The organism is Mammaliicoccus sp. A-M4 (genome assembly GCF_022386955.1).
In the GTDB taxonomy this organism is placed as follows: Bacteria; Bacillota; Bacilli; order Staphylococcales; family Staphylococcaceae; genus Mammaliicoccus; species Mammaliicoccus lentus.
The window spans coordinates 1-48571 of record NZ_JAJNHH010000017.1; the positions used below are offsets into that span (position 1 = coordinate 1).

General features: G+C 31.6%; 41 protein-coding genes and 1 pseudogene. 34 read left to right on the forward strand and 8 right to left on the reverse strand.

Annotated features, from left to right (window positions below; all coding sequences use genetic code 11):
- The 7 genes from LQ682_RS12460 to LQ682_RS12490 form a co-directional block, all read left to right on the forward strand.
- The coding region (locus LQ682_RS12460; protein WP_239724429.1) for an LPXTG cell wall anchor domain-containing protein at positions 1-1014 on the forward strand (1014 nt) is incomplete at its 5' end.
- Positions 1015-1123: 109 nt separating this feature from the next.
- On the forward strand, positions 1124-1312 hold the full coding sequence (locus LQ682_RS12465; RefSeq protein ID WP_064205183.1) for a hypothetical protein: 189 nt from the start codon (positions 1124-1126) through the stop codon (positions 1310-1312).
- A gap of 44 nt (positions 1313-1356) precedes the next feature.
- On the forward strand, positions 1357-2862 hold the full coding sequence (gene gtfA, locus LQ682_RS12470; protein WP_218729885.1) for an accessory Sec system glycosyltransferase GtfA: 1506 nt from the start codon (positions 1357-1359) through the stop codon (positions 2860-2862).
- Entirely contained in the window at positions 2855-4177 is a 1323-nt protein-coding gene (gene gtfB / locus LQ682_RS12475; RefSeq protein WP_218729886.1) for an accessory Sec system glycosylation chaperone GtfB, read from the forward strand. The genes gtfA and gtfB overlap by 8 nt, the downstream gene beginning before the upstream one ends.
- Positions 4178-4411: 234 nt before the next feature.
- Positions 4412-5332, forward strand: coding sequence for a putative glycoside hydrolase (locus LQ682_RS12480; RefSeq protein ID WP_239724430.1), 921 nt, complete (start codon positions 4412-4414; stop codon positions 5330-5332).
- Positions 5247-6185: a TDT family transporter gene (locus LQ682_RS12485; RefSeq protein WP_239724437.1), complete on the forward strand. Its 939-nt coding sequence runs from the start codon at positions 5247-5249 to the stop codon at positions 6183-6185. Before LQ682_RS12480 ends, LQ682_RS12485 begins: the two co-directional genes overlap by 86 nt.
- 99 nt (positions 6186-6284) lie before the next feature.
- Positions 6285-7217, forward strand: a complete 933-nt coding sequence (locus tag LQ682_RS12490; protein WP_239724447.1) for a ketopantoate reductase family protein — start codon at positions 6285-6287, stop codon at positions 7215-7217.
- 86 nt (positions 7218-7303) lie between these two features.
- Here LQ682_RS12490 and LQ682_RS12495 read toward each other — a convergent pair whose 3' ends face one another.
- Together LQ682_RS12495 and LQ682_RS12500 are read right to left on the reverse strand one after the other, a co-directional pair.
- Complete coding sequence (locus LQ682_RS12495) at positions 7304-8308, reverse strand: M23 family metallopeptidase (RefSeq protein WP_218729489.1); 1005 nt, start codon at positions 8306-8308, stop codon at positions 7304-7306.
- Positions 8309-8574: 266 nt separating this feature from the next.
- Positions 8575-9309, reverse strand: coding sequence for an NAD-dependent protein deacylase (locus tag LQ682_RS12500; protein WP_016999823.1), 735 nt, complete (start codon positions 9307-9309; stop codon positions 8575-8577).
- 269 nt (positions 9310-9578) lie between these two features.
- Here LQ682_RS12500 and LQ682_RS12505 point away from each other — a divergent pair, with 269 nt between their 5' ends.
- The 3 genes from LQ682_RS12505 to LQ682_RS12515 are packed head-to-tail and all read left to right on the forward strand — an operon-like array spanning position 9579 to position 11482.
- On the forward strand, positions 9579-10286 hold the full coding sequence (locus LQ682_RS12505; protein WP_239724448.1) for an energy-coupling factor transporter transmembrane component T: 708 nt from the start codon (positions 9579-9581) through the stop codon (positions 10284-10286).
- 10 nt (positions 10287-10296) lie between these two features.
- Positions 10297-10788: an ABC transporter ATP-binding protein gene (locus LQ682_RS12510; protein ID WP_239724455.1), complete on the forward strand. Its 492-nt coding sequence runs from the start codon at positions 10297-10299 to the stop codon at positions 10786-10788.
- Positions 10781-11482: an ATP-binding cassette domain-containing protein gene (locus LQ682_RS12515; protein WP_239724457.1), complete on the forward strand. Its 702-nt coding sequence runs from the start codon at positions 10781-10783 to the stop codon at positions 11480-11482. The genes LQ682_RS12510 and LQ682_RS12515 overlap by 8 nt, the downstream gene beginning before the upstream one ends.
- A 185-nt stretch (positions 11483-11667) precedes the next feature.
- On the opposite strand, the gene LQ682_RS12520 is transcribed toward LQ682_RS12515, so the two are convergent.
- Both LQ682_RS12520 and LQ682_RS12525 read right to left on the reverse strand, forming a co-directional pair.
- Complete coding sequence (locus LQ682_RS12520; protein ID WP_239724465.1) at positions 11668-14772, reverse strand: YhgE/Pip domain-containing protein; 3105 nt, start codon at positions 14770-14772, stop codon at positions 11668-11670.
- A gap of 280 nt (positions 14773-15052) precedes the next feature.
- Entirely contained in the window at positions 15053-16519 is a 1467-nt protein-coding gene (locus LQ682_RS12525) for an aldehyde dehydrogenase family protein (RefSeq protein WP_239724473.1), read from the reverse strand.
- Positions 16520-16787: 268 nt separating this feature from the next.
- On the opposite strand from LQ682_RS12525, the gene LQ682_RS12530 reads away from it, so the two are divergent.
- From LQ682_RS12530 to LQ682_RS12560, 7 genes are all read left to right on the forward strand, one after another.
- Positions 16788-18467, forward strand: coding sequence for a thiamine pyrophosphate-binding protein (locus LQ682_RS12530; protein WP_239724475.1), 1680 nt, complete (start codon positions 16788-16790; stop codon positions 18465-18467).
- 313 nt (positions 18468-18780) lie between these two features.
- Positions 18781-19269, forward strand: a complete 489-nt coding sequence (locus LQ682_RS12535) for a glycosyl-4,4'-diaponeurosporenoate acyltransferase CrtO family protein (protein ID WP_194200314.1) — start codon at positions 18781-18783, stop codon at positions 19267-19269.
- The gene (locus tag LQ682_RS12540) at positions 19262-20755 is read left to right on the forward strand and encodes a phytoene desaturase family protein (protein ID WP_239724477.1); all 1494 of its coding nucleotides are present in this window, start codon (positions 19262-19264) and stop codon (positions 20753-20755) included. The genes LQ682_RS12535 and LQ682_RS12540 overlap by 8 nt, the downstream gene beginning before the upstream one ends.
- Positions 20756-21232 carry a glycosyltransferase family 2 protein gene (locus LQ682_RS12545; RefSeq protein WP_239724491.1) on the forward strand — a complete coding sequence of 159 codons (477 nt, stop codon included), beginning with the start codon at positions 20756-20758 and terminating at the stop codon, positions 21230-21232.
- A complete protein-coding gene (locus tag LQ682_RS12550) occupies positions 21225-21896 on the forward strand; it encodes a hypothetical protein (protein WP_239724492.1) in 672 nt (223 codons plus the stop codon). The genes LQ682_RS12545 and LQ682_RS12550 overlap by 8 nt, the downstream gene beginning before the upstream one ends.
- On the forward strand, positions 21893-22768 hold the full coding sequence (locus tag LQ682_RS12555; RefSeq protein WP_239724493.1) for a phytoene/squalene synthase family protein: 876 nt from the start codon (positions 21893-21895) through the stop codon (positions 22766-22768). Before LQ682_RS12550 ends, LQ682_RS12555 begins: the two co-directional genes overlap by 4 nt.
- Positions 22765-24270: a phytoene desaturase family protein gene (locus LQ682_RS12560; RefSeq protein ID WP_239724494.1), complete on the forward strand. Its 1506-nt coding sequence runs from the start codon at positions 22765-22767 to the stop codon at positions 24268-24270. The genes LQ682_RS12555 and LQ682_RS12560 overlap by 4 nt, the downstream gene beginning before the upstream one ends.
- A gap of 105 nt (positions 24271-24375) precedes the next feature.
- Here the strand turns inward: LQ682_RS12560 and LQ682_RS12565 are convergent, their stop codons facing one another.
- Positions 24376-25293 carry a DMT family transporter gene (locus LQ682_RS12565; protein WP_082892502.1) on the reverse strand — a complete coding sequence of 306 codons (918 nt, stop codon included), beginning with the start codon at positions 25291-25293 and terminating at the stop codon, positions 24376-24378.
- Positions 25294-25505: 212 nt separating this feature from the next.
- Between LQ682_RS12565 and LQ682_RS12570 the strand changes: the two genes are divergently transcribed.
- From LQ682_RS12570 to LQ682_RS12595, 6 genes are all read left to right on the forward strand, one after another.
- A complete protein-coding gene (locus tag LQ682_RS12570; protein ID WP_239724495.1) occupies positions 25506-26390 on the forward strand; it encodes a 5'-nucleotidase, lipoprotein e(P4) family in 885 nt (294 codons plus the stop codon).
- A 177-nt stretch (positions 26391-26567) separates the two neighbouring features.
- Positions 26568-27923, forward strand: a complete 1356-nt coding sequence (locus LQ682_RS12575) for a GntT/GntP/DsdX family permease (RefSeq protein ID WP_017000412.1) — start codon at positions 26568-26570, stop codon at positions 27921-27923.
- A gap of 285 nt (positions 27924-28208) precedes the next feature.
- Positions 28209-28859, forward strand: a complete 651-nt coding sequence (locus LQ682_RS12580; RefSeq protein ID WP_239724496.1) for an HAD family hydrolase — start codon at positions 28209-28211, stop codon at positions 28857-28859.
- A 71-nt stretch (positions 28860-28930) separates the two neighbouring features.
- Complete coding sequence (locus LQ682_RS12585; RefSeq protein ID WP_239724497.1) at positions 28931-29767, forward strand: MurR/RpiR family transcriptional regulator; 837 nt, start codon at positions 28931-28933, stop codon at positions 29765-29767.
- A gap of 11 nt (positions 29768-29778) precedes the next feature.
- Positions 29779-30780 carry a Gfo/Idh/MocA family protein gene (locus LQ682_RS12590; RefSeq protein ID WP_239724498.1) on the forward strand — a complete coding sequence of 334 codons (1002 nt, stop codon included), beginning with the start codon at positions 29779-29781 and terminating at the stop codon, positions 30778-30780.
- A gap of 19 nt (positions 30781-30799) precedes the next feature.
- Positions 30800-32233: a PTS mannitol transporter subunit IIBC gene (locus LQ682_RS12595; protein WP_239724499.1), complete on the forward strand. Its 1434-nt coding sequence runs from the start codon at positions 30800-30802 to the stop codon at positions 32231-32233.
- A gap of 121 nt (positions 32234-32354) precedes the next feature.
- Here the strand turns inward: LQ682_RS12595 and LQ682_RS12600 are convergent, their stop codons facing one another.
- Both LQ682_RS12600 and LQ682_RS12605 read right to left on the reverse strand, forming a co-directional pair.
- Positions 32355-34283, reverse strand: coding sequence for a right-handed parallel beta-helix repeat-containing protein (locus LQ682_RS12600; protein ID WP_239724500.1), 1929 nt, complete (start codon positions 34281-34283; stop codon positions 32355-32357).
- Positions 34284-34297: 14 nt separating this feature from the next.
- Positions 34298-35731 carry an MFS transporter gene (locus tag LQ682_RS12605; RefSeq protein WP_017000402.1) on the reverse strand — a complete coding sequence of 478 codons (1434 nt, stop codon included), beginning with the start codon at positions 35729-35731 and terminating at the stop codon, positions 34298-34300.
- A 341-nt stretch (positions 35732-36072) separates the two neighbouring features.
- On the opposite strand from LQ682_RS12605, the gene LQ682_RS12610 reads away from it, so the two are divergent.
- The 7 genes and pseudogenes from LQ682_RS12610 to LQ682_RS12635 form a co-directional block, all read left to right on the forward strand.
- Positions 36073-37221 carry an ROK family transcriptional regulator gene (locus LQ682_RS12610; RefSeq protein WP_239724501.1) on the forward strand — a complete coding sequence of 383 codons (1149 nt, stop codon included), beginning with the start codon at positions 36073-36075 and terminating at the stop codon, positions 37219-37221.
- 156 nt (positions 37222-37377) lie between these two features.
- Positions 37378-38697 carry a xylose isomerase gene (gene xylA / locus LQ682_RS12615; RefSeq protein WP_017000400.1) on the forward strand — a complete coding sequence of 440 codons (1320 nt, stop codon included), beginning with the start codon at positions 37378-37380 and terminating at the stop codon, positions 38695-38697.
- Between the two features lie 152 nt (positions 38698-38849).
- Positions 38850-39404, forward strand: coding sequence for a histidine phosphatase family protein (locus tag LQ682_RS12620; protein WP_239724502.1), 555 nt, complete (start codon positions 38850-38852; stop codon positions 39402-39404).
- 543 nt (positions 39405-39947) lie between these two features.
- Positions 39948-40955, forward strand: coding sequence for an NADP-dependent oxidoreductase (locus LQ682_RS12625; RefSeq protein WP_239724508.1), 1008 nt, complete (start codon positions 39948-39950; stop codon positions 40953-40955).
- A 16-nt stretch (positions 40956-40971) separates the two neighbouring features.
- A complete protein-coding gene (locus LQ682_RS12630) occupies positions 40972-41655 on the forward strand; it encodes a type 1 glutamine amidotransferase domain-containing protein (RefSeq protein ID WP_239724503.1) in 684 nt (227 codons plus the stop codon).
- Positions 41656-41718: 63 nt separating this feature from the next.
- Positions 41719-41838 carry an alpha/beta fold hydrolase gene (locus tag LQ682_RS14300; protein ID WP_372508399.1) on the forward strand — a complete coding sequence of 40 codons (120 nt, stop codon included), beginning with the start codon at positions 41719-41721 and terminating at the stop codon, positions 41836-41838.
- A gap of 12 nt (positions 41839-41850) precedes the next feature.
- Positions 41851-42531 (forward strand): annotated as a pseudogene (locus tag LQ682_RS12635) (alpha/beta fold hydrolase); the annotation flags it as partial.
- A 59-nt stretch (positions 42532-42590) separates the two neighbouring features.
- Here LQ682_RS12635 and LQ682_RS12640 read toward each other — a convergent pair.
- Entirely contained in the window at positions 42591-42959 is a 369-nt protein-coding gene (locus LQ682_RS12640) for a winged helix-turn-helix transcriptional regulator (RefSeq protein ID WP_135021159.1), read from the reverse strand.
- Positions 42960-43085: 126 nt separating this feature from the next.
- On the opposite strand from LQ682_RS12640, the gene LQ682_RS12645 reads away from it, so the two are divergent.
- The 4 genes from LQ682_RS12645 to LQ682_RS12660 all read left to right on the forward strand — a co-directional run.
- The gene (locus LQ682_RS12645; RefSeq protein WP_239724504.1) at positions 43086-44426 is read left to right on the forward strand and encodes an NtaA/DmoA family FMN-dependent monooxygenase; all 1341 of its coding nucleotides are present in this window, start codon (positions 43086-43088) and stop codon (positions 44424-44426) included.
- 39 nt (positions 44427-44465) lie between these two features.
- Positions 44466-45200, forward strand: a complete 735-nt coding sequence (locus tag LQ682_RS12650; RefSeq protein ID WP_239724505.1) for an NADPH-dependent F420 reductase — start codon at positions 44466-44468, stop codon at positions 45198-45200.
- Between the two features lie 157 nt (positions 45201-45357).
- Positions 45358-45855, forward strand: a complete 498-nt coding sequence (locus tag LQ682_RS12655; protein WP_239724506.1) for a TspO/MBR family protein — start codon at positions 45358-45360, stop codon at positions 45853-45855.
- Positions 45856-46155: 300 nt separating this feature from the next.
- Positions 46156-48571 (forward strand): YSIRK-type signal peptide-containing protein (locus LQ682_RS12660; RefSeq protein ID WP_239724507.1); only part of this gene is annotated, 2416 nt, incomplete at its 3' end.

Sequence of the window (48571 nt, forward strand, 5' to 3'; positions counted from 1 at the left end):
TTGAGTGCAAGCGAGTCATTAAGTGAGTCAGAATCGTTGAGTGCAAGCGAATCATTAAGTGAGTCATTAAGTGAATCAGAGTCATTAAGCACAAGTGAGTCATTAAGTGAGTCGGAATCATTGAGTGAAAGTGAGTCATTAAGTGCGAGTGAATCATTAAGTGAGTCGGAGTCATTAAGTACAAGCGAGTCATTAAGCGAGTCGGAGTCATTAAGTACAAGTGAATCATTAAGCGAGTCAGAATCATTGAGCGCGAGTGAATCGTTAAGCGAGTCGGAATCATTGAGTGCAAGCGAATCATTAAGCGAATCAGAATCATTGAGTGAAAGTGAGTCATTAAGTGAGTCAGAATCATTAAGTGAAAGTGAGTCATTAAGTGAGTCAGAATCATTAAGTGAAAGTGAGTCATTAAGTGAGTCAGAATCATTGAGTGCAAGTGAATCTCTAAGTGAGTCAGAATCATTAAGTACAAGCGAGTCATTAAGCGAGTCGGAGTCATTGAGTGAAAGTGAGTCTCTAAGTGAGTCAGAGTCATTGAGCGTGAGTGAATCATTAAGTGAGTCGGAGTCATTGAGTGAAAGCGAATCATTAAGCGAGTCAGAATCATTGAGCGAGAGTGAATCACTAAGCGAGTCAGAATCATTGAGCGCGAGTGAATCACTAAGCGAGTCAGAATCATTAAGTGCAAGTGAATCATTAAGCGAGTCAGAATCGTTGAGTACAAGTGAATCACTAAGTGAGTCAGAGTCAATGAGTGAAAGCGAATCATTAAGCGAGTCAGAATCATTGAGCGCGAGTGAATCACTAAGCGAATCAGAATCATTAAGTGAACAAGAATCACCAATGGATTCAGATTCTGATAATGAAGCGAACCAAAATGATAAAGACAAAGCTTCAGAGTTACCAGACACGGGTGATGAGGCAACGAAAAATGGGTTATTAGCAGGCCTCCTTGGATTAGGTGGATTGGCATTATTTAGAAGAAGTCGTAAAAAAGAAACAGATAATAATTAATAGAATTTGATTTGAATATCAATACAAAATACAGCTGAGGATATTCTCCTTGGCTTATTTTGTTATACTAAGTAAATAAAAATCTCTATAGTTATAGGAAGTGTGATATATGAGTGAAAATATAAAAGAAACAGAAGAACTAGATGAAATTAATAAACAAATTGAAGAAGAATTAAATGAATATGATGCTGAAACAATTCAACAAAATACGAAAAAAGAATTTCTGACTTTTAAATTCTTTGGTAAGTTTATTATATTGGCAATAATGATTTTTAGCATAGTAAAATTGTTTATTTGATAGGTGAAATTGTGGTTTAAACTTTAGTTATTGAGGTGTAATTAATGACGATATATAGCATGAACTATAGTATTGGATGGGCTAGTAGTGGTGTAGAGTATGCGCAGCTATACAGAGCTCAAGCTTTAAGGGAAAGAGAAGAAAAATTAAAGTTCGTGTTTTTAGAATTTATAAAAACTGAAAATATACAGACACTAACAAAAAATTTAGGATTTAATGATGATGAAGTAGTATGGTTATATCAATTTTTCACAGATATCAAAATTGCGCCTTCGAGTGTTAAGTTAGAAGAGGTTATTCAATCACTTAACGATGATATAACAAAAACAGAAGATGAAGGAAAAATTAAAAAGTATTTCTATAACAAAAACAGCAACTATATCGTTTGTCATTTAAAAGATGAAGATAGCGATATTGTGGATAGAGTTGAATATATATCAAGAGGTAAATTACTACGAAAAGATTATTATTCCTATGTTCGTATTTTTTCAGAATATTATGCACCTGAAGACAATATGGCTAAATTATATATGAGAGTCTTTTATAATGAAGATGGTTCTACGGCATACAGTGAATATATAAATGATGATGACAGTATGTTTGTATTTAAAGAAAAAATACTATATTCCAAGCAAAGTTTTATTGCATATTTTATGAAAAAACTTCAGTTATCACAGAATGATATAATTTTATTGGATCGTTCAAAAGATGTCGGCCAAGTTATGTTAGAAAATAAAAACCAGGCTAAATTAGGTGTAGTGATTCATGCAGAACATTACAATGCCTCAACATCGAATGAAGATTATATACTTTGGAATAACCACTATGAATATGTATTCACCAATGCTCAGAAAGTAGATTTCTTTATCACGGCAACGGATATTCAAAATAAACTTTTGGCACACCAAATGGAGAAGTATAATCATATCAAGCCTAAAATATATACAATCCCTGTAGGTAATTTAAAAAGTTTACCACAACCATTAAACAGAAAATCTTATTCTATTATTACGGCTTCAAGGTTAGCACTTGAAAAACACGTGGATTGGTTAATTAAGGCAGTAGCAGTTGCAAAGCAGAAAATACCTGAAATAACATTTGATATATATGGAGAAGGTTCACAAAAACAGATGTTGAAAAATCTCATTAGTGAAAATAATGCCGAAAGTTATATCGCATTACATGGTCATGTGAATTTAAATCAAGTATATGAGAATTATGAGTTATTTTTATCAGGATCAACGAGTGAAGGATTTGGATTAACATTGATGGAAGCGATAGGTTCAGGACTAGGTCTTATTGGTTTTGATGTCAATTACGGGAATCCGACTTTTATTGACGATCAAAAAAATGGATATCTCATACCAATTAAACTGAACGTGGAATCTGAGTCTATAATAGTGAAAAAAATTGCTGAAGCTATAATTCAATTTTTTGAAAATGACACAAATTATTTCCATGAAGCTTCTTATAAAATTGCAGAACAATTTACGCAAAGTTCTGTAAAAAGCCAGTGGAATGATTTAATTGAAGAGGTGCTTTATGATTAATTTATTTGAAGCTTTTGATAAACAAACGATTGTCCTTTATAATTCGTTTAAGTTTTCTAATATAAAGAGGCAAACAATCGTTATTGAAGCAGATGGTTTTCTTCCGGAAGATGTTAAAACACCGTATGAATACTTTGCAAATAATGAAAAAATGCCTATTAAACCATTATTTTTTAACCAAGTAAAAACACCAGAATTTTGGATGATTGAAGGTAATAATAATGAGGCAGTAATTAAAGATACAGGTGAAATTAAAGCTAGAATTATTTATAAAAAGAATTATAAGCACAGAATAGTAGAGCGAATTGAGTGGTTAAACAACCAAGGTCATACTCAGTATATCGATTATTATAATAAATATGGATACAGGTATGCTCAAGTATTATTGGACCCTAGCACACATAGAAGAATATTAAAACATTACTTTAACGCTAAAGGTGAAGTGTTTATAGTTGAGAACTTCATTACAAATGATGTTATTTTGAATTGGAAAGATAAAGAATACTTCTTTCATTCGAAAATACAATTTGTTAATTTTTATATTCAAGTTGCAGGTTTAGAATCAGAACAATTTTTAATCAATTCATTTTCTATTCCTGCTGCAGTGATGAATGGTTTAAATGCTTCTAGTAATGACTATTTATATTGGCAAGGAGATATTACGAGTGATGTTATTCGTCATATGGAAAATATATTGTCTAAAGAACGTAGATCATTCAGCATTATTGTGCCGGGTAATAGAGCTTACGAAAAAGTTAAAGAATCCATTAGTGATAAATGGAAAAATCGTATCCGAAAATCTGGATATGTATACAACTTCCTGAAATCTAATAACTATTCTAACCAGGTGTTGATACTAACAAATTCAGACCAAATACCACATTTAAAGGAAATTGTACAAGCACAACCACATTTAGATTTTCATATTGCGGCAATGACTGAGATGTCTAAGAATTTACTAAACTTCAATAAATATACAAATGTTAAATTATATCCAAATGCTAAAAAGAGTGAATTTAAAGCCCTTTATGAAAAATGTGATATCTATTTAGACATTAATAAAGGCAATGAAATATTAGATGCAGTTAGAGCAGCATTTGACTATAAATTATTAATTTTAGGTTATGAAGCAACTGCGCACAATAACGTAGTAACAGCACCAATTAATCTGTTTGATGTAGAGTATCCACATACGCTCATTACTAGGTTAGAAGAAGTTACTCAAAATAATGATATATTCGATAAATATTTAGAATTACAATTAGAACAAGCAAATGCTATCGATAAAGTGACATTTATTGAATCTGTAAAATGAAATCCAACATTCAAAAACTCCTAATGACTTTTTAATAAAGCCGTTGGGAGTTTTTACTATAGTTCGTTTTAATTAAATATCGACTCTTTTGTTTTTTACTTTTATTTTAAAATAAAAATATACCTTGTTTAAAATAGTAAAAATCTGTAAAATGCGAAGCGTGGAATAATATAATGTTTAGAAACTTTTTCAAAATCAATATATATAGAAATAAGGGGAGAAAATGATGAAATCATGAAGTTTTTAGCAGTGGCGCTTGCAGTTATCTTGGTTATGTCAGCTTGTAATAACGATACTGATTCAAACAACGAGAAGAAGAATAGCAGTGAACAAAAGGAAACTAGTAGTAAAGATAAGAAAGATAGTAATGAATCAGAGAAAGATACATATAGTGATATTGACTATCCTAAAGATGGTGTGAAAGGTATTTACGTGACACTAGATTCAGCAAGTGGAGAACAATTTGATGAATTGATTAAGTTTATAAACGAAACAGAATTAAATGCATTGGTTATCGATGTTAAAGATGATTCAGGTAATATTACGATGGACTTCAAAAGTGATAATAAGTTAATTAGTAGTAATACAGTAGACAGTGTAGATGTTAAAAAAATCATCAAAGAAATGGAAAAGAATGATATCTATCCAATCGCGCGTGTTGTTACATTTAAAGATTCTAATTTAGCTCATCAAAAACCTGATTGTTCGTTTAAAACGGCTGATGGTAATGTGTGGGAAAATGAAGGTGGAGACAGCTTTATAAATCCGTTTGATGATAATGTATGGAACTATAATATAGAAGTAGCGAAAGAAGCTGCTAAAGCAGGATTTAAAGAAGTACAATTTGATTATGTTCGTTTCCCAGAAGGGTTTGAAAACAAAGACGCGGAATTACAATATTCCAATGGTAAATACAAAGGTAGCGATTTAAATAATATCAAACAACGTGTAGATACAATTACAGAGTTTTTAAAAACAGCACGTAAAGATTTAAAATCATATGACGTTAAAACATCCGCAGATGTATTTGGTTACGCAGCTACAGTTAAAGAAACACCAGGTATTGGACATGTTAAAAACAGGGTTGAAAAGAACCCCAATCGCAATATGTGGATTGGCTTTAGGTGTTATGGCGTTAAGCAATTTATTTTATAATTTAAACTTAACGTTATTTGGCTTGTCTTTCTTTATTATTTCCTGTGCAATACTTTTAATTGTCACTTTAAAATGGATTGTTTATCCAACCATGTTTTTAAAAGAACTTAAAAATATAAATACATTTGCTATTCTTCCAGCGCTACCTATGACGTTAATGATATTGGTGTCTATTGTTAAAACTCAATTTTTAGTGGGCGCATATATTTTAAATGTTATTTGGTATGTATCTATTTTATTACATATGAGTTTTATCATAATATTTATTGGATTTTACGCATTTAGAAATTATAAGTCTTGGCCAAATACGAGTTGGTTTGTGATGTTTGTTGGAATAGGCGTTATTGGTGAAACATCGTCTGCATTCAATACTAGTATAGGTAACATAGCGATCATTCTTGGATCAATATTTTTAATATTAATACTTGGATATATATTATTTACTAAAGCATGGCAAACATATAATCAGGAACAGTTTACAATGGTAATTATTATGAGTGCACCGGCAGCTCTTTGCTTAAATAGTTATATTTTAAATCATTCAAGTTACTCAATTGCTTATGTATCGGCGTTTTTAGTACTTTCGCAATTGTTATTTGTATTTACTTTAATATTATTGCCTAAAATCATGAAAGAAGGATTTAAAGTCTCCTTTTCAGCGCTGACGTTCCCATGGGTGACAACTGCAGCATCACTTTATAATGTGAATCAAAATCTCAATTTAAACGATACAATTACGAATTTAGTCAATGTCATATCAATTATTGAAATTATATGGGCAACTCTCATTGTAGTCTATGTTCTTTATAAATATATTCTCTTTTTAATTTTAAAAAATGTGGTTTATGGGTAAATATATTATATAAGAAAAATAGTTTATTGATATAACATTTTAGAATAGTACTTTTATTCTGGATGTTTATCATTAAAATGGCAATGAGGAGTGTACAATATGTATAAAATAGCTATAGCTTGTGCAGGTGCAATGGGTGGTCGAATCGGTGTTTCCTTGAAACAGGCTGGTTATGATGTGGAACTAATTGATGACTGGGAAGAACATGTTCAACGTATTAACAAACATGGTGTTGAGGTTAAAACTGAAACGGATGTTTATACAGTCGATGTTCCAGCAGTATTGTCTAAGGATGTATCAGATTCATTTGATCTGATTATCATCTTAACAAAGGCGATGAACTCTGAAAAAATGATGCAACGCTTAAAAGAGGCTGGTTCAATTCATAAGGATACTGCAATATTATGCATGATGAACGGTTTAGGTCATGGAGAGAGATTATCAAAATTCGTTCCAATGTCACAGGTTTATCTTGCTGTCGTAATGTGTACAGCTGGATTAAGAGGTCCCGGTCAGTTGTTGCTAGAAGGTGGGGGTTATATAGACTTTCATCGTTCAGACGGTATTGTCGATGAACAATCTAACGCGATACTTCAGTTACTAAATGATGCAAATTTAAATGCACGAGTAAGTGATGATATTTTCAAATCGATATGGTCCAAAGCAACATTGAATAGTGTGTTAAACCCACTGTGCACGATATTAGATAAAACTATTTATGAATTTGGCAGCTATGAACATTCACGTGAAATGGTTATTCCAATGATTGAAGAAATAGTGTCTGTAGCTAGAGCAAGAAATGTTGAATTAGACGGTAAATTACTATTAAATAAAATTGAAGCGGCTTACCCTAAAGAAACACAAGGGCTTCATTATCCATCAATGCATCAAGATTATAACAAAGGTCGATTAACAGAAATAGACTATCTTAATGGACAAATTTCAGCATATGGAGAAGAATTAGGCATACCAACTCCAATAAATACGTTGCTTACACATCAAATACACCAATTAGAAATGAAGATTATGTAGCGAATCAAATTATATTAATATAAATAAAAACTCTTTCAAGGTAGATAATTTTGAAAGAGTTTTATTTGTAGTTTCATATTTATATTTTATTGGTTGCCATTAACATATGATTCTGGGTTAACTGCGTATTCGTTACCTACGCCACCCTTCATACGTTGGAAGTGTAAATGAGGTGCTGTTGAGTTACCAGTGCTACCTGATTCACCAATTTGTTGACCAGCTTTTACTTCGTCGCCTTTTTCAACATTTAATTTATTCATATGCATATACCATTGATAATAATCGCTATCTTTTTCTTGGATTGTAACTTGGTTTCCGCCACCATAGTTACTCCATCCACTTTGAATAACTGTTCCATCAGCAAGTGAGTATACTGGTGTATTTTCTTCCATGTCATAGTCTATGCCGTAATGTGCACCGCCACCATGATATTGGCCATACTCTTGAAGTTTAGCATTTTTAGATAACCAATTTGATGAAGCTTGATCAGTGCCTTCAGATTTTTGAGAACTCTCAGTTACATTTTCTGCTCTCTCTGAATTCTCGTTATTATTTACTTGTGCTTGATCAGAATTTTGATTAGTGTCTTCTGACTGAGCTGCATTTGACTGAGTATCTTCTAGTGAAGAAACAGTTTCATTTGAAGGTGCTTTATATTCTGCATTCGTATTTTCATTAACATTTGTGTCTTGGTAAGTTGTATTATTGTTTGAAGTTTCATTATTATTTGACGCTTCATTATTCACGTTTGATTGTTCAACATTGTAACCATTATTTTCAATCGAGTTATGTGATTGGCTAGGTGCGTAGTTTTGTCCGCCTTTAGTAAAGTAGTAATAATGGTAAGCACCATTTTCATCTATTTCATAAGATTGATATTCTTTATTGTCGAACATTGATTGATTCCAATTTCCATCTAAAGTGTGATGAAAATTCCCGTTAGAATCTATTGTATAGTAAGCTCCATTTTCATAACCTGATGTAGCTTGATTAGATGCGGTATCTTGCTCTGCTGCATCTGCTTCATATTGTGATATTCCCATTGTTAGTATCCCTATAGTTGCTATAGAGCTTGTTAATAATTTCTTCATTATGTTTAAACCTTCCCTTTCTTAAAATAACTGATACAAATTTATCATGGGTATAGAGTGAAATAAACACTTGTAATTGCTTTGTTCCTTCGAGTTAATAAAGTGTAATAATTATATAATATGATTACTTTTTTTATAATATTCAAAATTAATATATAGAACTGATGAATAGTAGATTATAGAACTAATACACGAAAAAATTCCTTATCAATTATTGATAAGGAATTTTTGTATTGAAATATTAATTATAAATCATACTATATGATTTACTCTATATTTTTAAGTTTTTTAATGACTGATACCATGTCTTCATTAATAACTAAATTGGCATCACTATCATAAGGGGTAGCCTCTTTGTTAATAATGATAAGGTTTTGTCCTTCAAAATTCGAAATAAGTCCTGCTGCTGGTTGAACGACGAGTGAAGAACCTAAGACGACTAACGTTTCTGCTTCTTTTATTTTATGAAGTGCATTAAATATAGTGCCTTGGTCTAACATTTCCCCATAAAGAACAATGTCAGGTCTAATTGGGCTGCCACAATTTTCACAATGTCGTAAATCATTATCTATAACATGAGCTTTCGAATATTGTTGGTCGCATTGCGTACAATAAAACAGGTTTAAAGTACCGTGTAGTTCGTCTGTATTTACACTACCAGCATCCGAATGAAGACCATCAATATTTTGAGTTATTACACCTAATGAACGACCATCTTCTTCAAGTTGTGCTATCCAATCATGAACGATATTAGGTTTTTTATCAGCAAATAGTAAGTACTGATGGCAAAAATTAATAAAACCCTCTGGATTATTTTTTAAATAATCATCACTTAATAAATATTCAGGTGAGTAACCTTTTTCTGAAATTTCGTCGTATAAACCGCCTATAGAACGAAAGTCAGGAATACCACTTGCTACAGATATACCCGCGCCTGTAAAAAATGTAATTTTGTTAGAAGCATCAATGATGTCTTTTAACTGTTCAATATTACGATTCATACTTATATCACTCCATTAAAAATTTGAATTCATTTCTTATACTTAATTCAATTTTAAATTCTAATACTCATTTAAGCAAATAAGTGGAGATAACCATTAATTTACTAATGACCTTGACATTACTAGTAATTATCGTGATAATATAAACGTAATGATTACGATTTATTAAGGTATAAATTATTTTTTTATTTTGTCTTAGATTATGGATGATTTTATGGGTGGGTTAACTACTGATTGCAATATATTTTATACGTGCGGTGATGATATAAATGAACAAAAAACAAGTTTTCTTTACAGTAGACCCTCGTACCAACCTTTTTTTAATGATTATTATATCTTTTATTGCGATTACAGGAAACATTACGGGAAACAGTATCTATGCGAGATTAGTTATCTTGCTTATTCCTAGTTTGTTAGTTGTAGCTAATAAAGAAATTGTTAAAGGTACTGTGTTTTGCTTAATTATATTTTTAGGGTGGTATGCCGAAGCTATTCTTATAAGAGGAGAAAGTCAGTTATACGATATATTAATTTTTGTTCCAGCAGGTATTGTTACACGTTTTATGCCAACTGTTGTGATGGGGTATTATTTTTTAAACACGACGCAAGTAGAAGAATTAATCGAAGGTCTTGAGAGGCTTAAGTGTTCACGCAAAATAACAATCCCTATTGCTGTCATGTTTCGCTTTTTGCCTACTATTAAAGAAGAGTCTTCATATATTGATGATGCGATGAGAATGCGTAACATATCTTTGCGTAATACACTCGATAGGCCGATTACATACATAGAGTATAGAATGGTTCCTGTCTTAAACAGTGTGATTAAAATTGCTGATGAGCTTACGATTGCTTCGGTAACCAAAGGGTTAAATATTACACGTCCGAAAACGGCAATTATACAGTTAAGGCTCAAATGGTATGACGTATCTATACTAGTTTTAGCAGTCGTTTTAACAATTTTTTATTATCTATTGTGAGGTTATACATATGAACCAATTAAAAAACATTTCATTTACTTATGAAAATGGTGATCAAGGTATCCGGGATATTAATTTAAACATTAAAAAAGGTGAAGTTGTCTGTTTAACAGGCCCTTCAGGTTGCGGTAAGACTACGGTCACACGTTTATTTAATGGCTTAATACCTCATTTTTTTAAGGGTGAGATAGATGGTGAAGCACTTATTAATGGCGACAATATTCAAGAAGAAACCATTTACGATATTGCTCGTCATAGTGGTTCAGTCTTTCAAAACCCAAGGTCACAATTTTTCTGTTTAAACACGACAAGTGAACTTGCGTTTGAAGCTGAAAATTATGAGATGCCCCCTTCAAAAATTAAACAACGTATTCAAGATGTTACGGAATCGTCTCACCTTCAAAGGCTATTAGACCGTGATATTTTCAACCTCTCTGGTGGGGAGAAACAGCTGATTGCTTGTATAGGCGTGACTGTATGTCAGCATGATGCCGATGGTTAACATTTTAGAAATATCTAACTTAACAATAAAAGATAGTGCTGGAGTATCACTTGTACAACATCTTGATTTGGCGTTACGTAAAAGTAAAGTTAACGTTTTAGTAGGTGAAAGTGGTTCTGGTAAGACAACATTAGCACATATAATGTTAGGACTATTAAAAAATTATCAAGGTGATTATTCAACAAATGGTTTAAGTATGTTGCCAATATTCCAACACGCATATAATAGTTTTAATCCAAAATTTAAAATTAAAACATCACTAGAAGAACCTATAAGATACTATAAAAACATCCAATCAGAAACAGTTCGTGAACGTCTAGAAAAGTTGATGAAATATATGCAATTAGACGAAAAACTATTAGAGCGATTTCCAGACGAACTTAGCGGTGGCCAATTACAAAGATTTAATACAATACGCACATTAATGTTAGAACCAGACATGCTAGTATGCGATGAAATTACAGCAAGCCTAAATGTAATAGCAGAACAAAGAATGATTAAAGTTCTAAAAGCCTATTACGAACAAACAAATAAAGGCATGCTTATGATTTCACACGACATAGTCTTCTTAAATCAATTCGTAGATCGTATTATCGTTATGAAAGAAGGAGAAATACTAGACGACTTTAAAATAGAACAACTATTTAACGAAGAACGACATCAATATACAAAACAGCTACTTTCTATATATTAGGAAGTAGCTGTTTTTTAGTGGTTTTAGAAAGTGCTGACGCCTGGGGGAATAGTATGAGTGAGAGACTACAGGCTCGAATGATACCCCTAGGCAAGCATGCACTTTCAAGATTAATATTATAAATAAAATCGCCCAATCCAGTAGTTAATTTCTACGGATTGGGCGACTAATTTTGCTACATGAAGTTATTCCATTAAATAACTATCTTCAGCGCGTTTACTTGTTTTGTTTTTCCATGGATCCAGTATCGGTTTAACGATAAATCCTATTGTGAATATAACGACTCCAAATAATACTAGGAATATTATATTATAAATTAAAATTTCTGGTACCACACCACCAACCGCTTCTCTTAATGCATCTACAGCATAAGTAAATGGTAAGAATGGGTGTATTGCCTGGAAGAATTTTGGTGTAACTTGTATAGGGAATGTTCCACCGCCACCTGCAATTTGTAATACCATTATAACGATTGCTAAAGCTTTACCAACGTTACCGAATAGAGATACTAATGTATATACTATGCTGATAAATACTATCGAAACGAGTACAGATAGTAATATAAATAATAGTCTATTATCAATAGCAGCGCCTAAGATAAACATATCTCCTAGTGACACGATGATTGATTGCATAACACCTATAATTATGAATATAAAGCTCTTTCCAACGAATGTTTGTCTTAATGAATACTTATTCTTAATTTCTGGATTTTTAATATCTGTCGTTAATAAGTTAGATAATAGTAAAGCACCTACCCAAATAGCTAAAGATGTATAGAAAGGTGTACTAGCTGTTCCGTAGTTAGGAACACTAAATAACGATTCTTCTTTTAATTCTATTGGATGTGCGATAATATCTGCTTGTTTCTTCAAATCATTTTTCAATAATTTTATAAGTTCATGAACAGTATCATCTTCATCTATTTCTCTAACTTTGTTCGCAGCTTTCTTAATATCTTTTTCAATACCTGGTAAATCATTTCGTGCAAATTCTGCTAAGTCATGAATTTCTTTTTGTGCTTCTGGCAAGTTGTCATCTACTAATTGAACAGCGCGATCGTATTTATCAATCATTGCTGGTAAATCATTATTTGAAAACTGTGCTAAATTTTCTACTTCTGATTGAACGTTTGGCAGTTCATTTTCAACGTAATAAGCACCTTTACCTACTTGTTCTTTAAATTTAGGGAAGTTTGTCTGTGCAACTTCATTAATGTTATTAAACTTTCTTTCAAGTTCTGGTAATTCATTATTAATGCTTACTAATAAATCGTGCCCATTTTGTAATGAGCTTTTTCCAGTTTGAATGACATTTTCTATCATGTTCATTGAACTTCTGATAGTAGAGATATCGTCGATACCTTTATTTAACGCTTGATCAATTTGATTGACGCCTTCCATTAAGGTAGTTTTAAAATCACTGCTCGTATATTTCATTAAATTATCTAAAGATAGTAAATTAGAATCTATTAATTTATCTAATGCCAATACTTCTTCTTTTCCAGATTTACCGTCATTTAAAGCGTTAATAAGGTTGCTTTGGCCATTAATTACACTTTGTAAATCTTTGTTAGCTGATTCAAATTGTGAAATTGCTTTTGAAGTATCAATACCTTCAGATTTCTTAAGTTCATTTAAAATATCAATCATTGAATTATTAAATTCTACACCTTGTTTTAATCGTGATTGATTATTTTTCACAGTATCTGCAAGTTGTTTGCTGTCTTGACTCATCAATATACTTTGATTGATTGACTGCATACTTTCTAAATCTTTTTTATTCATTGTTGCTTGTTCATTGCTGTAGTCTGCTAGCGCTGTTAATGATTCGCTAAGTGCTGATTTCATTTCTTTTAATTCTTGATCATTTAATACTTCTTTAGAAGATTGATTGTTGTCTGGATTGTCTTCTTTATTAGCGTTTTCTCCATCTTCATCGTAAGCTTGTTGAGTTGTTACGATATCATTTCCATTTTCATTCTCTTCAGTTGATTCTGTTTCTTCTTTTGAAGCGTCTGATTTTTCTTTATTATTTTCTTGTTCCTCAGCACTTTGATCAGTGTTATTATCTTCTTCGCTTTGTTCTTCTGATTGCTCTTTAGGTTGTTCTTCAGTTTTATTTTCTTCTTTGTTATTATCTTGGTTTTCTTTATTACTATCTTGTTGCTCTTTATTTTGATTATCTTTAGGTTCTTCTTTATTTGGATCTGATTGTTCTTTGTTATCTTTATTATCTTTTTCTTCTTCTGATTTCAATTTTTCGTTAGCTTTTTCAGTTTTTTCCTGAGCTTTTTTAGCATCTGCTTCATACTTATCCAATTTATTATTTAATTCAGGCAAGTATTGTTCTGCTTTATTGATAGCCGTTAATGCTTTTTCAGATGCTTCAATACCTTGAGGAAGACCTTTATTTATTTTGGGAAATTGCTCTTGTACTTTATTAGCTTTTGCTAATGCACTTTCAATTTCAGGCATTTTAGCATTAAGCGCAGTAATTAATTTAGCAGCTTGGTTAATCTCACCCATTTTACTGTTTACTTCATTAATCTTGTCTACACCTTCATTAATATCGCCTTTGTAATTACCAAGCGCTTCGAATTCATCTTTATAATGCGTTATGTCATCTTGATGTTCGTCAATTTCTATTACCTTTTCTTTAAATTCTTCTATTTTAGGAAGATTATCTTCAGCGGTAAATACAGCATTTTTAATTTTACTCATAGTAGGTAATTCATTTTCAATGTCTAAACCGACTTGATTCGCTTCTTTTAATAATGCTTGCGTAGCATTCTCGCCAAATTCTTTATTTAAAGAATCTACAATTGAAGATGCACCAGCGTTTGTCATTTTAGGTGCAATAGCATTTAATTTCTCGTTTACTTTGTAATCGATGACTGCTTTCTTTGGTTTTTTATTATATATACTTGTGACTTCTTCAGAAAAAGTCTTATGTAAATATATAGAGGCATAATAATCACCTTTTTCGACACCATTGTCAGCCTTTTTACGATTTACAAATTCCCATCCGAACTTATCGTTTTTCTTTAACTGTTTAACTAATTGGTCACCTACGTTAATATCTTTCCCTTCAACTTTGGCACCTTTATCCTCGTTTACGACCGCAATTTTAATACCTTCAGTATTGTTGTAAGGGTCCCATGTAGAACTTAAATTAAACCAAGCATAGAATGATGGCAAAATTGAAAGCCCTAATAATAATATAATTACAAACGGCACACGTCTTATATTTTTAATGTCTTCTATAAAAATTTCAAATGGTTTTTTCAAAAGCACAACTCCTTATCTATTAGTACACGCCATGTACTATAATAATCAATACCGTTATCATAACCCATGTTCAAAATCAATTCAATAATAATTTTACTATATCACTATATTTATCTGGTCTCATATAGCTCTAAAAGTGATATTAATAGGTATATCAATATATTAAAATAGAATATCTTTCTATTTTATATTTGCGATTTTCAATAGAAAAAGCCCCTTTCAAAGAATGAAGTTTTAATGTCTACTTTGAAAGAGGCTATTTGAAATTGTATTTTATTAATTACTCGCTAAACCAATTTATTTTATTTAATTGCTTACTAATATTGATTTGTTTTACTTCTTGGAAAGATTCTAAACCGTAAGTACCTAACCCTCGGCCTATACCAGAATGTTTATAGCCACCCCAAGGATTTTCATTGAAAGCAGTATGGTAATCATTAACCCACGTGATACCTGCTTTTACTTTACGAATAACACGAAGGGCGCGCTCTTGATCGTCTGTGAACACAGCGCCTGCTAATCCGTATTTTGTATTATTGGCAAGTTGTATTGCTTCAGCTTCAGTTTTGAATTTTTGGAATACAGCGACCGGTCCGAAAATTTCTTCTTGGACTATACGCATTTCTGGTGTAGTATCACCAAATGCTGTAGGAGCGATGAAGTATCCATTTTGATGTTCATCTTCTGTTAATGGATAACCTCCACATAATAGTTTGGCACCTTCATTTTGTCCGATATTAATATAATTTAATATCTTTTCATATTGAACTTTATTAGTAATTGCACCCATTTCTGAATTTTCATCCATACCTGGTCCTACCTTAATTTTGCTTGCGCGCTCAGTAAACTTTTCTACGAATACATCATAAATATTTTCATGTAATAAAATACGTGAACCTGATGTACATACTTGTCCAGCACCCATATAAATACCGTATAGCGCTATATCTACCGCTGCATCAATATTTGTATCTTCAAATATGATATTAGGTGATTTACCACCAAGTTCTAAAGATACATTTTTAAGTGTAGTTGTAGCGTTTCTCATAATATGTTGGCCAGTCTTTGTGCTTCCAGTAAATGAAATCATATCCACATCATCATTAGATGTCATTTCATCTCCTATAATTACGCCATCGCCCATAATCAAGTTTGCAACACCGTCCGGTAGACTAACCGATTCAAATATTTCAAATAAACGATGTAATGTCATTGGTGTGCTTTCTGCTGGCTTTACGACAATCGTATTACCTGCTGCGAGTGCAGGTGCGATTTTCCAAACAGCCATTAAAAGAGGGAAGTTCCAAGGCACAATTAAACTCACTACTCCAACAGGTTCGTGAACAATGAAGCTTTCTGTTTCGTCATTATCAATTGTTTGTTCCTGTGTTTCATTCTGAATTAATTCACTATAATATCTAAAGCAACTTGCTGAATCTTGGACATCATAACGGGATTCTGCTAAAGTTTTTCCATTATTTAAAGTTTCTATTTTAGCAAGTTCATCTTCATGCGCTTCAATTTGATCGGCAATTTTTTCTAAATAATTTGCGCGTATCTCCACATCTAACTCCGACCAATTTGAAGAATCAAACGCTTGCCTTGCAGCTTTAATCCCATCTTTAGCATCTTGACGTTTCCCTTCTGCAACTTGCGCAAGTACTTCACTTGTCGCTGGATTTATAATTTCTCTAGTTTTTAAACCATCTCGCCAATTTCCATCTATATACATTTGTAATCGTCCCATATTTGCAACCTCCCAAAATGTTGTTCACTATAATACTAGATAAAATTAGTTTTTTTAGCAAATTGCACAAAATCACATATAAGTTCAAAATACTGATATATATGTGAAATGAGTTGATATAATACATTTTAAAAATATTATTTGTATAATGCTACAAAAATAAAAGTATGGAAAGTTGAATTAATAATAAACAGTGTTACCATAATATAGTCAGTTCGATTACTAGCTTTTAGATTTTATTAATTATTTTATAAAAGGGGTTATTAATATGAATAATAAAATTGATTATACAGTTGCAAATGTCATAGTAGATAAATTAATAGAGGCAGATGTCGATACAATTTTTGGGATTGTCAGTATACATAATATGCCGATTTATAATGCGATTGCCCAAGATGGGCGCATCAAGCTTGTTACAGCGCGTGGTGAAAGTGGTGCTGTAAATATGGCAGATGGTTATGCACGTACGAGTGGAAAAATGGGTGTAGTGCTAACAAGTACTGGTGCAGGTGCTGGAAATGGTGCGGGATCTTTAACAGAATCTTGGAATGCAGAAACACCGCTTTTACATATTACGGGTGAGATTGATTCAAACTATATCGGTAAACATAAGCGTTACATTCATGAATGTAAAGATGAGTTAGGCATGATGGAAGCTGCAAGTAAAGCTGCTTATCAATTAGATTCACCATATCAAATTCATGACTTTATGTCTCATGCTATAAAAGAAGCACAAAATACCCCAACGGGACCAATTACAGCAATTATTCCTACGAATTTACAACATGTGAAACTGCCGAAGCTTGAAGTAATAGAAACAACTACTCAAGTTGAACAACAAGATATTGTTATACCTGAAGAAGTTATAGAAATGATTGTAAATGCGAAAAAACCATTCATTTGGGTAGGTGGCGGTGTAATTAAAGCAGGTGCGACAGACGCTTTACAACACCTTGTAAATAAATTGCAGGCTGCAGTGATTACGAGCGAATCAGGTAAAGGTGCATATCCAGAAACTTCAGATCTATGTTTAGCAAATAATTCAGTACATCCTGAAGTTACGAAATTATTGAAAGAATCAGATGTTTTAATTACAATAGGAACGCATTTGCGTGGTGAAGATACGCTGAATTGGAAGCTCGAATTACCGCAAACACATATTGATATTAATTCAAACCCAGAACACATCAATAAGAACTATATTGCATCTAAATCAATCATTGGGGATGCAAACACAGTTTTAGAATCATTAAATCATGCACTTAAATCAAAGCATGTACAAATTGATGAAAGTTATGTTAAACAAATTGCTAATATTAAAGCTCAGATGTATAAAGCATTAAGCGATGATGTTTCACCTTACAACCAAATTGCTGAAAGTATGAATCAATTGCTTGCAGATGATGATGTTGTCGTAAGAGATGTCACCGTGCCAGCATACTGGTGGGGCAATCATTTAATTCAATTTACGAAACCTCGCACATCAGTTTATACAGTAGGCGGTGGTATTGGACAAGGTTTGCCATTAGCTATCGGTGCACAAATGGGCACAAAACAACGTCGCGTAGTTAATATGGCTGGTGACGGAGGATTTATGGTCAATGCTGGAGAATTAGCTACACTTGCTGAACAAGATTTACCAGTTATCACTTTGCTATTTAAAGATGGTGGCTACGGTATTTTACGTTATTTACAAAGTGCAGCTTATGATTATAACGAAGGTGTGGATCTTCATACACCAGACTTTAAAATGCTAAGTGAGTCTGTAGGTATACATGCAGAAGTAGTTGAAAATATAGACGAATTCCATAAAACTTTCGAGTACGCACTACAACTTAATAAACCTGCTTTTATTATTGTTGATATGGATAAAGTTGGACCTACAAATGTTTCTTATTCAGAAGATGAAGCTTATATAGAAAGCTTCCGTCCACAAGAAAAGTTCTAAAATACAAGAGTTAAAAACATCAAGCTGTTAGTTAAAAGTAACGGTTTGATGTTTTTATTTTATATAAATATTTAAAATATTTTCTATTTATAACCAATGTTTTTCAAATTATTTTTTAAGTTATATTTTAAATAATAATTTTATTTAATAATAGTTTACATAAGTATATATAGGGGACTATTTAAACAAGAGATTAGAGCTCTTGCCAAGTTATTCACCATGAAAGCGAGTTAGAGGGATTAAAGTCCTGACTCGCTTTTTTTAATCACAAACGAATTTTAAATTAATATAAAACTCATTAGGAGAATAAATAATGAAAAGGCTAATACTATCCATTTCTGTGTACTGGTTTGTTGTACAAATGATTATTTCTACATTGGGTACTTTAATAGATAAACGTTACTTTGAAAAATATCATTTTTTATTTAAATCATGGCCAATAGAATCAGAAGGAAGGCTATGGGAAAAGTTATTTAAAGTGAAATCTTGGAAGAAATTACTTCCAGATGGACACAAAATGAATCACGCAATTAAAAGTAAAAAGACTATAGAAGAATTAGAATCTGAACAGTACATCAATGATTTTATTTTAGAAACGAGAAGGGCTGAATTTATACATCTGTTATCTATGTTGCCAGCTTTAGTATTCTTGAAATCATCTAGAAAAGTTAAATTTATAAATATTGTATACGCAATTGTTTCTAATGTACCTATTATCATTGTCCAACGTTATAATAGGCCGAAATTAGAAAGGTTTTATTATAAAAAGTTCGTTGAAAGAAAAGGGAAACACAATGAATAAAAATATAGTTGTCATTGGAGGTGGCTTAGGTGGTATTTCTGCTGCCATTAGAATGGCTCAAGAAGGCTATACAGTAGATTTATATGAACAAAATAATCATATTGGTGGGAAAGTAAATCGCTTAGATGTTGAAGACTTTGGATTTGATTTAGGGCCTTCTATTTTAACGATGCCTAAAATATTTAAGCGACTTTTTAATTATAGTAACCGTAATTTAGAAGATTATGTCACTATTAAAAAGCTTGATTTACAAATTAGAAATTTCTTTTCAGATGGCACGGTTTTAGATTTTTATGATCAAATAGAAGATATTTTAAAAAATAATGAAATGGTAAATGAAAAAGATGCAAAAGAACTCAACAATTTTATGAATTATGCGAAAAGCATTCATGATATTGCAGAAAAAGGCTACTTTAATGAGGGTTTAGATAGTTTAACTTCTATTGTTAAATATCATGGTCCTTTTGAAGCTTTAAAGAAATTCGATTATTTTCATACGATGCAACAAGCCATTAACAAGAGGATTACTAATGAATATTTAAGAGAAATTCTTGGTTATTTCATTAAATATGTTGGGTCTTCTTCCTATGATGCCCCAGCAGTTTTAACACTTTTACCTCAAATGCAGTTTGAAGAAGGCTTATGGTACGTAGAAGGTGGTATTCACAAATTAGTAGATGCGATGAAACAACTTGCAGAAGAATCAGGCGTGAATATTCATTTAGGAGAGAAAGTGATTGATATGCATTTGAATGATTCTAAAGATATTGAATCTATCACTTTAGAAAACGGTCCAACAATTTATGCTGATTACTTTATTTCAAATATGGAAGTATTGCCTTTATATCAAAAATTATTAAATTTCGAACAAAACAAAATAGATAAATTAGAAAAAAAGTACGAACCTGCTAGCTCAGGTTATGTTATCCATTTAGGCGTGAATAAACTGTATCCTCAATTAAAGCATCATAACTTTTTCTTTTCATCGAATTCTAAAAGGAACTATGACGAAGTTTTTCATAAATATCAATTACCTCAAGATCCAACGATTTATGTTGTAAATCCTAATAAAACGGACGCTACTCAAGCAACTAATGGGTACGAAAATATAAAAATTTTACCGCATATACCTTATATACAAGATAAACCTTTTACTGAAGCACAATACAAAGCATTCTATGAGTTAATTCTGGATAAGTTAGAAAATATGGGTTTAACAGATTTAAGGAAACATATCGTATATGAAGATATCTGGACGCCCAATAGAATTGCTTCAACGTACGGTTCGCATAAAGGGGCTATATACGGAGTAGTATCTGATCGTAAGAAAAATAAAGGTTTTAAATTTCCTAAACATAGTAAATACGTTAATAATTTATACTTTGTTGGTGGAACAGTTAACCCTGGAGCAGGTATGCCAATGGTTACTTTAAGTGGAATGCAAGTTGCAGATATGCTGATTCAAAAGAAAGAAAGCAGTGATTAAATGATCGGAATAAACTATTTTATTTCATTAATGATTGTTATTTGGTCGATGATTAGCGGCAAGTTGATGTTCCTTTACAGAAGATTGATTGATGTTAACCAAATGACAGCAGAAACACCGCCAATTAGTATTATTATACCTGCTCGAAATGAACAATCTAATCTTCCGAAGTTATTAAAATCTATCAATGCAAACAATACAAAGACTGAAGTAATAGTCGTTGATGATGACTCTACTGATGATACTCTTGGAGTCGCTGAAGCATGTGGTGCCAAGGTAATAAAAGTGAGCGGGCACTCTAAATATAAAGGTAAATCTAATGCATGTTGGCAAGGAGCATTACAAGCTAGTCATTCATTTTTACTTTTTATAGATGCTGACATTGAATTGACAGCAAAAGAAAGTTTGTCACGTATATACGGACAATATGAGAAGCAGTCATGTAAAGGCCTATTATCTATTATACCATATGATTAAGAATAAATATGAAAATTTATCAGCTATCTTTAATTTATTTACATTAGTCGGTATGAACGCATTTTCATATAAGCATCACAACAATAAAAATATAGGAGCTTTTGGACCAGTTGTATTTACAAATAAACAAGATTATTTAACAACTGAAGGCCATCTCAACGTACAAGGAGCTATTATAGAAGGTTTTGCAATTAGCAAAGCTTATGACAAGTTAGGCTTACCTGTGGAAATATATGAAGGAGCAAATATCGTTAACTTTAGAATGTATCCAGAAGGATTATCAAGCTTAGTCAATGGATGGTCTAAACATTTTGCTTCAGGTTCATCTATCACGAAACGAAGTGTGATGTTTATGACGATGAGTTGGTTATTTGGATCAATTACATCTGTCTTACTCATAATATTTGGGTTAAAGAAAAGTATGAAAGCTCTGATAATATCGTTAATAATGTATGGAAGTTACGCGTTACAATTTCTAATTTTAATTAAAAGAGTAGGGAATTTTAATAAAGTAATATCACTATTACATCCTGTTTTTTCATTATGCTTTGTCATCATTCACGCAAAATCATGGATGGATATACATGTGTTTAAAACAGTTAAATGGAAAGATAGAAAAATAGATTTGAATGCTAAATTGGAATCTAGGGGTGAGAAGGAATGAAACAGTTAGATAAAGACTATAATTATTGTCATAACATTATGAAGACCCACTCAAAAACTTTTTCTTATGCTTTTGATTTTTTAAAAATAGATAAAAAAAGAGCAGTTTGGACTGTTTATGCGGTTTGTCGCATCATAGACGATAGTATTGATAGAGATCAAGACTTAAACCAGTTATTAAAAATAGAATCCGATTTAGATGATATTTATAACGATGAATCTAAAGATTTTGAAAGTAATGTTGCTATTATGAGAGCATTTAAAGACACACTGAAACATTATGCTATACCACATCAACCTCTCTTAACATTAATCCAATATGTTAAAAATGATTTAGAATTACGTCAAATTAAGACGGAAGAACAGTTCTTTAATTATTGCTACGGTGTTGCGGGTACAGTTGGAGAACTATTGATACCTATATTAGCTTCGAAAAATCATAGTAATTATTCATCAGCAAGAGAAGCTGGTATTGATTTAGGTAAAGCAATGCAAATCACTAATATATTAAGAGATGTTGGGGAAGATTTTAAAGAAAATCGAGTTTATATAAGTGAAGAGAAGTTAAATCAATATGAAATAAAACTATCAGACATTTATCAACATGGTGTTACAAAATCCTATATCAATCTATGGGAGAGTTATGCTTATGAAGCACGTCTACTGTATGAAAAAGCTTTGAATAGAATTAAAGATTTTGATGAAGATGTCCAATATATTATTGAATTGGCTGCTCGTGCTTATTTTGAAATTTTAGAAGAAGTAAGAAAATCGAATTACACTTTGCATACAAAAGTTTATGTAAATAAAGTGAGAAAGATATCAATATATAATGAAATTATGTCAAAATATAAAAGGAGGGGAACACCATGAAGATTGGAATTGTAGGTGGAGGCGTTTCAGGCTTGGCTGCTGCAGCAAGGTTATCTGCAAACGGACATCAAGTTGATCTATATGAAAAAGGAGAGCAAGTTGGTGGTAGAATGAACCAAATCAAACAAGATGGATTTACGTTTGATATGGGTCCAACTATTGTCATGATGCCTGAAATATATCGTGATGTATTCAGTTACGCAAATAGAGACATGGATGAATACTTAGAAATTAAACAGTTACCTTACATTTATGATGTCTATTTTAGTGAGGATGATAAAGTAAGAGTTCCGACGGATTTAGCTCAACTAAAAGACATGTTAGAAGGTATTGAACCTGGTTCCACACATGGCTTCATGTCTTTTCTAACTGACATATACAAAAGATACGAAATTGCTCGAAAATACTTTTTGGAGCGTGCTTTTAGAAAGCCAACAGATTTCTATAATCCATTTACTTTGTACCAAGGCTCGAAATTAAAAACACTCGATACTGCTGATAAGCTTATTGCAAAATATGTAGATAATGAAAAAATTCAAAAGTTATTAGCATTTCAAACGTTGTATATTGGTATAGATCCAAAACGTAGCCCCTCTTTATATTCAATTATACCTATGATTGAGCTTATGTTTGGAGTTCACTTTATCAAAGGTGGCATGTATAGTTTTGTAAATGCACTTGAACAGTTAAATCGAGAATTAGGCACTCAAATTTATACGAATTCAAGCGTTGATGAAATCATAATTGATCAAAGGTTTAAGCGTGCGGAAGGTCTAAAAATAAATGGTAAAATTGAAAAATATGACAAAATATTATGCACGGCAGATTTTCCTTATGCTAAATCAGAATTAATAAAAAAAGAAAACCAGCCTAAAAAATATACTACTGAAAAAATTAATAATATGGAATATTCCTGTTCAGCATTTTTAATGTATTTAGGTTTAGACAAAGACTTAACAGATGAACTTTTGATACATAATATTGTTTTCTCAGAAGATTTTAGCAATAACATTGAAGAGATTTTCGAAGGGGAACTATCAGAAGATCCATTCATTTACGTATATGCTCCTAGCGTAGAAGATGAAACATTAGCACCAGAAGGAAAAACAGGTGTATATGTATTAATGCCTGTTTCAGAATTAAAAACGGGGAAAGTCGATTGGTCAGATGAGAAATCCATCGAACAAGTGAAAAATATCATTTATAAAAAGTTATCAACTGTAAAATCATTAAACAGCATAGAAGAACATATAGTGACAGAAATGATATTTACGCCAGAAGATTTCAAAGATAAATACAATGCTAAATTCGGATCAGCATTCGGTTTAATGCCAACATTGGCACAAAGTAATTATTATAGACCACCCAATGTAAGTAGAGAATATGCTAACTTATACTTCGCAGGCGCAAGCGTACACCCAGGCGCTGGCGTACCAATCGTACTTACAAGCGCAAAAATTACAACTGAAGAAATGCTGAAAGATATGAAAGATGGGAAATAGGCAATGAAATAGCGTAAGCATCAAGGGTTGTGTTACGTGAGTCAACGTTGAAGTTAATTCAATAAGTAAAGGGCTAAGACATTTATTTTTGTCTTAACCCTTATTTCATATTACTTTATTTTTTGAGTTTTTTCGTCTTATTTTTAAGTTTAAATTACCTATGATTGCTGCTGAGGTGATAACTAATAATATACCTATAATTTGCCATATATTTAATACATCACCTAAGAAAATTACGCCAGATAGTATCGCTATAATTGGTTCCATCGTTGATAAAATGGAGGCTGTGCTTGCTTCTAGGTTTTTTAGACCAGATGTATATAATAGGTATGCTAGAACAGTAGCGATTAGTGACAATGCTATTGACGGAGTTAGTACTTCTATTTTAGTAAATTGATTGGCTTTTGTTGTGATATCACTAAAGATAAGCATGAAAATAGCAGTATATAAGAAATTATAAGTTGTGATTGTTAATGCTGAATATTTACGTGTGATAGGTTTGCTGAAAATAGTGTACAGTGCGAAACAAAACCCTGATAACAGTCCAAGTATGAGTACACTTATAGAAACTTCTATATCACCACTTGGTAAAAATCCAACAACAAAACTACAACCAAAGACAGCTATGATTAATGCTAATATCTTTTTAATAGTAAATGCTTCTTTGAAAAATATTCTACTTAAAATCGTGACAAAAATTGGCCCTGTATATAAAAGTGTGACCGCTAAAGAAAGTGTTGATTGAGAAAAAACTTCAAAGTAAAAATAATTAAACAACGCTGTACTTAAAATACCTGCACATGCAAAGTTAATATGATCTTTTAAATTTGTTTTTAAGAGATGAGGATATCGTATCAACATAAAAATAAACAAAAACACAAATGTGAATACACCTCGAATAGCCACGACTTCCCATGCAGTAAACCCTTCTTTGTATAAAGGATTAACAAATAATCCAATAGTTCCCCATAAACCCGCACCACACATTGTCATGATATATGTTTGTAAATTCGTGCGCTTCACAACATAACCCCCAATCAAAGATATTAAATACAGTATAAAGGTTTCAGTGTAAAAAAACTTCTTTATATTTAAGTTCTTTAAAAAATTAAATAATCATTCATGTTAAATAACTGAAAATTATATAATTCACAATATTGTAACTATTCACATTTCGTTTAATTTGTTATATCATTTAAATTGTATTGGAAATTAAATTTTAAAGGAGTGAGCACATGAATAAGTTTTCGAAATATGTTGTAACGGCTTTATTAACGGGAGCTTTCACAGTTTCAGCACCACTCTCTACATACTCACCTGTAGCGAATGCAAGCGGATCAGGTGCACCAACGATGGAACAGGAGAAACAGCAGCAACAAACCGATCTTGGTTCTGAGAATATCATGGCTGTTTCATGGTATCAAAATTCAGTAGAAGCTAAAGCTCTATATTTACAGGGGTACAATAGTGCTAAAGTGCAACTGGATAAAGAAATTAAGAAGAATGATGGGAAAGAAAAACTTGCTATCGCACTTGATTTAGATGAAACAGTTTTAGATAATTCGCCTTATCAAGGATATGCGACATTAAACAACAAAGAGCATCCAGAAGGTTGGCATGAATGGATAGAAGCAGCAAAAGCAAAACCAGTATACGGTGCTAAATCTTTCTTAGAATATGCAGATAAAAAAGGTGTAGACATTTACTACATAACTGACAGAGATGAAGATAAAGACTTCGAAGCAACTAAAAGAAACTTAAAAGAACAAGGTATTCCACAAGCAACTGATAATCATATCATGTTAAAAGGCAAAGATGATAAGAGTAAAGAACCACGTAGAAAACAAGTGGAAAAAGATCATAAACTTGTGATGTTATTTGGAGATAACATTTTAGACTTCGGTGACCCTGAAAAACCAACTGCTAAAGAACGTGAAAAATTCATTCAAGAACATAAAGATGATTTCGGTAAGAAATACATTATATTCCCAAATCCTATGTATGGAAGCTTTGAAGCAACATTGTATAACAACAACTATGATATTAGCGACGAAGAAAAAGATCAGCTAAGAAAACAATCAATTAAACAATTTAACCCATCAACAGGTGAAGTTGAATAAAATTTAAGCAAAGTAAATGGATTATATACAGTTGAACAAGCTAAAAATTATTAAATTTTTATTTTAAGATAGTTCCATATTAAGTATATGGGACTAGCTTATTTCTATATAAAAATAAACAATAAAAGATGGGAGAATCATTTATAAAAAGAGATAGCATAAATGAGGAGGGGTAAAATGAATGGTGATTTATGGTTGATATTAATCACAATACTAGGTATAGGATTATTACTATATTTAGTAATGGTCTCAAAAATGCAGGCGTTTGTTGCTCTTTTAATTTCTAGTATTCTTATTGGACTAGCTTCAGGTATGAACTTGAACAAAATTGTAGAAACTGTTGAAGAAGGAATGGGAGGAACATTAGGCTTTATAGCTGTAGTAGTTGGCCTCGGCGCTATGTTCGGAGAAGTATTAAAAGTCTCTGGTGGTGCAGAAAGGTTAGCTTTAACGATGGTTAATAAATTTGGAGAAAATAAAGCACAATGGGCACTAGGTATAACAGGTTTCATTGTTTCCATTCCGGTATTTTTAGATGTCGCATTAGTGATATTAATTCCTATCGTCTATAGTTTAGCCCAGAAAGCTAAAAAGCCAATTTTATTCTATGGTATTCCTTTATTAGCTGGGTTGGCAGTTACACATGCATTCGTACCTCCAACGCCTGGTCCTATAACAGTAGCAAAAATGCTAGGAGTAGATTTGGGATGGGTTATTCTATTTGGTATTATAGCCGGTATTCCTGCTATGATTTTAGCGGGGCCTATTTTTGGAACATTTATAAGTAAAAAAGTACACTTAGATATGCCAGATATCGCTAAATTACATGGAGAAGTAAAAGATATAAAATCAGAAAAAGACTTACCTAGCTTTGCTTTAGTAGTAAGTCTAATCTTAATTCCGCTAATACTAATACTCATTAACACTGTGTCGGGGGTAGTCTTACCGGACGGTCTTGCTAAGGATATTCTAACGTTTATTGGACATCCATTTATCGCTTTAATTATTACAGTACTTTTAACATTTTGGTTATTAGGAACTAGAAGAGGTTACACTAAAAGCGATATTCAGGAGATTGCAACTAAAGCTTTAGAACCAGCCGGTATTATCATTTTAATTACTGGTGCAGGTGGAGTGTTCAAACAAACGTTAATAGACAGTGGCGTAGGTAAGGTGATGGGTGAGTTTATGGCACAATCTAACTTACCAATCGTAATGGTCGCATTTCTAATAGCGTTATTTGTTCGTGTAGCACAAGGTTCAGCAACAGTCGCAATGGTTACAGGAGCAGGATTAGTATCACCTATCATAGCCGATATGTCAGTGTCACAACCAGTATTAGGATTAATTACAATTTCTATCGCAGCAGGTTCTACAGCCGTTTCGCACGTGAACGACTCAGGGTTCTGGTTAGTAAATAGATTCTTTGGAATGACAGAAAAACAAACCCTTAAAACATGGACAGTTATGGAAACAATTGTAGGTTTCGTAGGATTTGCTGTTGTGATGATTTTAAGTTTGTTTATTAAATAATTAAGTTGTTAATTAAAGCTACTAGTTTATTTGAGACTAGTAGTTTTTTGTGATTTGGATAGTAAATTTCTTAACCAAACCATTAGTATTTGTAACAAGTCAAACGACTATACTAATCATGAGCAATCTCCTATTTATGAGAGATGTAAGTATTGGAGGTATACTGTTACTACTTAATACAAACACGTATGTTGGACTTATTAAGATTACTAAAAGTATAATATGTTGACAAACTTGTAAAAAGTGATAATGTATTATGAAAGCGATTACGAAGGAGGAATGGATTTGATAAAAGGCCTTATTTTTGATTTTGATGGGCTTATCCTAGATACAGAAACAGCTTGGTATGAATCTTATTTTGATGTTTTAAAATCAAAATATAATTATGAATTGGATCTTAAAGACTTTGTTAAATGTGTCGGAGCAAATAATGAAATACTTTTTAAAATTTTAAAAGAAGACTTAGGTAATAAGTTAGATGAAGACCAAGTATTTAAAGAAGTTCAGGAAAGACATCAAAATATAGTTTCAGAGAAACCTCTTAGAGAGGGTGTTCTAGATTATCTTAAGGAAGCTAAAAATTTAGAATTAAAACTTGCAATTTGTACAAGTTCAAAAGAAGAATGGATAAATAAACATTTGACTAATAAGGGAATTATTGAGTATTTTGATTGTTTTGTGACTGCAGATGTTGTAGAGAGAATAAAACCGCATCCAGACTTATTCAACCAAACAATAAAAAGTCTAAACATTGATAAAGAAGAATTGTTAGTATTTGAAGACTCTTTAAACGGACTTTTATCCTCAGAAAAGGCGGGAATAAAAACGGTAATTTTCCCTAATCCAGTAACTGAACATTTAGATTTCACAGGTGCAAATAAAATTTATAAGAATATGTCAGAAATTGCTTTGGAAGATTTATTGAAGCAATTTTAAAAAGGACTAAAATGGAGCAAAAATCCTCATTTTTATAAAAAAGGGATATTTAATCTATAAGGAGCAAATTTATGGATAGTTATAAATTAAAGTTTCAAAAACATCTACATGAATTAACAAAGAGTGAACAAAAAGTAGGGAATTATGTACTAGATAATATGGAAAGTGTCGTCCATAAAACAGTCAAAACTCTTTCTCATGAAGTTAATGTAGGAGAAACAACAGTATTAAGATTTTGCAAAAAACTCGATTATAAAAGTTTTAGTGATTTTAAACTGGGGTTATCTAAAGATTTATTCAATTTAGAAGGTATAAAGAATACAAATGAAATGGGGCAACTAGAGAGTTATATTTACCAATCTATGTTTAATATTCAAAATGCAATTGAACAAACATATAAACAATTAGATTTTAATACAATCCAAAAAGTTGCTGAATTATTAAAAAGTGCAAAAAGAATTTTATTTGTTGGATCATCTGCTTCAGGTATTACTTCAGAATATGCTCAAAATAAATTTATTAAAATCGGCAAAAATATTGAATATTATTCTGATAATCATATGGAGTTAATGAATTGTTCAACTGTTACATCTGAAGATGTTGTTGTTGCAATTTCTTCAAGTGGATTAACGAAAGATACTGTTAACGCTACATCTTTAGCTAAATCTGCCAACGCAAAAATAATTACTATTACTAACTCTGAAAACAATCCTTTAACTAAGTATGCGGATTATTGCATATTCACTATAGGTAAAGAAATTTTGCTTCAAGGTGGCTCAATAGAAAGTAAAGTTTCTCAAGATTTTATTATAGATACAATTTATCAAGCTATGCTCTTTGTTGATGAGGGAGAGTATAAGCAAGCAATAGAAAAATCATCAATATCTATCGTAGATAAAATATATTAGGAGGCTCAATTATGAATAAACTTAAAATTGGTGTCATTGGTTTAGGTTTTATGGGAGAGCAACATGCAAAAATTTTGTCTGAATTACCTCAAGTTGAATTATTAGGTGTATGTGATTTAGATAAAAATTTAGCAACATCAATTGGAGAAAATTTAGATACAAAAGCGTATTTCGATACAGATGAATTATTAAATTCACCTGATTTAAACGCAGTTTTAATTTGTACTTCTGACCATTTACACAAAGATATAGCTCTTAAAGCTATAGAAAAAGGTGTGAATATCTTTATTGAAAAACCGCTTGCTGATACAAATGAAGATGCCGAAGAAATTATTAAAGCGTATGAAAAATCGAACGTACGATTAATGGTAGGTCATACTTTACATTGGGATCCTCGTTATTTTGAAGCTTCTAAACAATTTGAATCTGGTGTTATCGGGGAGCTGATTCATTTATTTGCCCGTAGAAATAACTCAATAGAAAATGGCGAACGATTAAAAGGAAGAACTTCCGTTATTAAGTTCTTAGGTGTACATGACTTAGAAGCTATCGAATGGATTACACAAGATAAAATTATTGAAGTCTATGCTACAGCTGTTTATAAAAGACTTAAAAAATATAATACACCAGATACGATTATTACTAATTTCAAACTATCTTCTGGTGCTATTGGAAGCTACGAAACAACATGGGCTTTACCTGAAAATCACGTTAACTTAGATGCTAAATTGGACATCGTAGGCACATCGGGGGTGCTAAACATTAATATTGTTAATCAAAATATTAATGTGTACACAAATGAAAGTATAAAATATCCAGATCCAATCACTAATATTGACTTATATGGCAAACAAGCAGGAATTCTAAAAGAAGAACTTTCTACTTTTGTTAATAATATAATCGAGGATAAAGAATTTCCAATCAGTGTTAACCAAGCACATAGAGCCATTAAGATTGTTGAAGCTGTCGAAGAATCCATTGAATTAGGACAACCAGTTAGAATAGAACCGTAAATATAGAGGGGATGGTTTTATGGCAAATAATACAAATTTGCGTGTTAAAGTTCAAAGAGTCGGTAGTTCGCTAAGTAATATGGTTTTGCCTAACTTAGGTGCTTTTATTGCTTGGGGGTTATTAACTGCAATTGCTGTACCTACAGGTATAAAATTATTTAGTGACTTTGTAGATCCAATGCTTCATTATTTACTTCCTCTACTTATTGCTTTTACTGGCGGGAAAATGGTTTACGAGTTTAGAGGAGGAGTTGTAGGTGCTGTTGCAACAATGGGTGTCATTGTTGCAGCCGATATTCCAATGTTTATTGGAGCAATGGTGATGGGGCCTTTATGTGGTTTAGCAATTAAAAAGGTAGACCAATTATTGCAAAAGAAAACACCTACAGGATTTGAGTTGTTAATAAATAACTTCTCAGCAGGAATCACTGGTGCGCTTCTAGCGTTAATTGGTTCATTACTTGTAGGGCCTGTTGTTGTACTTTTAACATCATTTTTAGAGGCTGGCGTTGACTTAATGATTAAAATTCATGCGCTTCCTTTAGTAAGTATATTTATTGAACCAGCAAAAATATTATTTTTAAATAACGCTATTAGCCAAGGTATTTTAGCACCTATTGCTACAGGACAGGTAGCTGAACAAGGAAAATCTATGTTGTTTTTACTTGAAGCAAACCCAGGGCCAGGTTTAGGTGTACTACTTGCATATATGTTCTTTGGTAAAGGTTCATCTAAAACTTCTGCGTACGGCGCAAGTATTATTCACTTCTTTGGAGGTATTCATGAAATATACTTCCCGTATATCCTAATGAAACCTAAATTACTGATTGCAACTATATTAGGTGGTATGTCTGGAATTACGATACTAATGCTGTTTGATGCAGGTTTAGTTAGTATTGCTTCACCAGGTAGTATTATACCTATAATGTTGTTAACAGCTTCGGATAGTTATCTTGGCGTTATATTAAGTGTACTTGTTGCTACTATTGTTTCCTTTGTTATAGCTGGATTACTTCTGAAATTTGATAAATCTAATACTAATGATTTATCTGAAGCGACGAAAGAAATGGAACAAATGAAAGGGAAGAAAAGTCGTGCAACTCAATTTTTAACTAGTGATGAATCAGCAGAAGAACCTTCTTTAAATAATGTAAATCATATATTATTTGCATGCGATGCAGGAATGGGTTCAAGCGCTATGGGTGCTTCAATTGTAAGGAAAAAATTGAAAAAAGCTAATTTAGAAAATATTGACGTTAGTAATGTAGCAATTAGTAATTTGCCTCAAGAAGGAGAAATTATTATTACACATAAAGATTTAACAGAACGAGCTCGAGAAAAACAGCCAGAAGCTTATCATATTTCTATCGAGAATTATATGAATACTCCTGAATATGATAATTTAATTGAAAAGCTTAGTGAACAAGAAAAAAATAATAATGAAGATGAATAAAATGTAATTAAGTAATTAAGTATATTAACAAAAACATAAAAAAAGCGCGTTTTCTCTGATGTAGAAAACGCACTTTTTTATTTCCCAGGACATACCTTTCATAACATACGGAAATTTTAAATTAAGCTTTTTTCCATATTGATATACGGTTTTCACCTGGTTTTAAATTTTGGATTGGACCTAACACGGCAAATTCGTTTCTAGTATCATTGATTAAATCTGAATCAATAACAACTTCGTTTCCATCTGGTCTTTCAAAGTCTACGTCGACTAATCTTACTTTAGGTAGTGAAGTGGTAGAGTGTACATCTCCTTTGAATTCTAATAATGAATCTGGCAATGTTACATTTAAGTAAACTTCATTTTCATCTTCTGTTATTGAAATCTTTGGATCGAATGAATTATCTTCAATGAAGCTTTCTTCTCTATTGAAGTGTTCGGCATTGTTTAAATATGCGTTATGGTTGATGAACACTGGTTGTTTTATTTTATGGAAGGCTTCGTGATCTCCTTCTTCTTTGGATACTAAGTCTTTATATTCTTCTAATGAAGTTGTGTATTCATTAAATATATGCGTGCCAATGTTAGATACACTTGGTTTACCAACAAATATATTATTATAAAATCGGTCATCTCCACCATAAACAGGTGCAAATCCAGCTACTAAAGTACTATGTGGTACATGGTAAGGTGTTGATCTATCTAACATTAATCGATGTACGATTTCACCGTTAATAATGTTGTTAATATATGCGCCACCTTGTGCATGGTTATCCAGTGCATAGTCTGCTGTTAAAATATTATTATCTACAATATAAGGTCCACTAGTTACTTCAACAAATAGGTCTCTTGTATTATTTGCGAAAATATTTTTACTTATTCTTGTGCCTTGAGTTTGCCAATCAAACCACATACCTAAAGAGCAATTATGAACGTAGTTATCATAAACTTGTGTATCTAATGCTGCATGTAATTTTATGCCTGCAATTTCATGACCGAAGAATTCTCTTCTATTTCCAATATTATAAATGTGGTTACTATATACATGACTAAAAGCACATCCTAAATGTCCGACAACTGCGTTTTGTCCACAATCATGAATAGTATTATTTCTAATGATATGAGAACCAATCGTTTCTTTATTCCAATCACTATTAACTGCTTTAAAAACAGTTTCAATTTGGTATTGGTATCCTGGTTTATCTTTTCTATAAGTAGTAAAGTTATCACCAGTTGATATTTCTTTACCAATTGCTACTGCACTACACATAGAATCATGAATAAGATTCTTTTCTATAATCCAATTTTTGCTCCAATTTGTATCAATTATTCCAGTTTGTTTAGCTGTAGGAGGTGACCATTGTGTTGCACCATGTGCAATTTCGAAATTTTGAATAGTTATATAATTTGTATGTGTTTTAACGGGAGCAAAAACATTTTCTCTCACATTAATTTCGATTGTTTCATTATTTGGATCATAATCTTGGAAATTAGCATAAATAGTAGTATGGTCTTCTTGAACATCTGCATGCCATACATATACTGATTCATCTGTATAATCAAAAGAGACTTGTTTATTAGTCCAATGGTCTAATGTTTCATGTATAGGCTGTGGATTTTTCAGAGAATCAAAATCATTCACTTCAAATAATGCTTGCCCGTTTATATAAACTTGTCCTAATGTTTTATTATTATCAACAACTAACCAATCACCAAATAGTTTGGTATCGAATGGATTGAAATGATTGAAAAATTGATTATCAATATCCACTTTCCATATATTTTGTTCTACATGTTCCCAGTTTTTTATTTCTTCAGAACCTTTAATTACTACTTTCTCATTATCTGCAGCTTTAAAAGTAATTCTTCTAGCTTCGCTTAAGCCACTATTAATATGAGTGATTTGTTCTCTATAGATGCCTTCATGTACGATTACTGAATCTCCTGGTAACGCTACTGAAGCGGCTTTATCAATAGTTAAGAAGGGTGATGTTTCAGTTCCTAACCCATAATCTGAACCGTTTTTAGCTACATGTATTAAATTAGTCATTTGAATTACTCCTTTTATTTATATATTTGTTTTGATCTCATTTCGCCAACATTATTTGAACGAATTTGTTGTTTAATTTGTGTAATAAACTTTTCATAATTTAAGAAGAAAGTAATGACACAAATGAGTACTACTGTTAATAATGGAAAGTATATTTGCATAGATTTAATTGCAAATATAGTACTTTCTGATTGTACAGATGCTCCTGCGACATAGCCTCCAATAGATAGTGACCAGCCCACGATAGCGGATTGTAATCCAGAACCGATTTTCATGCCTGCGCTAGCCAAACTAAAAATGGAACCTTGTACGGGTACGCCAGTCTTCCAATAAATAATATCACCAACATCTGCAACGATTCCACTTAATGCTGCAGTAAATGGTACAAGACCTATACCATTTATAACTAAACCTACAATGAGGAATGGTAAGTTTTCTGAGAATAATGCCATAACAATGTACGAAATTATAGAAATAACTAACCCAATTATAATACTATTTTTAATACCAACTATTTCTGCAAATTTAGGTGCGATTAACAGCCCTAAAATTGTAGGTAGCAATGTCGCTACGCTAAGAATTGCCATGACATTGGCATTATCAAAAATGTAGGTAGCATAGTAAACTCTCATACCATTATCAGTTTGACGTAAATACCATAATAGATAAAGAATAATTGTTATAATAAAATATTTTTCAGTTAGTAATGATTTAAGTATTAAGGTAAATGGAATACGTTTTGCCTTACCGTTGCTTGTATACTGTTTTTTAGCTACGTTTCTTTCTTTAACAAAATACCCTGTAATCATTAAAGGTACTGCACATAAAAATCCATAAATTAATGCTGTATAAGTCCAACCTTGCTGATTTTCACCAAAGCTTGTTACTAAAAATGTAGTGAAAGTTGTAATACAAAGTACACTAATATTTGAAAAAATAAAACGAATACTGCCTAATGAAACTCTGTCTTTTTCGTCTTTAGACATAAATGAGATAAGAGATGAGTATGCAACATTGTTAGCAGTGTAAAAAATAACTGATATTAAGAAATAAACAATGAAAATATATGCGATTTTACCTGTATTACCAAAGAAATCTGGAACGTTGAACAACATAAAAGTTAATACCCCTAGAATTGGTGCTGTCCAAAAGACCCAAGGTTTCGCTTTACCCATCTTAGTATTCGTATTATCGATAATGCTTCCCATAAATAAATCAGAAAACCCATCTGCAAAACGACAAAAAAGTATAATCGTTCCAATAACTGAGCCTGCAATGCCAACTACATCTGTCATGTATATAGTGATAAATGATGCGATGAAGGTCCAACTATAGTTAGCGCCAAAGTCACCAATACCGAAAACGATTTTTTCAGGCATATGCAATTTCTCATTATTATTAGATTGTAAAATCTGTTCACTAGATTGAGCTTCTACAGTTTCATTCATAAATAATATCCCCCCTGTTTAAAAACCAAATAAGTTGGTTAGTTTTTAAAACAAACTAACTTAAGTGAAATATTACCACTGAACATATTTTTTGTAAACGCTTTCTTATGTATTATTTATTATTATAATATTTCAATCTTTAACAAGTGTGTTTAAATCAAGGGTTAGAAGGTTATTAAAATATTACTATTTATTTCTCTTTTAAAAGTTTCTATAAATAATCTATACATAGACATATGATGTTTGCAGATATATTTTATGCTATAGTTAAACCAAATCTGTGCAATTAAATAGTGAACGTTTTAATTAGTTTAAATTGTTTTTATTGAGGTGGTGTTAGTTTGGAGAAATTAGATGTAACAAATTTAGATTCAAATCAAAAGTTAGTTTTACAACAAATATTTAATAATGAACTAATCTCAAGAATACAAATATCTAAAAATCTTGGGATTAATAAAGCCACCATTTCAAGTATTCTAAATAAATTAAAAGAGAAAAAGCTTGTTAATGAAGTAGGGCAAGGTAAGAGTACTAAAAGCGGTGGGCGTAAACCAATAATATTAGAGATCAATAAAAATTTTGGTTATGTCATTTCTTTGGATATTGCATACCATTCTATTGAAATAATCTATAGCTACTTCAATGGAGAATTATTAAAGTATGAATCTATACCATTGGCTAATCAAAAAATAACGCATGTGTTGGAATTGTTAAAATATCATATTAATGCTGATGAAAACTTTGGCACACATTTTGGTTTACTAGGTATCGCCATTTCTGTCCATGGAATAGTTAATAATGAACAAGAAATTATACATCTACCGTTTCACGAATTAGAAAAAGTTTCTATGATTGAGAGTATTAAGGAAATCGCAGACGTGCCTGTTATCGTAGAAAATGAAGCCAATTTCTCTGCTATTTATGAATGTAATGTTAATAATAGTTTAGAAATCAATAATTTAATTACACTTAGCATACATAAAGGTATCGGTGCAGGTTTAATTATCGACCAGAAATTATATAGAGGTGCAAATGGTGAAGCGGGAGAAATAGGAAAGACACTCGTATCATCTATTGAAGATAACGAGAGAACATATCACAAAATTGAAGATTTATGTTCTCAAGATGCACTAGTTAATAAGATTAATAAAAGGTTAAATACACAAAATACATTATCAGAGCTTAAGAAGATGTATTATGAACGAAATGAAATTGTTCAGGAAGAGATACAACAATTTTCAATAAGGATTGCAATTTTGATGTACAACTTAAATATGCAGCTTAATCCAAAAGTGATTTATATTAATTGTCCATTAATAAACGAAATACCCGATCTCTTAGATAATATTAAAACGACTTTTAACCAATATACACAAAAAGAAATAGAAATTAGTTTAACTTCAAATGTTAAATTCGCAACTTTATTTGGAGCTACACTCGCTATTACCCAGAAAATATTAGATATAGAAAACATTAAACTTAACTTTTGATTTAGAGAAGGCTGAGACATTCATTTATGTCACAGCCTGTTTTTATTTTACTTAAAGAAACCGTTTACAAAAATTAATTAAGGTGTTATATTTAACTCAATGTTAGTTAGTTTAATAAACAAACTAACTAAACCACAATTCAAGGAGGAGTTAAGAATGTCTTACTTTAATGTTGAAAAAGTGAAATATGAAGGTCCTAAATCAAAAAATCCATTTAGTTTTAAATATTATAATGCTGATGAAAAAATTAATGGTAAAACAATGGCTGAACATTTACGCTTTAGTGTAGCTTATTGGCATACATTCACTGAAGATCTATCTGATCCTTTTGGTGTAGGTACTGCATTACGTGATTGGGATTCATTAGATGAAATGGAAAAAGCTAAAGCACGAGTTGATGCTATTTTTGAATTTATGGATAAAACAGGAATTGAATATTTTTGTTTCCATGACGTTGATATTGCTCCTGAAGGAAATACATTAGAAGAATCTAATAAAAATTTAGATGAAATTGTAGAATTAATTAAAAAGAAAATGAATGAAACAGGTAAGAAATTACTTTGGAATACTACAAATAACTTCACTCATGAACGTTTTGTGCACGGAGCTGCGACATCTTCTAACGCAGATGTATTTGCTTATGCAGCTGCAAAAGTGAAAAAATCTTTAGAAATTGCTAAAACATTAGGTTCAGAAAACTTTGTCTTCTGGGGTGGAAGAGAAGGGTATGAAAGCCTGTTAAACACAGATATGAAGTTAGAGTTAGATAATTTAGCTAAATTCTTTAAAATGGCTATCGCTTACGCAGAAGAAATTGGTTATAAAGGTCAATTTTTAATTGAACCAAAGCCTAAAGAACCAACTACACATCAATACGATACAGATGTAGCAACTTCTCATGCGTTTCTACAAAAATATGATTTAGATAAGCATTTCAAATTTAATATTGAGGCAAACCACGCAACATTAGCTGGTCACTCATTCCAACACGAATTACGTTACGCTAGAGATAATCAAATGTTAGGATCAGTGGATGCAAACCAAGGTCATCCTCAACTAGGTTGGGATACAGATGAGTTCCCAACAGATTTTTACGATACAACTTTAGCAATGTATGAAATTTTAAAAAATGGTGGACTAGCTCCAGGTGGGTTAAACTTCGATGCTAAACCAAGAAGAACTTCATTCAAACAAGAAGACTTAGTACTTACTCATATTGCGGGTATGGATGCTTTTGCATTGGGTCTAAGAGTTGCATCTAAAATGATTGAAGATGAATTCTTTGAAAAAATTGTAGAGAAGAAATATTCATCATTTGCAAGTGGTATCGGTAAGCAAATTGTCGAAGGTGAAGTATCCTTTAAAGAATTAGAAAATCATGCTTTAAATTTAACAACAATAGACAATGAGTCTGATCATTTAGAAGTGATTAAATCAGAAATTAACCAATATATTTTAAACATTAATAATCAATAATTATTGAGCTGCATTCCTTCATTTTTCTAATAAATTTAGAAGAATTGATGGATAGCAGCTTTTTTATTTCGGCAGTATATTAAAAAATATTTCCATGGAAATGTATAATGAGGGGTAAAGTAATATAAGTTGATTAAAGGGGATGAGTCGAGATGATAAAGATTATGAGACATGCTCAAGCTGAACATAACATGAATGAGCCGGAAAGCTTTAATTTAAAAGACCCAAAATTGACTGATAAAGGTAGAAGAGATACAAAAAACATAAGTGAATATATTGACCAAGACTCTCAATTTTGGGTAAGTCCAACAGTTAGAACAATTGAAACTGCTATGTTATTAAGTCATAACAATAAAATCAAGGTCGTAGCTATTTTAGGTCCAAGAGTGTACCCACATAGAAAAGGAAAAATGAATATATGTGATCAGATATGCTCAAATTATAACGACAAAAACATATCTACTATTAACTCATTAAATAATAAACACCCTAATGATTTAAAACACCAATCATTTATTAAAGAATTTCAACATTTTATAAAAAAATATATAAAAGATGATGAGAATAATGTGATTATCACACACGATGGCGTCATTGCCACTTTATTAGAACAGTATAAAAATATAAAACTAAAGCGTGATGAAAATAACGATTTAATGCTAAACAATGAAATTTTTCAGTTTACGAAAAGTGAAATATTAGGGTGATATGTAATAAGTGAATAATATATTATATATAATATATGAAATAAGAAATCGTCAAAACAACTATTACGTCAAAGGAATCAATATTGTTCTTAGAAGAAAGCAAAATATTTTTGACCACATAGTTGTTTTTTGTTCTTTCTTTAGCCTTTAACGATTTAGAAATTTTTATATATAAATAATGGAAGAAAGTATACGTGAGAAAGACTAGAAGAACTATAAAAAGAAAATTTAACATAATGTTACCTCCAAAGTATAAAGCGTATAAAACTAACTTTAGTTTACTGAATTATCTTTCAAAATTAATTATGAGGTATAGCTTTTGTTTCTATAATATCTAATAATGAGCTTTATTTCCAAAGAAAATATTTTAATACATTAAAATACAAATATACGATTTAAATCAAGCCATACCATTAGCTAATACGCATAATGGTGTGCCTTTTTGACTGTCTTCGAAAGTTTAGCCAAGCGTGTAATAGGTAATATGTATAGAAGATAAAATGAACGTTAAAAAAGAAGGGAAAGAATTATATGATAACGGATATGAATGCGATGGTAATTCATAAATATGGTGATGGACCAGTATCATTAGAACGCATGCCAATACCGAGTATGAGCCCTACTGAAGTACGTGTGGAAATTAAAGCAGCTAGTATTAATCCTATAGATTATAAAATTAAAGAGGGAGGCTTACGTCCTTTATTGAAATATGACTTTCCTCTTATTCTTGGTAATGATTTTTCAGGTGTGATTACTGAAGTTGGTAGTAAGGTTAAAGGTTTTAAAGTCGGGGATGAAGTGTATGCCCGACCTAGAAAAAATAAGATAGGGACATTTGCAGAATATATAGCTGTCGATGAGAATGATATTGCTTTAAAACCAAGTAATTTAACTTTTGAAGAAGCGGCAAGTATACCGTTAGTGGGATTAACGGCATATCAAGCACTCAATGATGTTATGCAACTTAAACAAGGTGATAAAGTATTAATTCAAGCTGGTTCAGGTGGAGTTGGAACATTCGCTATACAATTGGCTAAAGCGATGGGCTTATATGTTGCGACAACAGTGAGTTCTCGAGGGTATGACCTTGTCAGTTCACTAGGGGCAGATAAAATTATTAATTATAGAGAAGAAAAATTTGGGGATGTCTTATCAGGATATAACGGTGTCTTCGATACTTTAGGAGGAGGTAATTTAGAACATTCTTTTGAAGTGTTAAAAGAAGGTGGTACAGTTACATCTATATCAGGTATGCCAACAGCTAAAGTTGCGAAAAGCATGAATTTAGGTGTCGCTAAACAAGTGTTATTTAAGTTAGCTTCTTCAAAATATACAAGAAAAGCTAAAAAATATCATGCAAATTATGAATTTCTGTTTATGAAGCCGAGTGGTGAACAATTAACGATTATTAAAGACTTAATCGAACAAGAGAAAATTAAACCAATCATTGATAAAGTTTATGACTTTAAAGATACAGAAGCAGCCCTAGAATATTCAAATAGTGGAAGGGCGAAAGGTAAAATTATTGTAAAAATGGATGACAGCAAATAAGAAAGGCGGACATATCATGAAAAGAATTATGATTGTAAATACAAGTTCGGATGTTTTTGAAGGAACTCAAGTGCCAACAGGTTTATGGCTAGGCGAACTTGTTCATTTTTATGAACATTTTAAGAGTGATGATTATCAAGTAGACTTTTTCAACATTACAGGAGGCAATACACCACTTGATCCAATGAGTTTAGGAAAAGTAATGTTGGATAAGACGACAAAAGCCTACTATCAAAATAAAGATTTTATGAATAAATTAAAATATTCACAACCTATTAGCGAAGCAAATGCTGCGCAATACGATGCAATTTATTTCACAGGTGGACACGGTGTAATGTATGATTTTCCTGATAATGAAGACGCTAAAAAAGCTATAAATGAAATTTATAAGAAAGGCGGCGTTGTTTCCGCAGTTTGTCATGGTATTGCAGGTCTATTAAATGTGAAAAATGAAAAAGGAAGATTTTTAATTGATCAGAAGAAAATTACAGGATTTTCAAACTTAGAAGAACTTTTGGCCAACAAGATGAAGATTGTCCCATTTAAGCTTGAAGACGAATTGAAAGTCCAAGGTGCACGTTATGAAAAATCGTATATACCATTTCGTCCTAAAGTAGTCGTTGATGGTCAAATAGTAACAGGACAAAATCCACAATCTGCTAATCTAGTAGGGGCTACTGTTAAAGAATTGTTGAGTTAATCTGAGCCTAATGTTTAAAGAAGAAAGCAAAAAGGAAAGCACTAAACAAAGGAGTAGATAAATATGACACATAGAATTCAAATAGAAGAAAATGCATATCTTAATGTAGAAGACTTTGGTGAAGGTCAACCGATTGTATTTCTTCACGGATGGCCGGCTAATAATAAAATGTTTGAATATTAAGCACAACATGTTGTAAATAATGGCTACCGTTATATAGGTATTGATCATCGTGGTTTCGGATTATCTGATACGACTGCTTCTGGTTATGATTACGACACAATTGTAGATGACGTTCAAAAAGTAGTCGATGAATTAAACCTTAAAAATTATGTCGTTGTGGGATTCTCAGTAGGTGGTGCGTTAGCACTAAAATATGCAGCTAAGCATAACAATCCAGATTTAGAAAAAATGATACTACTTGGACCAGCAGGACCTAGCTTTACACAGAGAGAAGGCTACCCTTACGGTATGGAAGTAGACGATGTTATAGATTTAATGAAGTCTATTTCTGACGATCAACCAAAAGCAATTACAGAATTTGGAGACACATTCTTCAGTTCTAACACAAACGTATCAGATGAATACAAAAACTATTTCACTCAATTAACGCTAACATCATCATTAATAGGTACAGTTAAATTATTAGAGTCCCTTCGTGATGAAGACCTTAGAGAAGACGTGAAGAATATAGACTTACCAGTATACGGAATACACGGCACAGACGACGCGGCATGCCCAATCGAATTTTCTGAAGTACTAGAAAAAACAATGCCTAATTATCAACTAACACGTGTATCAGATGTAGGACACGCATTATTCGTAGAGAAAAAACATGAAATTAACGATTTAATCATTGAATTATTGAAGAAATAATAAATACCTCGACACTAGTTAGGAAAATAGTGTCGAGGCATTTTTTATATAAATAAGAATTAAAGCACTTCATCTATTTGTTTACCGTGTTTTTTACCGAACACTTCCATCATTTTTAGAATTGGTAATATTTCTTCACCCATGTCTGTTAAGGAGTACTCTACTTTTGGTGGGACTTCTGGATATACATTACGATTAATAAGACCATCAGCTTCTAGTTCTTTTAATTGTTTTGTTAATGAACCTTGAGATATACCTGATAAAAACCGTTTAATATCACTATATCGTTTAGGCTCTTCTTTTAAAAACCACAATATAAAATATTTCCAGCGTCCTGCTAATAAATTTTGAGTAAATCCTATGCCGTATAAATCTCTTTCATTTTTTATAATTGAATCATCAAATCCATATTTACAAATTTTAGCCATAGAATCCCATCCTTATGCATACGTACAAAAAATAGTACTAAGAACTATTTTATTGCCGTCTTTTAAAATATATTAATAAGTATATAATTTATACTACTATAACTCAAATATAAAAGGAGCGTAGAAATGACGATTAATAAAAGAGATGGAAAAATGAAGTTAGCACTTCAAATGGTGTCTGGCTATGGTGGAGAATTTAAGACTTGGCGCATGCCAGAAGCTGTAGCGGATGCTTATACAAATATGGATAATTATGTTGAAAAAGCAAAAATTGCTGAACGTGGTAAAATTCATACTTTATTTATTGCAGATACTCCATCTTTGCAAAATGATATTAGTATCAATTCACCAATGCATTCAATGGATCCATTAATTGCATTAACTGCTGTTGCAAGGGAGACTAAAAACATTGGACTTGTTTCTACCTTTTCAACTACATTTACAGAACCTTACAATCTTGCTCGTCAGTTAAAAACATTAGATATTGTAAGTAATGGGCGTGTTGGATGGAATGCAGTAACAACTTCAAATGGTCAGACAGCAATGAATTTTGGTAAACGTTTGCCTGACCGCAATACAAGGTATGAAATGGCGCGTGAACATATTGAAGCAGTACAGTCTTTATGGGGCAGCTTTGGTAAAGATGCATATGTTATTAATCAATCAACTGGACAGTTTGCAGATATGAATAAAGTAAACCTCGCTAATTATAACGGTAAGTATTATCAAACAAGAGGGCCACTACCCATACCTGCGTCATCACAAGGTCAACCACCGATATTCCAAGCAGGTGGTGGTGAAAAAGGTTTGGAACTTGCAGGTAGATTTGCTTCAGGTGTATATGCAAATCCATTTACAAAAGAAGAAGCGAAATTACATCGCACAATGTTACGTAATAGTGCAAAGCAACATGGAAGAAACCCTGAAGATATTAAAATGTTTGCAGGATTTATGTTCTCTATAGGTAAGACAAAAGAAGAAGCATTAGATAGAAGACGTATGTTGCTTGATTTTGCACCAGAAGAAACAGCTCATTATGTTCAATATTTAGGTCATATGGTTGGTATAACTATCAATGTAAATACCATTGATATTAATAAACCACTACCAGAAAGTTTATTATCGCAAGCATATCCATCACCGATGGATCCTAGAGCAGAAAGAGCATATGAATTACTTAAAGAAGGCTTATCCGTAAAAGATGTACTAGCGAATGGTGTGATTAACTATCACCCAGTAGTAGCTGGAACACCAGAAATGATAGCTGATTTTCTAGAAGAATGGTATTTAGCAGATGCTACAGACGGTTTCTCAATAGTTCCAGATTCATCACATGATGGTATAGAAGACTTTGTAGATTATGTTGTACCTATTTTACAAGAAAGAGGATTATACCATTTAGACTATGAAGGAGAAACACTTAGAGATAGTTTAGAAGTACCTCAAGAATACGGAATGAGAGAGTAATATATTAAACAAACTATAAAATATTAGGAGAGACATATAATGAATATTGGAATTATAGGAGCAGGACCTATCGGGGTCACTATTTCAGAAAAATTATATAATTTAGGTCATAATATCAAAATAGCGGATGTGCGATCAGTAAGCTATTTAGAAAATAAAAAGTTTAAAGGAAAAGCAGTAGAAATAGATGAAGTAATTAAGCATGTAGATATTTTAATAATATCGATTCCTACACAAGTTATACCTACAATAAAACCTTATATTTCTAATATAAGTGATGACGTAATAGTCGTAGATACAAGTAATTATTATCCATTTAGAGATGGAAATATTAAAGAATTAGATGATGGAACAGTTGAAAGTGAATGGGTATCAGAAGTAATTGGCAAACCAGTTATAAAAGCATTTAATAATTTACTTGCATATACATTGAAAAATAAAAATAGTACTGAAGAAAATGAAGAAAAAATAGCAATGGCGATATCAGGAGATAATACAGAAGATAAAAAAATTATAAGTGAACTTATACAATCAATAGGATTTGATACTGTTGATAGTGGTGAAATTAAAAATTCATGGAGACATCAACCAGGCACACCTGCATATTGCACAGAACTTAATACTGAAGAATTGGAAATAGCATTAAAAGTTGCTGACAAAAACCTAGCACCAATTAATCGAGACGAAGTATTTAAACACTTTGAACCAAATATGAACCATGATCAAATTATAGAATTAAATAGAAAATATTATGGGACAAATGAAATTATTTAATAGCAATAATTAAAAAATGTAAACAATTTTATATATAAATTATGAGAGTCTATTTTAAATAGCTCTCTTTTTTATTAAATTACTAATGATTTATTTTACAGATTGAGGGTATTTTTAATTGTAAGGATAAAAAATCTGTTTGAAAGGGCATGATTAAATGAGACTTACAGGCATAGTGAAACAAGTTTTTGCGATTGGATTTCCGTTTGTTGGGGGTAATTTGATAGGTAAGTATACGAGCAAAAATGCGCGACAAGATTATAAACGAAATAAAAAGCCACCATTTTCTCCACCAGGATATATCTTTCCTATAGTATGGCCACTACTTTATCTTAGTATGGGCATAGCTTATTCTTTAGTTTCTAATAATAATGCAAGTAAGAGTACTAAAGGTATATACTCTCTTCAATTAGGTCTGAATTATTTATGGTCTATACTTTACTTTAAATATAAATTAAGAGGTACTGCATTGATTGAAAGCTTTGCTTTATTTAGTGCTGTTATTATTACGACAGTTAAGTTTTATCAAGTTAAGAAGACTGCAGGGCTACTATTAATCCCTTATGTGGCATGGAGTGCTTTCGCATCTTACTTAACAACTGGTAACTGGGTATTAAATAAAGATAACCCAGAATATGTACCAAATGATAAATAATTGTGTTTACGAAAACTTAATGTTTATTGGATAAATATGTAAAAACTAAAACCCTCACTTCCTTCTTGAGATTCGCTCTTTCGTTGTTATAAATGGCAATAGAAATTATTTTAAGTATTGTATAAAATAATGAATAATTATATTTATATACACAACTTAATAATATAAATAGTGAAAATCAATTGTATATTAACAAATTTTACAACATATTATATTGTTAAATTTTTCAAATCGAGTATAATGCTATTTGTACAATAAATTAAATTTATGCATATTAATGGTAAGGGAATGGTACTCAAGATGAAGAAGAAAATAGATTTTTTGCCAAATAGAAAAAACCAATACTCTATTCGTAAATTCACGGTGGGAACAGCTTCGATACTCGTCGGGACTTTACTTTTTTTAGGTATTGATCATAATGCTAAGGCATCTGAAAATAATTACAGTACTGATCAAAGTGTTAAAAGTAACTCAGAAGAAAATGAAACTGACACCGTTAAACAAAGTCAGTTGAAAGAACAAGGTACAAATGAAAAACATAACAATTCAACAAAAACAAATGAAGAAATTGAAAATCCAACAATAGACCAAGCAGAATCTAATGTATCTAATGAAGAAAACATTGAGGATTTTGCTACATATGAGCAAGAAGACAAGTCAACAAATGAGGAGGCAGAAGAAACACCGAAGAAAGAACCAACAATTGAAGAAGAACCTCAATCAGAAAAGGATACAGCTGAAGATAAAGAAGATGCTTCAACAGAAGAACAACGTACGGAAGACAAGCCAACAAGTGAAGACACAGAGGAAACACCGAAAGAAGAACCAACAGCTGAAGATAAAGAAGATGCTTCAACAGAAGAACAACGTACGGAAGACAAACCAACAAGTGGAGACACAGAGGAAACACCGAAAGAAGAACCAACAGCTGAAGATAAAGAAGATACTTCAACAGAAGAACAACGTACGGAAAACAAGCCAACAAGTGAAGACACAGAGGAAATACCGAAAGAAGAACCAACAGTTGAAGAAAAGCCTCAATCAGAAAAGGATACAGCTGAAGATAATCATTCAGATGAACAAAATAATAAAGAAGACATTGATTCTGCGCAAGAAGACTCCGACAAACCAACAAATGAAGATAATACTACAGAAGAGCGAAATACAGATAAAGATAAAGCTAATCAAGATACAAACCAATCCAATGAAAAAAATTTAACAGAAAATCCAAATGAATCAGCTGAAGATAATGAAAAGCAAACAACAGATGCCGAAAACAATGAAAATAGCGAAGAAGATATAGGGGCTAGCTCAGAAAATCAATCTGGAATAGATAAAGAAGAAATTACAAATGAAGAAATAAGTCCAGAAGAAGCGAAAGACGTTAAGTTAGCTGATGACAAAGCGTTTAAAGAAGGCCTTAATGAAGAAACAAATCGTAAGCAATATGTAGAAGATTATTTGAAAGATAATGACATTCAAGATAAAGATGCAAAATCAATCATAGATAATTTAGATATTGACTATGATAAAGCATCTAACGAAGAAATCTATGATTCATTACGATTAGAATTGTTAAAGCGTGCTGCTGATGAACAAGAAGGAACAAAACCGAAAGCAACTGTATTACGCTCAGTACGAACAGAGAGTAATGAAAATAGAAGTATAACTGATACACCTAAAACAAGAGTGTTAGAAGCTGGAGATACAGCCACTACAGACTTTAGTAAATTAGTTAATATTAATAAAACAATCTCTAGACCTCTTATTGATGATTGGACACACATGGATTCAATTCGATTTAGACAAATAAATAATGATCAAATAGAGTTAAGTATTGCAATAGGACAGAAAAAAGGCTTGAATTTTGGTTTTAGTGCACTTGAAAGATATAGTGTAAACTTTAATGAGCAATTGAAGAACAATATAGTAAGCATAACAGCTGAAGGTGACAAATTAATAAAAGATGCCAATGGGAATTATTCAATTGAATATAAAAGAACAGCATCGTTTCTCTCTAATGGTGAGCCATTAAATTTAAATATAATCATAAATTCAAAAGATTTTGATCCTAAAAGCGCGTTATCTGTCTCTTATTATAGGAAAGTTAATACTGGTTTATTAGCTGGAACAAACACTTATGATATAACTTTCCAAGATTTTGCTAATTACTTAAATGAATATCAGGGTATTTATAAAGAAATTAACAGTACAAAGGCTTTAGATGAAGCCACGAAACAAGAAATGTTAAATTCATTTAACGGTGTTAATACGATAGATGGTTTGAGAGCTCAAGTTATTACTGTACGTAATCAAGGTAGAACAACTGTAAACAATAATATAGGACAGTTAACAAACTTAACTACTAGTGAAAAGACGAATTACAATACGCAAGTTAAGCAAACGCAAAAATTAACAGACTTAGATAGTATATATACTAATGCACAAGCTCAAGATGCAAGCAACTTACTGAGGAATCAAAAAACACAAGGAACAAACCAAATTAACGGATTTAATTATTTGTCAAATGAAGAAAAAGCCACTTATAACAATCAAGTTGCTAATGCTAAAGATAAAGCAACAATAGATAAAGCGGTACAAGATGCTCAAATTAAAGATGCAACCAACTTATTGAATAATCAAAAAGAGCAAGGTAAATCTAATATCAATAATTTAAGTAATTTAACAGCTGAAGATATTAGTAATTTTACAAATC

Excerpts from the sequence above, each read along its gene's own strand:
- LQ682_RS12465 (WP_064205183.1), top strand. The coding sequence starts at position 1,124 with ATGAGTGAAAATATAAAAGAAACAGAAGAACTAGATGAAATTAATAAA.
- gtfA (WP_218729885.1), top strand. The coding sequence starts at position 1,357 with ATGACGATATATAGCATGAACTATAGTATTGGATGGGCTAGTAGTGGT.
- gtfB (WP_218729886.1), top strand. The coding sequence starts at position 2,855 with ATGATTAATTTATTTGAAGCTTTTGATAAACAAACGATTGTCCTTTAT.
- LQ682_RS12480 (WP_239724430.1), top strand. The coding sequence starts at position 4,412 with ATGAAGTTTTTAGCAGTGGCGCTTGCAGTTATCTTGGTTATGTCAGCT.
- LQ682_RS12485 (WP_239724437.1), top strand. The coding sequence starts at position 5,247 with ATGTTAAAAACAGGGTTGAAAAGAACCCCAATCGCAATATGTGGATTG.
- LQ682_RS12490 (WP_239724447.1), top strand. The coding sequence starts at position 6,285 with ATGTATAAAATAGCTATAGCTTGTGCAGGTGCAATGGGTGGTCGAATC.
- LQ682_RS12495 (WP_218729489.1), bottom strand. The coding sequence starts at position 8,308 with ATGAAGAAATTATTAACAAGCTCTATAGCAACTATAGGGATACTAACA.
- LQ682_RS12500 (WP_016999823.1), bottom strand. The coding sequence starts at position 9,309 with ATGAATCGTAATATTGAACAGTTAAAAGACATCATTGATGCTTCTAAC.
- LQ682_RS12505 (WP_239724448.1), top strand. The coding sequence starts at position 9,579 with ATGAACAAAAAACAAGTTTTCTTTACAGTAGACCCTCGTACCAACCTT.
- LQ682_RS12510 (WP_239724455.1), top strand. The coding sequence starts at position 10,297 with ATGAACCAATTAAAAAACATTTCATTTACTTATGAAAATGGTGATCAA.
- LQ682_RS12515 (WP_239724457.1), top strand. The coding sequence starts at position 10,781 with ATGGTTAACATTTTAGAAATATCTAACTTAACAATAAAAGATAGTGCT.
- LQ682_RS12525 (WP_239724473.1), bottom strand. The coding sequence starts at position 16,519 with ATGGGACGATTACAAATGTATATAGATGGAAATTGGCGAGATGGTTTA.
- LQ682_RS12530 (WP_239724475.1), top strand. The coding sequence starts at position 16,788 with ATGAATAATAAAATTGATTATACAGTTGCAAATGTCATAGTAGATAAA.
- LQ682_RS12535 (WP_194200314.1), top strand. The coding sequence starts at position 18,781 with ATGAAAAGGCTAATACTATCCATTTCTGTGTACTGGTTTGTTGTACAA.
- LQ682_RS12540 (WP_239724477.1), top strand. The coding sequence starts at position 19,262 with ATGAATAAAAATATAGTTGTCATTGGAGGTGGCTTAGGTGGTATTTCT.
- LQ682_RS12545 (WP_239724491.1), top strand. The coding sequence starts at position 20,756 with ATGATCGGAATAAACTATTTTATTTCATTAATGATTGTTATTTGGTCG.
- LQ682_RS12550 (WP_239724492.1), top strand. The coding sequence starts at position 21,225 with ATGATTAAGAATAAATATGAAAATTTATCAGCTATCTTTAATTTATTT.
- LQ682_RS12555 (WP_239724493.1), top strand. The coding sequence starts at position 21,893 with ATGAAACAGTTAGATAAAGACTATAATTATTGTCATAACATTATGAAG.
- LQ682_RS12560 (WP_239724494.1), top strand. The coding sequence starts at position 22,765 with ATGAAGATTGGAATTGTAGGTGGAGGCGTTTCAGGCTTGGCTGCTGCA.
- LQ682_RS12570 (WP_239724495.1), top strand. The coding sequence starts at position 25,506 with ATGAATAAGTTTTCGAAATATGTTGTAACGGCTTTATTAACGGGAGCT.
- LQ682_RS12575 (WP_017000412.1), top strand. The coding sequence starts at position 26,568 with ATGAATGGTGATTTATGGTTGATATTAATCACAATACTAGGTATAGGA.
- LQ682_RS12585 (WP_239724497.1), top strand. The coding sequence starts at position 28,931 with ATGGATAGTTATAAATTAAAGTTTCAAAAACATCTACATGAATTAACA.
- LQ682_RS12590 (WP_239724498.1), top strand. The coding sequence starts at position 29,779 with ATGAATAAACTTAAAATTGGTGTCATTGGTTTAGGTTTTATGGGAGAG.
- LQ682_RS12595 (WP_239724499.1), top strand. The coding sequence starts at position 30,800 with ATGGCAAATAATACAAATTTGCGTGTTAAAGTTCAAAGAGTCGGTAGT.
- LQ682_RS12600 (WP_239724500.1), bottom strand. The coding sequence starts at position 34,283 with ATGACTAATTTAATACATGTAGCTAAAAACGGTTCAGATTATGGGTTA.
- LQ682_RS12605 (WP_017000402.1), bottom strand. The coding sequence starts at position 35,731 with ATGAATGAAACTGTAGAAGCTCAATCTAGTGAACAGATTTTACAATCT.
- xylA (WP_017000400.1), top strand. The coding sequence starts at position 37,378 with ATGTCTTACTTTAATGTTGAAAAAGTGAAATATGAAGGTCCTAAATCA.
- LQ682_RS12620 (WP_239724502.1), top strand. The coding sequence starts at position 38,850 with ATGATAAAGATTATGAGACATGCTCAAGCTGAACATAACATGAATGAG.
- LQ682_RS12625 (WP_239724508.1), top strand. The coding sequence starts at position 39,948 with ATGAATGCGATGGTAATTCATAAATATGGTGATGGACCAGTATCATTA.
- LQ682_RS12630 (WP_239724503.1), top strand. The coding sequence starts at position 40,972 with ATGAAAAGAATTATGATTGTAAATACAAGTTCGGATGTTTTTGAAGGA.
- LQ682_RS14300 (WP_372508399.1), top strand. The coding sequence starts at position 41,719 with ATGACACATAGAATTCAAATAGAAGAAAATGCATATCTTAATGTAGAA.
- LQ682_RS12640 (WP_135021159.1), bottom strand. The coding sequence starts at position 42,959 with ATGGCTAAAATTTGTAAATATGGATTTGATGATTCAATTATAAAAAAT.
- LQ682_RS12645 (WP_239724504.1), top strand. The coding sequence starts at position 43,086 with ATGACGATTAATAAAAGAGATGGAAAAATGAAGTTAGCACTTCAAATG.
- LQ682_RS12650 (WP_239724505.1), top strand. The coding sequence starts at position 44,466 with ATGAATATTGGAATTATAGGAGCAGGACCTATCGGGGTCACTATTTCA.
- LQ682_RS12655 (WP_239724506.1), top strand. The coding sequence starts at position 45,358 with ATGAGACTTACAGGCATAGTGAAACAAGTTTTTGCGATTGGATTTCCG.